The sequence below is a fragment of the Caulobacter sp. genome (assembly GCF_039596335.1).
GTDB lineage: Bacteria > Pseudomonadota > Alphaproteobacteria > Caulobacterales > Caulobacteraceae > Caulobacter.
Genome location: NZ_JBCNJZ010000010.1, coordinates 110,514 through 167,198 on the forward strand (window position 1 = coordinate 110,514; position 56,685 = coordinate 167,198).

The following is a 56,685-nucleotide window of genomic DNA, read 5'->3' on the forward strand; positions in this document are numbered from 1 at the left end:
GGTTGGCGCCATAGCCAACCTTCGAGGTTTCGAGCGGCGCTTGGCTACACGCTCCCAAAGCAGCGACCGCGCCGCCGATGATCAAGATTTCGCGAAATCGGCGGGTCATGGGCGCTTCTTTCTTCAGGCTGCGTTCAACGAAGGTGAGCTTAGATGCAGTCAGGAGATTGATACGGTTCAGCCATGGCGAAGTTCCCGTCCACACCCTTTGACCGCAGAAACATCCTGGCCGGCCTTTTGGCCCTGGCCGCGCCCGGCGCCGCATCCGCCGCCCAGCGCCGGACCCAACGTCCGCCACCCTCGCCGCCGCCGCCTCCCGTGGTGACGGTGCTGGGTGACTCGATCACGGCGGGGCTGGGCCTGGCGTCGAACATGGCCATGCCCGCGCGCTTGCAAGCCGCGTTGGATCGGATCGGTACGCCCTCGCGCGTGCAGGGCTTCGGCGTGTTGGGCGACACCACGGCCAACGGCCTGGCCCGGGTCGACCGCGTACCGGCCGAAACCACGGTCTGCGTCGTCGCCCTGGGCGGCAACGACCTGCTGCTGGGGACCGACCCGTCGCGGACCAAGGCCAATCTGCGGGCCATCATCTCGCACCTGAAGGCGCGCAACATCCGCGTGGTGCTGGCCGGGGTGAAGGCGCCGGGTCTGCTGGGCGTCGACTACGCCCGCCGCTTCACCCAGGTCTATCCGGACCTGGCCCGCGAGCAGGACGTGTTCTATGCGCCGGACTTCTTCACCGGGGTGATCGGCGTCTCGCGCTACATGCAGCGCGACGGCATCCACCCCAATGCCGAAGGCGCCCGGATCATCGCCGAGCGCCTGGCGCCGGTGGTGGCCAAGGCCTTGCGGGCTTAACAAGTCCGATCTCCCCGGCGAAAGCCGGGGCCCAGATGCATCCCGAGCCTCAAACATGAAAGCGCCCTCCGCAGAGACCTGACGAAGGGCGCTCGTGTGTTCGATCTGGCCCCCGGCTTTCGCCGGGGAAACGGATCTAGGTCTTCGTCGGCGCCGCGTGGTGACGGCCGCCGAACAGGCGGTGCATCGCGCGTTCCGACCGTGTCTTCAGGCCGTCCATCAGCACGAAGACCACCGGAATGTAGAGCAGCGACAGCAGGGTCGAGGTGATCAGGCCGCCGATGACCGCGATGGCCATCGGGGCGCGGAACTCGACCTCGGCGCCCAGGCCGATGGCGGTGGGCAGCATCCCCGCGCCCATGGCCACGGTGGTCATCAGGATCGGCCGGGCCCGCTTGTGGGCGGCGTCGATGATGGCCGTGCGCTTGTCCATGCCGTGTTCCTGCATCGCCATGATCGCGTATTCGACCAGCAGGATCGAGTTCTTCGCCGCGATGCCCATCAGCATCAGGATCCCGATCAGGGTCGAGATCGAGAAGCTGGACTTGGCCAGCACCAGCAGGCCGAAGGCGCCGCCGATGGCCAGGGGCAGGGCGACCATGATGGTGATCGGGTGGGCGAAGCTGCGGAACAGCAGCACCAGCACGACGTACATCAGCAGGATGCCGGTGACCAAGGCGCCGACGAAGCCGGTGACCATCTCGGCGATGAACTCGGCGTCGCCGGCGGCCACTTCCTTAACGCCGGCCGGCAGGTTCTTGACCGAGGCCAAGGCGTGGACGCGCTTGGTCGCCTCGCCGACGACGATGCCGTCCAGTTCGGCGGTGATGGTGGCCACGCGCGAGCGGTCCTGGCGGCTGATCTGCGAGGGACCGGCGCCGAAGCGGATGTCCGCCACCGCGTTCAGGGGCACGGCGCCCTGGGCGGTCGGCACGCGCAGGGTCTGCAGCACGTTGATGTCCTCACGTGCGCCGTCGGCCAGACGCAGGCGGATCGGCACCTGGCGGTCGCCCAGATTGTACTTGGGCAGGTTCTGGTCGACGTCGCCGATGGTTGCCACGCGGACGGCCTGGCTGATCGCGCCGGCCGAGACGCCGGCCCGGGCGGCCTGGTCGGCGTTGGGCGTCACCACGATCTCGGGACGGGCGATGGCGGCGGTGTTGACCACGTGGGCCAGGCCCGGGACGCTGCGCATCTCGGCCTCGACCTTGCGGGCCGCGGCTTCCAGCTGCGGGCCGTTGTCGCCGACCAGGCTGAGGGTGTAGCTGCCGCCGTTCGACGGGCCGCCGCCGTTGTTGCTGCCTGCGCCGATCCGCGCGCCGGGGATCTCGGCGAACTTGTCGACCATCTGGCGGCTGAACTGCTGCTGGCTGATCCGCTTGCTCTTGTCGGTCAGGTCGGCGGTCACCGAGCCCTTGTTGACGGCGTTGTTGCTGCCGACCGAGGCATAGACCCCGACGACTTCCTCGCGGGCCATCAGCTGCTTGGTGACGCGCTGAACGACGGCGTCGGTTTCGTCCAGCGTGGCGCCCGGGGGCAGCTCGACCGAGAACTGGGCCCGGCCGCGGTCGGCCTGGGGCTGGAACTCGAACGGCAGGCGGGTGGCCAGGAAAATTGAGATGGCGAACAGCGGGATGCCCATCGCCAGGACCTTCCAGCGGTTGGACAGGCCCCACTCCAGGCTCTTCAGATAGGGACCCATCCACGGCGGGTCCTTGTCCTCGTGCTTGTGGTCGGCCTTCAGCATGTAGGCCCCCATCAGCGGCGTCAGCAGGCGGGCGACCACCAGCGAGAACAGCACCGAGACGCAGGCTGCCAGGGCGAAGGCCTTGAAGAACTGGCCGATGATGCCGGGCATGAAGCCCACGGGCGCGAACACCGCCACGATGGTGAAGGTGGTGGCCACGACGGCCAGGCCGATCTCGTCGGCGGCCTCCATGGCCGAGGCGTACGCGCTTTTCCCGCCGCGCATGTGGCGGACGATGTTCTCGATCTCGACAATGGCGTCGTCGACCAGGATGCCGACGGTCAGCGACAGGGCCAGCAGTGTGATGGCGTTCAGCGACTGACCCATCGGCGCCAGGACGGCGAAGGTCGGCAGCAGCGACAGCGGGATGGCCACGGCCGCCAGCAGGGTGGCGCGCCAGTCGCGCAGGAACAGCAGCACCACCAGCACGGCCAGGATGGCGCCGACGATCAGCGCCTCCATCGAGGCCAGATAGCTCTCCTCGATATATTTCACGTTCGAGGTGATCTCTTCGATCTCGACCTCGGGGTGCTCCTTGTCGAGCTTCGCGATGACCTCGCGGATCTTGTGGGCGGTCTGAACTTCAGAGGCGCCGCGCGAGCGGATCATCGAGAAGGTCACGACCTCCTGGCCGTCGAAGCGGGCGCGCGAGCGGGGCTCGGCCCAGTGGTCGGTGACCGTGCCCAGGTCGGCCAGGCGCACCGCACCGCCCGAAGGCAGGGGGACGCGGGTCTCGCGCAGCTGCTCGACCGAGCCGGCCGCGCCCAGGGTGCGGATGGCGCGCTCGGCGCCCGAGATGGTCACGCGGCCGCCGGGCAGGTCGGCATTGGCCGACACCAGGGCCTGGCTGACGGCGGCGGCGGTGACGCCTTGGGCGGCCAGGCGGTCGGGGTCCAGGGCGACCTCGATCTCGCGATTGACGCCGCCGCGGCGGTTGACCTCGCCGACCCCGCGCAGGGCCAGCAGGGCGCGGCTGACGTCGTTGTCGACGAACCAGCTGCGCTGTTCGGGCGTCAGGGTCGGGGCCTTGACGACATAGGTGATCAGATCATCGCCCGAGATGTCGATCCGGTTGACGATCGGCTCCTGCATGTCCTGCGGCAGGGAGCCGCGCAAGTTGGACATGGCGTTGCGCACGTCGTTGGTGACGCGCTCGTGGTCGACGCCCAGCTCGAACTCGATGACCGTGGTCGAAGCGCCGTCGACGACGGTGGAGTTGATGTGGCGGACTTGCCCGAGGCCTGCGATCGAGTCCTCGATCAGGCGGGTGACCTGGGTCTCAAGCTCGCTGGGCGCGGCGCCTGGGCGCACGGCCGTGACCACGACCAGCGGCAGGTCGACGTCGGGATTGTTGTTGATCCGCATGCTGCGGAAGCCGGCGATGCCCGCGATCGTCAGCAGCAGGAACAGCAGGATGACGGGGATCGGGTTCTTGATCGACCACGACGAGATGTTGCGCATCGGAGCGGACCCTTAGCGCTTGGCGGCGGGAGCAGGCGTCGGCGACAGGCCGATGCGCACCAGGTCGCCTTCGCCCAGGAAGCCGGCCCCGTCGACCACTACCTTCTCGCCGGCGGTCAGGCCGGTGGCGGCCACGCGGTCGCCGGTGTTGGTCAGGACGGTGATACGGCGGAAGTGGACCTTCTTGGCCGCGTCGACCACGAACACGCCGGGGCGGTTCTCGCGGTACAGCACCGAGGCGCTGGGCACGACCAGGGCGGGCTGGTCGCCGGCGTCGATGACGGCGCGGGCGAACATCCCCGGACGGAAGCCGCCAATCGACGACAGGGCCACGCGGGCCACGCCCAGGCGGGTGGTGGCGTTGACCTCGGAGGTGACGATGCGGACGCGGCCCGTGGCCTCGCCCACCTTGTCGGAATAGACCCGCGCCGGCATGCCGGCCTTGACCGCGGCCAGATCGGTTTCGGGCAGGTCGGCGTCCAGCTCCAGGCGGCTGTCGCGGACGATCCGGAAGAGCTCGCTGCCGGCCGAGACAATCTGGCCCTTGGTGACGCTGCGGCGGCTGATCATGCCGCCGACCGGGGCGCGGACCGAGGTCTGGGCCAGGCGGGCGGCGGTCTCGGCGCGAGCGGCTTGGGCGGCGGAAAGGTTGGCGGCGGCCGTGCCCTGGCGGGCGGTGGCGGTGTCCAGCGAGGCCTGGCTGAGGTAGCCGCGCGCCTTCAGTTCCTGCGAGCGACCCAGGGCAGCCTGGGCTTCGGCCAAGGTGGCGCGGGCGCTGGCGACGCTGGCGTCCTGCTGGCGCAGCTGGGCGGCGATCAGGCTGTCGTTCAGCTTGACCAGCACCTGGCCGGCCCGGACGACCTGGCCTTCCTCAGCATTGACGGATAGGGCGGTCAGGCCGCCGGTCTCGGCCCCGACCGGAACCTCTTCCCAAGGCGAGATGGTGCCGGTGGCGTTGATCTGGCGGGGGATCGGCTGGCTGGTCACCGTGACGACGCTGACCGTTTGCGCCGCGGCCGGGCCGGTCGGCTTCTTGGCCTTCTTGTCGTCCTTACCGCCGCAGCCGGCCAGAGCGATCGCGCTCACGCCCAGGACCAAGGCTAGGGCGCTCAAGCTCGGGCGGCGCCCATTGATCCGGTAAAGCACGATCGTCCCCAGTGACTGCTGATATCCGACGGCCTTCTAGCCGACAAAACGGCAGTCGCTGAGTTAATTTGCCGTAAGACGATAAGGCCCGGCTCAGAGTGTGGGCGGCGAAACGCTCTGGGCGGTCTGTGCGCTGATGAAGCCCGGACGCGCGCTCATCCGCTCCCAATAGGCGGTCACGGCCGGCGGAAACTGGTCGGACAGCTCCAGAGCCCGCGCCAGCAGCAGCGCGTAGGCCACCGAGATATCGGCCCCGGTGAAGCGCCCGGCCGCGGCGAACGGCGAGGTCTGCAGGATGCGCTCCAGTCCGTCCAGCCGGCCCAGGAACCAGCGGGCGTAGTCGGCGGCCACCTGCGGAATGCGCCGCTCCTCAGGCTCAAGCCGAGCGTAGCGCAGCACCAGGGTCTGCGGGAAGGTCAGGGTCGCCTCGCCGTAGTGCAGGCCATTGAGGTAGTCGCCATAGCCGGCCTCGTCAGGGCGCACCGACAGCGCGCCGCCGCCGTGGCGCATGGACAGATACTCGATCATCGCCGCGGACTCGGTCATCCGCGTGTCGCCGTCGACCAGCAGCGGCACGGTGCCCAGCGGGTTCTCGTCCAGATATTCCCGCGCGCGGAAACGCGGCGGGAACGGCAGGAGCTTCAGGTCGTAGGGAACGCCCAGCTCCTCCAGCGCCCACAGCGGGCGGAAGGAGCGGGCGTCCCGGCAGTGCCAGAGGGTGATCACAGCCGTTCCACGATCGTGACGTTGGCCAGGCCGCCGCCCTCGCACATGGTCTGCAGGCCGTAGCGGGCGCCGCGGTCCTTGAGGGCGTGCACCAGCGTCGTCATCAGCTTGGCGCCGGAGCCGCCCAGCGGGTGACCCAGGGCGATGGCGCCGCCATGGACATTGAGCTTGTCGGGATCGCCGCCGGTGACCTGCATCCAGGCGGTCGGCACCGAGGCGAAGGCCTCGTTGACTTCATACAGATCGATGTCGCCGATCTTCATGCCGGCCCGTTCCAGCGCCCTCTGGGTGGCGGGGATTGGGGCTTCCAACATGATCACCGGGTCGTGGCCGATGACGGTCATGTGGTGGATCCGAGCCAGCGGCTCGACACCCAAGGCCTTCAAGCCCCGCTCGTTGACGATCATCAGGCCGGCCGCGCCATCGCAGATCTGGCTGGAGGTGGCGGCGGTCAGGCGGCCGTCCTCGGTCAGCAGCTTCACCGAGCCGATCGACTCCATCGAGGCGTCCCAGCGGATGCCTTCGTCGATGTCGTGGGTCTCGGTCGCGCCGTCGGGCAGGGTGACCTGGATCGGCACGATCTCGGCGGCGAACTTTCCGGCCTTGGTCGCGGCTGCGGCCCGCTGGTGGCTGGACAGGGCGTAGGCGTCCAGTTCCGCGCGCGACAGGCCGTACTTCTTGGCGATCATCTCGGCGCCGGCGAACTGGCTGAACTGGATGTCCGGGTAGCGGACCTCCATGCGCGGGCTTTTGTAGGTCCCGAAGCCGTTCTTGTAGGGCAGGGCCGAGGACAGGCCCATCGGCACGCGGCTCATGCTCTCGACGCCGGCGGCGATGACCACGTCCATGGCCCCCGACATCACAGTGGCGGCGGCGAAGTGGATGGCTTGCTGCGACGAGCCGCACTGACGGTCGACCGAGGTGGCCGGCACGCTCTCGGGCAGGCCGGAGGCCAGAACCGCATTGCGGGCGATGTTGATGGCCTGTTCGCCGACCTGTCCGACGCAGCCCATGATCACGTCCTCGATCAGGGCCGGATCGGCGCCGCTGCGCGCCACCAGGGCGTCCAGCACCGTGCCGGCCAGATCAGCCGGATGCCAGCCCGAGGCGCGTCCGCCCTTGCGTCCGCCGGCCGTGCGCGCGGCCGCCACGATATAGGCTTCGCCCATGGTCTTCCTCCCGAAGTGTTTTCGGCGGAAGTGAAACAGGCGTTTGGGTCTATGTCAGCGGTGACGCGGCGTCAGGGTTCCGCGATCTTCCGCGGGGCAGGACACCGCAGAGCAAGGCCGCCATGGCCAGGTAGCTGAAGATGCCGCCGCCAGCGATGTAGCCGGCGCGATTGGAAATCTTGGCGTCGGCCAGGGTGGCCAACATCAGGATCAGGGTCAGGCCGTGAAAGCCGCAGGCCCACATCGGCCACCAGCGGTTCGACCGCAGGGCGATGAACAGCAGCACCAGCAGCAGGGCCAGGTCCACGAGGAACACCGCCGTCTGCGGGCCGAACCGCAGGTGGGTCTTGTAGAGCAGGGTGCTGGCGATCCAGGCCAGGATCATGGCGGTGGCGGCCAGGCGCTCCGGCCATCCGCCGCGCCACAGGGCCAGGCCGGTCGAGCCCAACAGTGCGGCCAGGCTGAACCATTGATAGAAATGACTGAACGGCATCGCGCGAGGGTGGCGCCATTCTTCCAGATTGCAACGACCCTCGCCGGGGTAAGCCGACGAGGGTCGCGCATCACGCCGAAGGGCGCGGAAGGCGGGGCCTTAGGCGGCGATGGTCAGGCGGCCCGTGGGCTTTTCGTCGCCCGGCTTTTCCGCGCCCTGGCCGAACGAAACGGACGCCAGGCCCATGTCGCGCTGGGCGACGGACAGATGCTTGTGGGTGGTGACGATGCCGTCGCGGGCGACGCCCAGGGCCTGCATGGTGTTGATCGCTGACATCAGGGCGTCCTGGCCGATCAGGGCCGAGAGGTGCGCCTGCTGGCGGCTGACGGGCATCAGGCCGGCCAGGGCTGCGGTGGAGGCGATGGCGGCGTCGATGGCTTCCTCCGCAGCGAACAGGGCTTCGGCGACGGTTTCGGCGGCCAGGCGGCGTTGCTTGAGCATGAGCGGTCTCCTCACGCCGATCGGGTCGGCGCGTTGCAAGGGTGAAGGCTGTTGCGAAAGGCTCGCCCAAGAGGCGGGCGAGAAGTCTCTAGGGGAAGATGGCTTCCAGAGCGTGCAGGCCGGCGAGGATCGAACCGAACGCGAAAGCGGTCACGATCATCACCGCGGCGATGAAGGCCAGCCTGAGCGGGAGGCTCAGTTCGTTAGGTCGTCCGCCTCCCAGTCCGGAGAGGAGGCTTCGGAGTCCGACAGGAACGTCTCGTCCATCACTGCGCTGGCGATGCACAGGATCTCGCGCATCACCATCTCGGAAGGCTTGAACGGCGCCTGCTTGCGGGTGGCCGCCACCAGCTCGCGCACCATCTCCGCGCTGGCCAGGTTGGCCGACAGGCTGACCAGCTGGCGCTCCAACTCGCCCCAGGTCATCGGCGGCAGGGTCTCGGCCGTGTTCAAGCGGGGCCAGGTCTGCTGGAAGTTCGTCACGTCCTGGCGCAGGTAGGTCACCCGGCCGATGACGTCCTTCTGTAGGGGGGTAAGCTCGTTCACGGAAAACTCCTTCCTCGATGGGGTCAGCTGACCGTGAGGAAGAGCCTTCGCCTAGCCGGGACGGATCGGACCCCGACGCGATAGGAGGGGGTGGCGCGATCGGAGGGGGGGCGCCACCCCGATCGGAGGGTTGGTGCGCGCGGTCGAAGACCCGGCGCGCGGCGTCATAGCGGTCGGCCGCGCCCAGGCGACGGCGGGCCTTGTCCAGGTGCCAGTCGACGGTGTGCTTGGAGAGGCCCAGCTCGCGGGCGATCTCCTTGGAGCTCATGTGGCGATCGACCAGCCGCAGGCATTCGCGCTCACGCTCGGTGAGGCGGTCGAGCCCTTCGATGGGATCCGCGAATGTGGGGTCGCCCTTGTCCATCGATCGGAACCTTAGGCGAACGTTTTTCAGTTCTGCAAGCTTGGCGACATGAAAACTTGGCCATGAAGCGCAGAGCTGCTCATCCGTTGTGTGGCAAGGCTTCAGGCCGCCTGCTGGCGGAAGCGCTGGATCAGGAAGGCGGTGGCCGGACCGGGCGGGGCGTCCCGGCGGTGGATGGCGTGCAGGGCGTAGTGCGCCTCGACCAGTTCGGGCATGTCCAGCCGCACCAGCCGGCCCGTGGCCAGGTCCTCGCGGACCAGCGGCTCGGGCATGTTGCCCCAGCCCAGGCCCTCCTTCAGCAGCAGGTGCTTGGCGCCCAGGTCGGCCAGCCGCCAGGTGTGGGCGCTGGCCACGGCGAAGTCGCGCCCCTGGGTCAGATGCGAGCGGTCGGTCAGCACCAGTTGGGTGTGGCCGCGCCCAGCGCCCGGCGGATTGGGGCCCTGGGACAGCGGATGGTCGGGGGCGGCCACCGGGATCAGCAGGGTGGCGCCCACGGCGATCGTCTCCAGCGCCTCGCCGCCATTGACGACGTCCAGCGGTCCGGCGACGCCCAGGGTGGCGCGGCCGTCCAGCACCATCTGGGTCACCGCCCCCAGGCCCTCGACATGCAGGCGCAGGGTCACGGTCGGAAAGGTCTCGCGAAAGGCCCGCAGGGCGTCGACCACCCGGGCGGTCGGCATCATCACGTCCAGCACCATGTGGACCTCGGCCTCCAGCCCCTGCAGCAGGCCCTTGGCCTTGGCGCGCAGGCCCGCGACGTCGGCGGCGATCAGCCGGGCTTGCGCCAGCACCGCGCGGCCTTCCTCGGTCAGCACCGGCGACTTGGCGGCGTCACGGTCGAACAGGGTCAGGCCCAGCTGCGTCTCCAGATTGGCGATCGCGTAGCTGATCACCGAATTGGCGCGGTTTAGCCGTCGGGCGGCCGCGGCGAACCCGCCCGCGTCGACCACAGTCAGGAAGACAGTCAGCAGGTCCAGGGTCGGGGTGCCGGGTTCGGTCATGGCTTCACTATCGTTCGAAAATCTCGAACATAACAGACGATTTTATTCGGCTGTTTTGCAGGCCTCAGCGGCGCCAAAACCTTCGCCAACGACGAGGGCTGTCGCCTTCGCCTAGACCGCAAGCAAGGAAAAGCCGTCATGGCCAAGGTTCTGGTTCTTTATTATTCGTCCTACGGTCACCTGGAGACGATGGCCAAGGCCGTCGCCGAGGGCGCGATCCAAGCCGGCGCGACCGTCGACATCAAGCGCGTGCCGGAAACCGTGCCGCTGGAGATCGCCAAGGGCGCCCACTTCAAGCTGGACCAGGACGCCCCGATCGCCTCGGTCGAGGATCTGGCCAACTACGACGCCATCATCGTCGGCGCCCCGACCCGTTTTGGCCGCATGGCCTCGCAGGTCGCCGCCTTCTTCGATGCGGCGGGCGGCCTGTGGGCCCGCGGCGCGCTGCACGGCAAGGTGGCCGGCGCCTTCACCTCGACCGCCAGCCAGCACGGCGGCCAGGAAACCACGCTGTTTTCGATCATCACGAACCTGCTGCACTTCGGCACGACCATCGTGGGCCTGGACTACGGTCACACCGGCCAGATGACCCTGGATGAAGTGGTCGGCGGCAGCCCGTACGGCGCCACGACCATCGCCGGCGGCGACGGTTCGCGTCAGCCCAGCGCCATCGAGCTGGACGGCGCTCGCTACCAGGGTCGCCGTATCGCCGAAACCGCGATCAAGCTGCAAGGCTGATCCCGCGACCGGCCGGTCGTCTCCCTCCCCCATCGGTGACCGGCATGAGAGGCCGGCCGGCTCCTTCCCCCTCCCGGGAGCCGGTCGGCCTTTTCTTCGTTGGAGTAAAAAAGAAAGGGAGTCTCTCGATGCGCCGTGTCGCCGGTTTCCTGTCCTCCAGCCTGGTCGGGGGCTGGAAGGTCGTCGCCTACGTCCTGGCCCTGCGGGCCGTGGCCAAGCCCTACCGCTCGCGCAGAGTCTATGTCGCGGACCAGTGAGTCCGGCGACCGGCCTAGACTCTGTAGGTCGCGGGCGTCCTGAGTCTACGGATTCAAGGGCGCGCTCGCACCAGGTTCAAGTTGTGCCATTTTGAAACAAATACTCTAACCTTGATTCAGAGATTTTTACTTTCTCTTCCTTTCACCATTAACAAAATAGACCTGAATCTTCATTTTGATTCAGGATTTTCTCAACGAAGTAGAAAGCTAGGTTGCGGATATTTGGCGTTGGGTAAAATGCCCACCGGCCGTCAAAATGACGCCGGGACACCTCGAATAGGAAGTGTTTCGTCATGGCGCTGAACAGCATCAACACGAACTCGGGCGCTCTGATCGCCCTGCAGAACCTGAACCAAACGAACTCGGAACTGAACGTCGTCCAGCAGCGGATCAACACCGGTAAGAAGGTGGGCAGCGCCAAGGACAACGGCGCCATCTGGGCGATCTCGAAGAACCAGTCGGCGTCGAGCAACTCGCTGAACTCGGTCAAGGACTCGCTGCAACGCGGTCAATCGACCATCGACGTCGCCCTGGCTTCGGGCGACACCGTGATCGACCTGCTCGGCAAGATGAAGGAAAAGGCCCTGGCCGCTTCCGACACCTCGCTCAGCACGGCGTCGTTCAACGCGCTGAAGGCTGACTTCACCTCGCTGCGCGACCAGATCACCAAGGCCGTCGACAACTCGAAGTTCAACGGCGTTTCGATCGCGGACGGCAAGACCACCAAGCTGACGTTCCTCGCCAACGGCGAAGGCGATGGCTTCGACGTCACCGCCCAGACGCTGTCGCTGGACGCCCTGGGCCTGTCGGGTGCGACCTTCGCGACCGCCGCCGACGCCAAGACCATGATCGACACGGTTGCCAAGGCTCTGCAAACCTCGACCAACAAGCTGGCGTCGCTGGGCACCAGCTCGGCCGGCCTGGACGCCCACCTGACCTTCGTCGGCAAGCTGCAAGACAGCCTGGACGCCGGTGTGGGTAACCTGGTGGACGCCGACCTGGCCAAGGAAAGCGCGAAGCTGCAGTCGCTGCAAACCAAGCAACAGCTGGGCGTGCAGGCGCTGTCGATCGCCAACTCGTCGACCTCGTCGATCCTGAGCCTGTTCCGTTAATAGCGGAGCGGTTGGCCGCTTGCGCGGTTGACGAGCCTCAGAAAGGGCGGACCTTTGGTCCGCCCTTTTTTCTTGTCCGCTCGCCCAAGCCGGCAAGCTTCAGCACGATTCCTTGGTTACCCTGGCGTTAACCAGCAACGCCTTGATCCTCAAAACCATTTTAGGTTTCAGGAGGAGCTTCTGGGTGACCTACGACGAGCGTCAGGCGTGGATCGAGCTGTGGCGAGCCGTGTTCGGCGAGCCGCCCGCGATCGAGGTCGAGTCTGAGCTCGCCGCCCGGATCCTGGTCGACTGCCTGCCGCCGGTTCTTCCCTACGAATTCAAGTCCCGAACTGAGTGAACGGCACCTGGTTGAAGAACTCGCGCTCGACGCCGCGGGGGTCGTCTTCCTGGCGCGAGACGGTGTCGAACACCATCGTCTGGCGGCGCTTCAGGTCGTAGGGCTCCCACTTGGGCAGGGCGCCGCCGTTCGGATCGCCGGTGCGGGCGAAGTTGATGAAGGCGTCGCTCATCGTGTTGGACATGGCCACCGAGTCCGGCCCCGTGCCGACGATCGAGCCCTTGGCGTCCAGCGTGCCGAACACCAGGCCGATGTCGATGGTGTGCGGCGCGCCGAAGATCCCGCCCTCCTTGGGCGACTTCCAATTGACCTGATAGGCGTAGGCCGGAGCGCCGGCGCGGGCCCGCTCCTCGTCCTGGATGATCGCGGCCTTCCACGAACGGCCGGCGGTCGAAGCGGCGAAATAGACGTCCGACGGCGAGTAGTTCGGATAGGTCTTCCGGTAAAAGGCCACCACCGTCTCGGGATCGATGTCGATGCGGGCGGCGAACTGGCCGGGCAGGCGGGCAATCACTTCTTCCCAGGTCTTGGGGAAGGCCTTGGCGTCGAAGCCGATGAAGCCCTTGGTCTCGTCATGGGTGTTGCCGCACATCATCGGCACGGACAGGCCCACCGGCGAGGCGTCGGGGAAGAACGGGTGGCGGGTCAGGCTGCGCTGGTCCAGCGTCGGGCCCATATAGACCCCGCCGGCCGCAGCGATCGGGTCGATGGCCTTCAGCCCCGCCAGCATCTGGTCGGCGGGCAGGGCGCGCAGGGCCGCCAGGTCCTTGATCCCCAGCTTGTCCAGGAAGGCCTGGGCGCGGCGGGTGGCGTTGAACGGGCCGCCGACCGTGACCTGCTGGCCGCTCATGGTGGCGGCGCGGTGGAAGAGGCCTTTGGCGCTGGGCATGCCCATCAGGGTGGCGATCTTGGCGCCGCCGCCCGACTGGCCAAACAGCATCACGCAGTCCGGATCGCCCCCGAAGGCGGCGATGTTGTCGCGCACCCACTGCAGGGCCAGCACCAGGTCCAGCTGGCCGGTGTTGCCGCTGTCGGCCACCGACGGATCGTTGAACAGGCGGGCCAGATACAGATAGCCGAAGGCGTTCAGGCGGTGGTTGACCGTGACCACGACGACGTCGCCGCGCTTGGCCAGCTTGGTCCCCTCGTACCAGGGGCTGGCGCCCGAGCCGCCATTGTAGGCGCCGCCATGGATGTAGAACATCACCGGCCGCTTGGCGCCGTCAGCCAGGCCCTTCTTGCCCGACTTTGCCGGCGTCCAGACATTGAGGAACAGGCAGTCCTCCGAAAGGGTCTCGCCCTCTTCGCCCTTGCCGGTCTGCATCGACGCCGCGCCATAGGCCAGGGCGTCCTTCACGTCGGTCCAGGGTTCGGGTTTGACCGGGGCGGCGAAGCGGCGCGCGCCGCCGGCGTCGGCCCCGTAGCGCAGGCCCTTGAAGACGCTGACCCCGTCCTGGACATAGCCGCGCACCTTGCCGTTGGTGGTCGCCACGACGGGCGAGCGGGGCTGAGCGGCGTAACCGACGACCGGCAGGGCGGCATAGGCGGTCAGGGCGGCGGCGCCGGTGATCAGGGTGCGGCGAGTGGCGGTCATTAAGGAGTCCTCCAGCGCTTCTTGGAGCAGCTTGGCGGTACCGGTAGCACGCGTGACACCGGTGACAATGACTAAATGGCGCGCACTGCCGCCGCGTGCCGACGGATCACCTCGAGCGTGGAGGCGTCGCTGTCGAAGACGCCGTACAGGCCTTGTTCCTCCTGCGGGGGATCACCGACGAAGGCCTTGTCGCCCGGCGCGAACCAGGCGTCGGGGTGCTGGGCGCGGCCCTCGCCGTTCCAGGCCCAGAAGTTGGTCCCCGCCAGCGGCCCACCGGCCTTCATGTCGGCCAGGGTCAGGTCGTAGATGGTCTGGTAGAAGCGGTCCTTGTCGGCCGTCGCCGAGCCGGGCGCGAAGGCGCGGGCGTCGCGGGCCAGGCCGAACTCCTCGATTACCAGCGGCTTGTTCAGCTGTCGGGCCATCGCGATGTGGCGCGCGACATAGTCGCGGCAGCGCGCCTCGCCGGCGGCATAGGTAGCGGCCGGGTTCTTGGCGTCGATCCAGCTCCAGTTGTTGGGCCAGATGTGCGCCGTCACATAGTCGATGCTGACGGGCCGGTGAGCGTCCAGCACGCAGCGCTCCTGGTTCAGGCAGCCCATTTCGCCCTCGCTGCCGGTGCTGACCAGGTGGCGCGGATCCAGGGACTTGATGAAGGCCGAGGTGTTGGCGATCCAGCGCTGGTAGATCGACATGTTGAACACGCCGAAGATCTGTGACCCGCCCGGCCGAGGCTCGTTGGCCAGCTGCCAGGCCATGAGGGTCGGATCGTCGCGATAGGGCTTGCCGGTGACGGTGTTGGTCCGCCCGACCAGGCTCTTCACATAGCGGCGGAAGAGGGCGTTGGCCTTGGCGTCGCCATAGAACCGGGCGGCATAGTCCGGATATTCCGGCCACGGATGATCGGCGTCGCCATGCTGGAACCAGGTCCCGTTTTCGACCCAGCGCAGATAGGCCGGCATGCCGCCCGACCAGTCCCAGAAGTTGTTCAGATAGATCACCGCCTTCATGTTCCGCGCCGCCATCTCGGCCAGCAGCACGTCCAGGCCCTTCAGCAGGTCGGTGTCATACTCGCCAGGGCGCTCCTGGAAGGTCGGGCTGACCGCGGCCCGGGCCGGCGAGCGCTCGCCCGCGCCCAGCACCCGCAGGTTGGTGACGGCGAGCGCCTGCAGCCGGTCGAGCTCCCGCGTCAGGCGCGCGCGGTCGCCATAGGCCGCCGAAGCGCCGAGCCAGGCCCCGTACCAGAGGTTGGCGCCGACGAAACGATAGGGCCGGCCGTCCAGGCTGAGGCGGCCGTTCTTCACCGCGACGAACCCCTTCGATGAGCGCGCGGCGCCCAGCATCGGCAGGGCGGCCAGCGCCGCCAGCAGGGCGCGGCGCGACGGGGTCATCGGCCGACGCCGGCGTGGGCGACGGTCCAGTCGACGATCGCCGTCAGCGCCGCCGGGGCCATGGTCTCCTCGATCGCGGCATATTCGCCGATCAGGCCGGTCCCGGCGGTCTGGAAGAGGTGGTTCAAGCCTGGAAACTGTGTGGTTGTCAGGTCGGCGCCGACCGGCAGTCCGGCCCGGATCGCCTCCAGGTTCTGGGCGGCCGGAACCTGGGTGTCCTTGCCGCCGCCGACGGCCAGCACCGGGACCCGGATGCGGCCCAGGTCGGCCCGCGGATCGAAGCGCACGAAGGAGCGATAGTGCGGTGACAACAGGGGCTTCAGCTGGGTCTGGCGCTGGAGCGCGCCGGCCGGCGCGCCGTTGCGGTCGAAGATGGCGTTCAGGGCTGCAGCGGCGCTGGCCTCGTCCTGCGGCGAAGCCACGACATCCATCAATTGGCGCTGAAGGGTTTGGGCCGTGCCGATGGCGCTGGCCGGTGCGCCGGAGGCGCCCAGGATAGTCCCCACCTGCGAGACGATCAGATCGCCGCCGCGCACGCCCGGCGCCGCCAGCAGGGTGACGAAGGCGACTTTCGGATCGGCCGCCGCGGCGCGAATGGCCAGGGTCCCGCCCTCGCTGTGGCCCAGCAGGCCCACGCGCGCCTTGTCGATCTCCGGGCGGCCGCGCAGCCAGGCGAGGCTGGCGGCCACGTCGCTGAGCTGGTCGTCCAGGGTCGCGTCCGCCGCCGGTGGGGCCGAGCCACCCATGCCGCGGTCGTCGACGCGCAGCACCGCCACGCCCCGCCGGGTCAGGGCGTCGGCCAGCAGCAGGAACGGCTTGTGGCCGAAGATCGTCTCGTCGCGATCCTGCGCGCCCGAACCGGTGATCAGCAGCACCGCCGGGAACGGACCTTGGCCCGGCGGCAGGGTCAGGGTCCCGGCCAGACCCAGGCCCGACGCCGGATTGGCGTAGGTCACGTCCTGGGCGCGATAGGGGAAGGGCGGCTTGGGCGTCTGCGGCCGTTGGATGTCGATGGCGGTGGCGGCCGTGCGGGTCATGACCAGCGGGGCGGCGCCGCCGCCCTGACGCCATTGGCCCTGCAGGGTCTTGCCGTCTGCCGACAGGGTTCCCTCGAAGCTGGCAGCCGCGATCGCCAGCTCCAGCCGCGCCTTGCCGTCGGCGAAGGCGGCGCGGGCGGGAAGGCCCATCGCCTTCTGGGCCAGGCTGTCCAGCGTGGCCGAGCCGTCCGGCTTGATGTGGAAGATCAGCGGCAGCTTGCCGTTGGGCGCGTCCAGCACGCCGGACCAGTCGCCGGCGATCGGTCCAGCCTGGGCCAGGGCGACCGCGGGCGCGAGCAGGGCGGCGACGAGCGCCACGCGAGACGGATGACGCATCTGACCTACACTCCCCCGAACCGAGGGCGAGTGTAGGTCATGCGCGCGGCGGTTGTGAAGCCGCGTCCTACAGGTTCAGCAACGCCGGGTCGCCGCCCTGGGCGGTGATGTTGATGCTGACCGCACGCTCGACGGCAAAGCGCAGCAGGGCGTGGGGGCCGCCGGCCTTGGGACCAGTGCCCGACAGGCCCTCGCCGCCGAACGGCTGGACGCCCACGACCGCGCCGGTCATCGAGCGGTTCACATAGGCGTTGCCGGCCGGGACCAGGCGCTGGACGTCGGCCGCGAAGCTCTCGATCCGCGAGTGGATGCCCAGGGTCAGGCCATAGCGACGGGCAGCCAGGGCGCCGGCGACTTCGGCCAGGTGCTCGGGCTTGTAGCGGACCACGTGCAGCACAGGGCCGAACACCTCGCGCTCCAGGAAGTCGGCGGCCGGGATCTCGGCCAGCACTGGGGCGAAGAAGGTCCCGCCGGCCGGGGTCTCGAGGGCGTGCAGCACCTTGGCTTCGCGCTTCAAACGCTCGTGGTGCTTGACCAGGGCGTCCTTGGCCTCGGCGTCGATCACCGGGCCGACATCGGTGAGCGCCTGGGCCGGATCGCCCAGGACTAGGGCGTCCATCGCGCCCTTCAGGCCGTCGATGATGTGGTCGGCGGTGTCTTCCGGCAGGAACAGCAGGCGCATGGCCGAGCAGCGCTGGCCGGCCGAACCGAAGGCGCTGACGATGACGTCGTCGATGACCTGTTCGCGCTGGGCGGTGGTGTCGACGAACATGCCATTGAGGCCGCCGGTCTCGGCGATGAACGGCACGATCGGGCCCTGACGCTGAGCGAGCGTCTGGTTGATGCGCCAGGCGGTGTCGGTGCCGCCGGTGAAGGCGACGCCGTCCAGGCCCTCATGGCTGGTCAGGGCTGCGCCGACGGTCTCGCCGCGGCCGGGCAGCAGGGCCAGCAGGCGGCTGTCCAGGCCGGCGGCGTGATACAGCTTCACGGCCTCGAAGGCGATCAGCGGCGTCTGCTCGGCGGGCTTGGCCAGCACGGCGTTGCCGGCGGCCAGGGCGGCGGCGATCTGGCCGGTGAAGATGGCCAGCGGGAAGTTCCACGGGCTGATGCAGACGAAGACGCCGCGCCCGGCCAGGCGCAGGGTGTTGGTCTCGCCGACCGGGCCTTTGAGGATCTCGCCGTCGCCGAACTGATCCTCAGCCAGCACCGCGTAGTAGCGGCAGAAGTCGACGGCCTCGCGGACCTCGGCGATGCCGTCCGACAGGGTCTTGCCGGCCTCGCGCGCCAGGATGGCGATCAGGCGGTCGATATTGGCTTCCAGCGCATCGCCCATGGCGCGCAGCATCTTGGCGCGGGCCGGGCCGCCAGCCAGGTCCCAGGCCGGTTGCGCGGCGCGGGCCAGGCGGAAGGCCTCGTCGATCTGCGGGATCTGGGCTTCGGAGACCGCGCCCACGACCTTGCCTTCGTTGGCCGGGGCCACGACCGGCAGCGGCGGGCCGCCGGCGGCGACCTTGCCGGCCACCAGCGGACCGGCTGACAGGGTGACGGTGTCCAGCGCGGCGACAGCCTTTTCCAGGCGCTCGCGGTCGGCCTTCACCGACAGGTCCAGGCCGGCCGAGTTCTGGCGGCGCGGGCCATAGACATCGATCGGCGTCGGGATCTTGGCGTGGCGGTCGGGGTGGGCTTCCACCGTGTCGATCGGATCGGTGACGACCTTCTCGACCGGCACGCGCTCGTCCAGCAGGGCGTGGACGAACGATGTGTTGGCGCCGTTCTCCAGCAGGCGGCGAACCAGATAGGGCAGCAGGTCCTCGTGACCGCCGACCGGGGCGTAGGCCCGCAGGGTGATGCCGTCATAGAGGTCGTCGGCGGCCTTGTAGAGCGCCTCGCCCATGCCGTGCAGGCGCTGGTGCTCGATCTTGACGCCGGCGTTCTTGGCCATGCGCACCACGGCCGCCAGGGTGTGGGCGTTATGGGTGGCGAACTGGGCGTAGAGGTGCGGAGCCGCGCCGATCAGGGCCTTGGCGTTGACCAGGTACGACAGGTCCGTCGCCGGCTTGGTGGTGAACACCGGATAATCCGGACGGCCGGCGACCTGGCCGCGCTTGATCTCGCTGTCCCAGTAGGCGCCCTTGACCAGGCGCACCATCAGGCGGCGACCGGTTTCCTTCGACAGCGCCTCCAGGCGGGCGATCACCTCGCCGCAGCGCTTCTGATAGGCCTGGACGGCCAGGCCGAGGCCCTGCCAGTCGCCCAGTTCCGGCTCGCGGCACAGCTTGTCCAGCAGCTTCAGCGACAGGGCCAGGCGGTCGGCCTCTTCGGCGTCGATCGTGAAGTTGAGGTTGTGGCGCGCGGCGATCTTGGCCAGGCGCAGGGTGCGGGGATAGAGCTCCTCCCACACGCGATCCTCGTGGGTGGCCTCATAGCGCGGGCACAGGGCCGACAACTTGACCGAGACGCCGTGACCGGCTTCCGGACCGGCGCCCTTCGACAGGCGACCCACGGTCTCGATGGCGTCGGCGTAGGACTTCTCATAGCGCTCGGCGTCGGCGGCCGTGCGGGCGCCTTCGCCCAGCATGTCGAAGCTGCACATGTCGCCGTCATTGGCGGCGCGCTTGATGGCGGCCTCGATCGTCCGACCCAGGACGAACTGCTCGCCCATGATGCGGATGGCCTGGCCGACGGCGGCGCGGATGACGGGCTCGCCCAGGCGGCCGGCCAGCTTCTTGACGAAGCCGGGCAGGTCCTTCTTGGCCTCGTCGTCGGGCTCGACGATCTTGCCGGTCAGCATCAAGCCCCAGGTCGAGGCGTTGACGAACAGGCTGTCGCTGCCGCCCAGGTGCGAGGCCCAATCGGCCGAGCCGATCTTCTCGGCGATCAGCTTGTCGCGGGTGTCGTCGTCGGGGGTGCGCAGCAGGGCCTCGGCCAGGCACATCAGGGCCAGGCCCTCGCGGGTGCCCAGGCTGAACTCCTGCAGGAAGCTCTCGACCACGCCCTGCTTGCGGACGCTGCGGCGCGCGCCGCGCACCAGGGCCTCGGCCTCGGCGCGGACGGCGGCGCGATCCTCGGCCGACAGGGGCTTGGCGGCCAGCAGGTCGGCGATCACCGCGGCTTCGTCGCGATACTTGCCGTCGTCGAGGCTGTCCCAGTTGGCCAGGTCGGTCATGGTCGGTTCCGTTGTTGAGATATCGTCGGTCTAACTTGCCTTCGAGCAAAGGTGCTTCGTTTGTTTGGCTGCCGCGTCGTCGCTTCTTCGGTCAAAGCGCGAAAAACGATCGTCGGCTCCAGCAGGCGCGCACGGGCGCGGCGAAGGATGCGCCGGAAGCGGGAATGGAGAAAGAGGGGGAGGGAGGAAGGGACGTCTGGTGGGGGAGACGCTGACGTCCCTTCCTCTCATGCGCGACGCCCAGCTAGGGGGAGAGGGGTGAGCGTCGCGTCGGCTCCAGTGCGGTCTGACCGCTTTCGTCGGCGCCCTTTGAGGAGGGGGAGGGGCGCCGGCGGGCTGGAACGATCGAAGGTGTAACCTTAAGCTTGCCGAATGTGCTACGTTTGTCGTTGTTCGTTTTCGAAGCTTCTTCGGTGATATCGCGATATGGCCATTTCCGCTCTTGATGACACCGATCGCAGGCTGTTGAAAGTTCTGCAGGCTGACGGACGGATCACCAATGCCGAGCTGGCCAAGCGCTGCAACCTGTCACCGGCGGCCACCTTCGATCGCGTGCGCCGCCTGCGCGAGCGCGGCTACATTACCGGCTACGCGGCGTTGCTGGACCCGGCCAAGGTCGACCGGGCCCTTCTGATCTTCGTGGAAGTGGTGTTGGAGCGCACCACGGGCGAGACCTTCGAGGACTTCGCCGCGGCCGTCCGCCGCGCGCCAGAGATTCTGGAATGCCACATGGTGGCCGGCGGCTTCGACTACCTGATCAAGGCCCGCGTGCGCGACATGGAGGCCTATCGCAACTTCCTCGGCGACATCCTGGTGAAGATGCCGGGCGTGCGCGAGACGCGGACCTACGCCGTGCTGGAAGAGGTCAAGAGCACGGTGCAACTGCCGCTGTAGGCTACTTCTTCGCCGCCGCGATCCACGCCCGCTCGTTGGCCAGGTCCAGCGTCACCACCCAGTCCTTGAGCACCGGCACGCCGATGTTGCCGTCGAGGACCAGGTCCATGACCACGGCTTGGGCGTCGATCTTGGGGCCGCCCTCGACCGACATCTTGATCGGCTGGCGATCCTTGCTGTCCGGGTTCAGACCCAGCAGGGCGGCGTTGTGCTGGGCGACGACGACGGCGCCGTTGCTGCCGCTGTCCAGTTCCATCCAGACCGCGCCCTTGGGCGTGGGGACCGGCACGAACGGGGTCAGGGCCAGGCCGCCGGCGTCGCGGGCGAAGCGCACCGGGACCTCGGCGGCGCCCTTGATGCGGGCCTTGAAGCTGGCGGGGGTCTCGATCACCAGGCGCTGAGCGCCCAGGTCCAGGGTCACGGCGCGGCCGGCGAAGGCGTCGAGCGCCACCGAGCCGTCCAGCGGCGGCGAATTGGGCGGCAGCAGCTTGGCGAAGTCGAAGACGCCCACGGTCGGCGGGCTCAGGGTCACGCCGGCCGCCTCGATCGCGACCTTGTCGCAGCGCTCTAGGTCGACGCGGTCGCCGCGCATGCGGTGGCCGGTGATGCGGCCCCAGGGCTGGCAGCCGATGCTCTTGGCGGCGGCGGGGGTGATGGCGGTCAGGCCGCCGGCGGTGTCGATCAGGAGGCGGCGGGGCACGCCGTCAATCTTGGCCTCGAACGACCACAGCACGCCCAGATAGGGCTCCAGGGCGATGGTCGCGGGCTGGGCGGGCGGCGTCGGCGCGACCTTCTGGGCCTGGGCCTGGGCCGGGACGGCGGCGAGCAGCAGGCCGGCGGCCAGGAGCGGGGAGGGAAGGCGCATGCGGACCTCGGCGAAGCTGATCAACCTTGGGTCGCGTATGTGGCGGGCGCTGTAAAGCGGAAAAAGGGGTGGAAGGGGCGGCTCCAGGGGTGGGGGAAAGGAGGCGCCCCTTCCGTTCGCGGCCATCGGGGGGGAGTGATGACCGCGAACTCCCCCGGCCGCGAGGCCGGGGAAGGGGTAGAAGGGCCTCAGGCTGCGGGCGCGCCGCCGCCGAGGGTCTTGTAGAGGGCGACCAGGTTGGCGGCCCGGGCCAGGCGCACGGTGATCAGGCCCTGCTGGGCCGTGTACAGGGTGCGCTGGGCGTCCAGCTGGGTCAGGGCGCTGTCCAGGCCGGCGTCGCGACGCTGCAGCGACAGGCGCTGGCTGTCGGACGCGGCCTCGACCAGGCGTTCCTGCGAGGCCAGGCGGTCGGTGACCGTGGCGCGCACCGACAGGGCGTCGGACACTTCGCGGAACGCGGTCTGCACCGCCTTCTCGTAGGTGGCCACGGCGATGTCGCGATCGGCCTTGGCGCCCTTCAGGTTGGCGATATTGGCGCCGCCCGCGAAGATCGGCAGGCTGATCTGGGGCGAGAAGCTCCAGGCCTTGGTGCCGGCGTCGAACAGGCCCGACAGCTGGTTGTTGGTCGTGCCGTACTGGCCGGTCAGGCTGATGCGCGGGAAGAACGCCGCCCGGGCCGCGCCGATATTGGCGTTGGCGCCTTGCAGCTGGTGCTCGGCGGCCAGCACGTCGGGACGACGCAGCAGCACGTCCGACGGGAGACCCGCCGGCAGGTCGGCCAGGATCGTCGTCTCGGCCACGCCCTCCGTCGGCAGCAGGTTCACCGGCACCTCGGTCCCGGCCAGCAGGGTCAGGGCGTTGCGGTCCTGAGCCACCTGGGCGGTGTAGGTGGCGACATCGGCGCGAGCGGTCTCGGCCAGGGTCTGGGCGTTGCGCAGATCCAGGCGCGAGCCGACGCCGCCGTCGACCTGTTGCTGGACCAGGCGCAGCGACTCCTCGCGGGTGCCCAGGGTCTCCTTGGCCAGCGCCAGGCGGTCCTGGTCGGCGGCCAGGGTCAGCCAGGCCGTCGCGGTTTCAGAGATCAGCGAGATCCGGGCCGCGCGGCTGTTTTCCTCGGTCGCGAAGAAGCTCTGCAGCGCCGCGGCGCTGAGGCTGCGGACGCGGCCAAACAGGTCCAGCTCATAGGCGCTGACGCCCAGGTTGGCGCTGTAGATCGTGGTGTCGATCCCGACGCCGAACTGCGAGCCGGCGGCCGGTTGGTGGATGCGTTGCTCGGAGAGCACGCCGTTCACCGCCGGCAGCAGGGCCGCCCGCTGGATGCCGTATTGGGCGCGGGCCTTCTCGATGTTCAGCACCGCCACGCGCAGGTCGCGGTTCTGCTGCAGGGCTAGGTCGACCACGCCTTGCAGGCGTTGGTCGAGCAGCACCTGGCGCCAGTCGAGGTCGGCGGCCGACACCGAGCTGGTGGGCTCGGGCGTCGGCGTGGACCAGGCTTGAGCCGTCGGCATGGCCGGCCGCTCGTACTTGGGCGCCAGGGTGCAGGCGCCGACCGCCGTGGAGGCGATCAGGGCCAGGAAGAGGTTGCGCAGCATCATTGGTGAGCCTCGGAGGCCGGGACCTCGCCGCCGTGCTCGGCGACGGCCGCATCATGGCCGGGGTGCTTGGGTTTGAAGATCTTCTCGACGACCACGAAGAACAGCGGGACGAAGAAGATCGCCAGGATGGTGGCCGAGATCATGCCGCCGATCACGCCGGTGCCGATGGCGTGCTGGGCGCCGGAGCCGGCCCCGTTGGAGATCGCCAGCGGCAGCACGCCGAAGACGAAGGCCAGCGAGGTCATGATGATCGGGCGCAGGCGCAGGCGGACCGCCTCCAGCGTGGCTTCGATCAGGCCCATGCCCTTCTCGTACAGGTCCTTGGCGAACTCGACGATCAGGATGGCGTTCTTGGCGGCCAGACCCATGGTCGTCAGCAGACCGACCTGGAAGTAGATGTCGTTGCTGAGGCCGCGGGCGAAGGTGGCCAGCAGGGCGCCGACGATGCCCAGCGGCACCACCATGATGACGGCCAGCGGGATCGACCAGCTTTCATAGAGAGCGGCCAGCAGCAGGAACACCACCAGGATCGAGATGCCGTACAGGGCGGGCGCCTGGTTGCCGGACTCCTGTTCCTGGGCCGACAGACCGGTCCATTCGAAGCCGATGCCGGGCGGCAGCTTGGCGGCCAGGGCCTCCATCGCCGCCATCGCCTGGCCCGAGCTCTTGCCCGGCGCCGGGGCGCCTTGCAGGTTGATCGAGGACAGACCGTTGTAGCGTTCCAGGCGCGGCGAACCGAAGGTCCAGTCCGACGTGGCGAAGGCCGGGAAGGGCACCATCTGGCCGCTGCTGTTGCGGACGTACCAGCGGTTCAGGTCTTCCGGCGTCATGCGGAACTGGGCGTCAGCCTGCATGTAGACCTTCTTGACCCGGCCGCGGTCGACGAAGTCGTTGACGTACGAACCACCCCAGGCGGCGCTGAGCGCGCTGTTGATGTCGGCGGTGGTCAGGCCCATGGCGCCAGCCTTGGCCTGGTCGACCTCGATCCGCAGCTGCGGGGTGTCTTCCTGACCGTTCGGGCGAACGCCCGCCAGGTTCGGATCCTGACCCGCCATGCCCAGCATCATGTTGCGGGCGTTGACCAGGGCTTCGTGACCGACGCCCCCGACGTCCTGCAGCTGGAAGTCGAAGCCCGACGAGGTGCCCAGTTCCGGCACGGCCGGCGGGATGATCGGGAAGACCATGGCGTTGCGGATCTGCGAGAAGGCGCCCATGGCCCGGCCGGCGACGGCCGGGGCCTTGAGGTTGGCGGCCTTGCGCTCGTCGAAGTCCTTCAGGCGGGTGAAGGCCATACCGGCGTTCTGACCGGCGCCCGCGAAGCTGAAGCCAGAGATCGTGAACACCGACTGCACGGCGTCCTTCTCGTTCTTCAGGTAGTAGTCGCGGACCTGGGTCAGGACGGCTTGCGTCTTTTCCTCGGTCGCGCCGGCGGGCAGCTGGACCAGGGTCATCATGATCCCCTGGTCTTCTTCCGGCAGGAAGGCGCTGGGCAGGCGGACGAACAGCAGGCCCATGGCGACCAGGATCGCGGCGTACACCGCCATCCAGCGACCGCTCTTGCCCAGGATGCCGCGGACGGAACCCTGGTAGCGCGTCGACATGTCGTTGAAGCTGCGGTTGAACCAGCCGAAGAAGCCCTTCTTGTCGTCGTGGTGACCGGCTTCGACGGGCTTGAGCATGGTGGCGCACAGCGCCGGGGTCAGGATCAGGGCGACCAGCACCGACAGGGCCATGGCCGAGACGATGGTGATCGAGAACTGACGGTAGATCACGCCTTGCGAGCCGCCGAAGAAGGCCATCGGCACGAACACCGCCGACAGCACCAGCGCGATGCCGATCAGGGCGCCGGTGATCTCGTTCATCGACTTGCGGGTGGCTTCCTTGGGCGAGAGACCCTCTTCGGACATCACGCGTTCGACGTTCTCGACCACGACGATGGCGTCATCGACGAGCAGGCCGATGGCCAGTACGAGGCCGAACATGGTCAGGGTGTTGATGGAGTAGCCGAACAGCGCCAGCACGCCGAAGGTGCCGAGCAGGACGACGGGGACGGCGATCGTCGGGATCAGCGTCGCGCGCCAATTCTGCAGGAACAGGAACATGACGATGAAGACGAGGATGATAGCCTCGATCAGCGTCTTGATCACTTCGTGGATCGACAGCTCGACGAACGGGGTCGAGTCATACGGCACGACGTACTTGTAGCCAGCCGGGAACGACTTCTCGAGCTGCGACATCCGCTCCTTGACCGCCTTGGCGGTGTCCAGGGCGTTGGCGCCGGGCGCCAGGCGGATGGCGATACCCGAGGCCTGATGACCGTTGAACTTGGCCAGCGAGCCGTAGTTCTCGGCGCCCAGTTCGACGCGCGCCACGTCGGCGAGGCGAACGGTGGCGCCGCCCGTGCTGTTCTTGACGATGATCTGGCGGAACTGTTCCGGCGTCTGTAGGCGCGACTGGGCGGTGATCGTGGCGTTCAGGCCCGTGCCCGGCAGGTTGGGCGTGCCGCCCAGCTGGCCGGCCGAGACCTGGGCGTTCTGCGCGCGCACGGCGGCGGCGACGTCGGCCGGGGTCAGGCTGAAGCTGGCCAGCTTTTGCGGGTCCAGCCAGATGCGCATGGCGTACTGGGCGCCGAACAGCTGGATGTCGCCGACGCCGTCGACACGACTCAGCGGGTCCTGGATGTTCGAGGCCAGATAGTCGGCCAGGTCGGTGTTGGTGGTCTTCGGATCCTCGGAATAGAGGCCCACGACCATCATGAAGTTACGGGCCGACTTGGCGACCGTCAGGCCCTGCTGCTGAACTTCCTGCGGCAGAAGGGCGGTGGCCGTCTGCAGCTTGTTCTGCACCTGCACCTGGGCGATGTCGATGTCGGTCCCGGCCTTGAAGGTCAGGGTGATCGTGGCCGAACCGGCGCTGTCGCTGGTCGACGACATATATTCCAGGCCGTCCAGGCCCTTCATTTTCTGTTCGATGACCTGGGTGACGCTGTCCTCGACCGTCTTGGCCGAGGCGCCCGGATAGACGGCCGCGATCGAGACCTGGGGCAGGGCGATTTCGGGATACTGCGCGACCGGCAGGGTCCGGATGGCGAGCGCCCCGGCCAGCATGATCACGATGGCGATGACCCATGCGAAGATGGGCCTGTCGATGAAGAAACGGGAAAGCATCGTGGGCCCGCCTTAGTGTTGGGCTTGTTGCGCAGGGGCGGCGGGCTTGGAGCCAGCCGGCACGGCCTTGATCTGCGCGCCGGGGCGCAGCTTCATCAGGCCTTCGGTGATGACCTTGTCGCCGGGGTTCAGGCCGCTGGTGACCAGCCACTTGTCGCCGGACATTTGGCCAAGGGTCACGGGGCGCGGCTCGGCGCCCTTGGCCCCGACGACGCTGACCGTGGCGTTGCCCTTCGGGTCGCGCTGGATGGCGGCCTGCGGCACAAGAATGCCGCTGGAGGCGACGCCCTGGCTCAGGGTGGCGCGGACATACATGCCCGGCAGCAGCGTGCCGTTCGGGTTCTGGAACACGGCGCGCAGGCCGACCGAGCCAGTGCCCGGATCGACGGTGATGTCCGAGAACTCCAGGGTGCCCTGGGTCGGGTAGGTCGAGCCGTCTTCCAGCTTCAGGCTCACCTGGGCGGTGTTGGTCTGGCCAACCTTGCCGCTGGCGAACTGCGACTTGAGCTTCAGCAGCTCGGCCGAGGTCTGGGTCAGGTCGACATAGATCTTCGACAGGTCCTGGATGGTGGCCAGGGCGTTGGTCTGGCCGGCCGTCACCAGGGCGCCGGGGGTCACCGAGCTCTTGCCGATGCGGCCCGAGATCGGAGCGGCGACCTTGGTCCAGTTCAGGTTGATGCGGGCGTTGTCGAGGGCCGCACGCTGGACGGCGACGGCGGCGGCCGTCTGCAGGGCCGCGGCCTGGGCGTCGTCATTGTCCTGCTTGGACACCGCGCCGCTCTCGACCAGACCCTTATAGCGGTCGGCCTTCAGCTTGGCGCTGGTGGCCGTCGCCTGCGCCTGGGCCAGATTGGCCGCGGCGCTGTTGTAAGCCGCCTGGAAGGTGGCCGGATCGATCTGGTACAGCGGCTGGCCGGCGCGGACGTACGAGCCTTCCTCGAACAGGCGCGACTTGATCACGCCGCCCACCTGCGGGCGCACTTCCGAGATCAGGAAGGCCGAGGTGCGGCCCGCCAGTTCCGCGGTCAGGCCGACCGGCTGGGCCTGGGCGACGACATAGCCGACCTCGACCGGGCCGCCCATGCCCATGCCCGCGCCGCCGGCGTCTTTCTTGCCGCAGGCCGACAGGGTGAGCGCGATGGCGGCGAGCCCCACGGCCGTCGTTACGGCGGTGCGTTGGAAGTGCATGTTTAACCCCGGATGCGTGGGTCTCGCGAGCGATTGCTCTTGACGAAACCGGCATGATGAACAATTTGAGAATGAACGTTCATTCTCAGGCGGGCTGGACATAGGAGCGCCGTTGACGCAAGTCAACCTCTCCAGAGTGCAGCTTTCGCTGACCTAACGGAAATGTAATGTCGATTTGGATTTTCAATGACTGACGACACGCATTCAGCCCGTCCGTCCCCAGAATCTCGCCGTCAGCAGATCCTGGACGCCGCCTGCGAGCGCGTACGCCAGTCGGGCTTTCACGGGGCCAGCATGGCCGACATCGCCAAGGCCGCGGGCCTCAGCGTCGGCCACATCTATCGCTACTTCGAGAACAAGGAAGCGATCATCGCCGCCATCGTCGCCCAGGATCTGGCCGAGATGCGCGACAAGTTCGACGAGATGGAAAGCGGTCCCGGCACTCTGCTGGACGCGCTGGAAGAGCACCTGCCGGACGGCATCGCCAAGTGTTTCGACCCGCGTCGCGCCGCCCTGGCCATCGAGGTGGTCGCCGAGGCCGCCCGCAATCCCAAGGTCGCCGCCATTGTCCGCGCCGCCGACGAGCAGGAGCGCGCTCTGGCCAAGACCATGATGGAGCGCAACCGCAAGCCCGAGTGGTCGGACGCCGAGTTCCAGGCCCGCTGCGAGGTGATCGGCCTGATCTTCGACGGTCTGCTGATGCGCGGGGTCAACCATCCGGATCTTGACCGTACGGCCCTGACCGATGTCCTGCGCTCGACCATGCGACACCTGCTGACCTAGGTCGGTGCGTTTCTACCTGTCGAAATATTTCAACGAAATCATAGCTTAAGCATGGGGTGGCGCGACGGTCGGTCGCACGGGGCGGGCATTTCCTCGGCCGCCGTTAACCCTTAGATACGCCGTCGGTCACGCGTGGGGGCTTCCACACGAGACGGAAAGTCCCTTGATGACGTCATTCAACGCGAAGGCCATCGCGCCTTTGGTCCGCTGCGCGCTGGGCCTGGCGACGGTCTTCTCGCCGATGCTGGTGGCCGCCATGGAGCGGCCGGTCTCCCGCCAGGTGAAGATGCCGGCCATCGTCAAGCTGCTGGCCGACATCCAGGCCGACAAGCCCAAGCCGCCGGTGATGGAACGGGTCTGGAAGGGCGCGGACATCGACGGCGACGGCGCGGCCGACTTCGCCAATCCGACCGGCGCGGCGCCGCGCGGCCATGACGTCTTCGGCGACGGCGAGTTCGGCGCCCGCCGCGACGGCGGGACCCGCGCCCACGAGGGCGTCGACTACGTGGCGTCGGCCGGTCAGGCTGTCCATGCGCCGATGTCGGGCTACGTCACCAAGATCGGCTTTGCTTATGCCGGCGACACCGGCCTGAAGTTCGTCGAGATCACCAATCCGGCCCTCGGCTACGCCGCCCGCGCCTTCTACGTCCAGCCGGGCGTGGCGTTGGGCGACACCGTGCGCCTGGGCCAGTCGATCGGCACTGTGGCCAGCCTGCAGGATCACTATCCCGGCATCACTGACCACGTGCACCTGGAGATCCTGGCCCCGGGCGGCGACCGCGTGAACGCCGCCCAGCTGATCACCTCGACCTTGGTCGCGAAGGCCGGCGAGGCCGCTTAGGCCCAAGAGTCCGGCAGGCGGGGGGAGACCCCTGGCGTGTCGTCGCCGTGCTTGGCCTTATAGTCGAAGAGCTCTTTCAGCTCGGATACCGACAGCGCGCCGGACTTGTCGCGATCCAGGCGCTCGAAATAGGCGGCGATGGTCTTCTCCGAATTGACCCTGCCGGCCGCCAGCGCCTTCAGGGCGGCGTCGCGCGTGATCCCTTGGCCGTCACCCAGTTCGCGCACCAGCGCCCGGGCCATGCCGTCCGAGCTGAAGTCCATGTCCGTCAGGCGCGAGCCTTCCTGGATGGACACCGGAGAGTCGCTGAACTTCGTGAAGCTGTACTTGGCGAGACTCATGTGCGGGGAGCGCACCGTCTCGTCGATCGAGGCGTTTTCCGGCCGGGCCATGTTCATCAGGCTGGAGAACCGCATGGCGTTCCAGACATAGTCGGCCGTGGGCTTCGACGTCGTGGTGTTCGACGCCGGGGCGGCGGCGGGATCTGACGACTTGATCTGCACGAGAAGGGCTCCTGACCTGACCCCAAAATGAGTGCAAGAACGGCGCCGCTTTCGCGATCCCTGGCTGCAGGATTTTTGCGATCGAACCATGTTCCGCCAGGCAAGCTCTGCCGGTCAGGGCAGCAGGTTCTTGCCCAGCTCCGGAACTGCCTGCGCCAGCGCCTTGGCGATCATGGCCGAGAAGTAGTCGGCGCCTTCGGGACCGACGTGGGTGTAGTCGAACACCGGCTTGAACTCGGCCATGGCGCGCGGCGGACCGGGCGGTTGGGCCGGCGGGCGCGGCGGGACCACGGCGCCCGGGATGGCCGGCTCGTAGAACATCGCGCCGGTGGTGGTGCCGGACTTGGCCGCCTCAGCGATGTCGGCTGGCGGCGGGACCTCGCCGAAGCGCAGGGCCGCGACGGGGCCCATGGCCTGGACGGCGTCCTTGGACAGCTGGTGCAGATCGACCAGGGGCGTCTTGGTCTCGGCCGCGACCTTGCGGATGGCGTCGGCCCAGGGGGCGAGGTCGTCATGGACCTGGCCGTTGTGGAACTGGCGGCGGATTAGCGGGGTGACCAGCACCGGCTGGGCGCCGGCCGCGCGGGTCTCCTCGACGAAGCGCTTGATGTTGGCCGGAAACTGGGTAGCCAAGTCCGTCGAGCGCTCGGGGCGGCCGGGTTGGTCGTTGTGGCCCAGCTGGATCAGCACCCAGGTCTTGTCGAATCCGCCCGACGACATCTCCTTCACGGCCAGGGCCCAGGAGCCTTCCTCGCGATAGGTGCGGGTCGAGCGACCGCCGCGACCCAGGTTCACACAGGCGACGTTCGAGGTGACGTGCTTGGCACAGAAGCTGCCGCCCCAGCCGCTGCCGACGGCGGTGGTGGAGTCGCCGACGAGGACGACCTTGGGCGCCTTGAACATCGGCTCGGCCTGAGCCGAGGCGACCGCGGGGAGGGCGAGCAGAGCTGTCGCCAGCAGAAAAGGTTTCAGCATCATGCTCCCCAAAACAATCCTGTCATCCCGGCCGCAGCGCAGCGAAGAGCCGGGACCACCAAAGGCTCGAAGCTTCCGGCGATCCCGGCTCGGCGCGCGACGCGCTTGGCCGGGATGACAGATTTTACAGGCTAGTCCAGAGCCCGGTACTTGAAGTTCTTGAACCGGGCCGAGCCCTTGCCGGCGGCGTAGAGGCCGGGCTTGAGCATCATGAAGCCGCCCCGGACATTGTGATGGTAGCCCGAGACTTCCATGCCGCGGTCGAAGCGCTTCCAGGTCTTACCGCCGTCGCCGCTGGTGTGGAAGCTGACGATGTGGCGGGTGTTGATCACCTTCATCAGCATTTTCGTTCCGTGCGGGTTGGCCGGACGGCCCCGCTCGATGCCGTACTGGTGCGTGACGAAGTTCTTGGCGTCGAAGCCCAGGCCGCAATAGAGCTGGCGATCGTAGAACAGGATCAGGCCGGCGCGGGTGTCGGGATCGATCTCGATCTCGCACTCGAACTCATAGGCCTGGTCGCCATTGACGAAGATCAGCGGCGAGCCGCTGGACGGGGCCTCGCCGGCGCCCTTCAGGGTCAGGACGCCATTGGCGCGGGTGATGCGCTGCTGCTCGCCCGGCTTGGGGTCGAAGAAGTTCCACTGCACGCCGTACTTGTCGGTCGAGAAGTCGTCCGACAGCGCCATGCCGTGCGGGCCCGGCTTGCCGCCCTTGGGCTTCTTGATCGGCTTGGACAGGTCGCCGCCGCCGATCTCGAACCAGCCGTCCTTGGTCCAGGTGACCGGGGCAAGCAGGGTCTGACGGCCCAGGGTGTAGTAGCCGTTTTCGTAGCCGTGATAGACGGTCCACCAGTCGCCGGGCGTGGGGCCCTCGACCAGGGTGGCGTGGCCGCGCGACCACCACTTCTCGCTGTTGTCGACGGTGCGGACCAGCGGGTTCTGCGGGTGATCCTCCCACGGGCCGGCCAGCGACTTGGCGCGGGCGGCGATGACCATATGGCCGGTCGGCGGGCCGGCCGTGCCGCCCACGGCGGTGATCATGTAGAAGTACTCGCCGTGCTTCATGACCTTAGGGCCTTCTGGCGAGAAGCCTTCCACGTCCCAGGTGTCGGGGTACTTCCAGGGGTTATAGACGTGCTCGGGCTCGCCCACGGTCTTGAGGCCGTCCGGGGTCAGCTTGATGCGATCGCCGCCCGACAGGAACAGCCAGCGCTCGCCCTTCTCGTCGACGATGTGGCCGGGGTCGATGTAGCGCGGCAGCTTCAGGTCGATTGGCTCGGACCAGGGGCCCTCGATCTTGTCGGCCCAGATCACGTAGCTGGTGTTGTTGTTGGGGAACTTGGCCGGCAGGTAGATGTAGTAGCGGCCCTTGTGCTTGCAGATCTCGGGGGCCCAGATCGAGCCGACATTGGTCTTCAGCGTCGTGGTGACGGGCGTCCAGTTCACCAGGTCGCGCGAGTGCCAGATCAGCAGACCCGGATACGCGTCGAACGACGAGTGGGTCATGTAGTAGTCGTCGCCGTCCTTCAGGATCGACGGGTCCGGACGGTCGCCGGCCATGATCGGGTTCAGGAAGGTGCCGTCGCCCAGGTCGGCCTTGCGCTGGCCTTCGATGCCCTTGGTCCAGGTCGGACCCGAGGTCTGCTTGGCGGGCAGCAGGCCCATCTGGCCGGCGCCGGCCATCGAGGCGGAGAGGGGAGCGGCTTGCGCGGCGGCGGCGGGCAGAGCGGCCAGGCTGGCGCCAGTGAGCAGCGAACCGAGCGCGCCGCGACGGTTGATATCGACCATGGGTATTCCTCCCGAACCACAGATCGGCCCTCGGGGCCGTTACCTTGTTACCGGTAACTTATCCAGGTGACGGTGACGTTGTCCACCGGTGTCCAAGGCCAGACATGAAAAGAAACGTCCGACAATTGGGCGATCGGCGCAATGCGAAGCGAGGGGCCGACTGCCAACGAAAACGCCCGGGAGTCTCCTCCCGGGCGTCGTATCGTCGAAGCGGTGAGGGGGCTTAGCCCTCCATGGCTTCCAGTTCCTTGCCACGGGTCTCGTGGATCAGCTTCTGGACCAGGAAGAACGAGATCACCGCGCTCAGCGCGTAGAAGCCGTAGGTCGCCGGCAGGCTCATCTTGGCCATGGCCGGGAAGCTGAACGAGATGGCGAAGTTGGCCATCCACTGGGCGAAGCCGGCGACGGCCAGAGCCGAACCGCGCATCTGGTTGGGGAACATCTCGCCCAGCATGACCCACATGACCGGGCCCCAGCTGAGGTTGAAGAACACGACATAGGCGTTGGCGGCGATCAGGGCGATCGGGCCAGCGCCGTCGGCCATCTGCAGGGCGCCGTTGACCGTGGTGGCGGTCGAGAAGCACCAGGTCAGCACGCCCAGGGTCACGGCCATGCCGGCCGAGCCGATCAGCAGCAGGGGTTTACGACCAACGCGGTCGATCAGGCCCATGCAGGCCAGGCAGGCGACGATCGACAGCGCGCCCGACAGGATGTTGATCTTCAGGCTGTCGTCCTCGGTGAAGCCCACCGACTGCCACAGCACCGAGCCGTAGTAGAAGACGATGTTGATGCCGACGAACTGCTGGAAGATGGCCAGGACCAGGCCAGCCCACAGGATGGGGCGGATCTTCTTGCTGACCGGATCCAGCAGGTCCGAGAACTTCGGCTTGTGGTCGGCGTTCAGCGAGGCGCGGATCTCGGCGACCTTGGCCGCGCCGGCGCCGGCCCCGAACAGGCGCGACAGCACCTTTTCAGCCTCGGCTTCCTTACCCTTGGCGACCAGATAGCGCGGGCTTTCCGGAATGGTCAGCAGGGCGAAGAAGAACACGCCGGCCGGGATGACCTGCATCCAGAACATCCAGCGCCAGGCAGGCAGGCCCAGCCAGAACTCGGCGGTCGAGCTGCCAGCGGTGTGGGCCAGCATGTAGTTGGCCACGAACGCGCCGGTCAGGCCGGTGATGATCATGATCTGCTGCACGGACGACAGGCGGCCGCGGATGTTCGCGGGCGTGACTTCCGAGATGTAGACCGGGCACAGCACCGAGGCCGCGCCGACGCCCAGGCCGCCGATCAGGCGGAAGATGACGAAGATGGTCGAGGTGTGGGCCGCGCCCGTGCCGATGGCGCTGAGCACGAACAGCAGCGCCGAGATGATCATCACCGTGCGGCGACCCCACACGTCGGCCAGGCGGCCGGCGGCGAACGCGCCGATGGCGCAGCCGATCAGGATGGCGGCGACGTTCAGGCCAGTGCCGAATTCGGTCAGGTTGAAGGCGCTGTTCAGACCTTCCTGCGTGCCGTTGATGACACCGCTGTCGTAGCCGAACATGAAGCCGCCGATCGTGGCGACCGCGACGATGGCCGAAACGAAGGCCATATTGACCTTCAGGCCATCGGCGCTCATGCCGGCGCTGGGCCCGGCGTTGGTTACACTAGCCACAGGTTTCCTCCCCATGGGGCCGCTCGGCCCAAATTGATGCCCTGACGACCCTTTCCGGGTCTCTGGTTGCCGGCGACCTTAGTGTTACCGGTATCAGCGCGCAAGCTTGGGTTCTGTGACCCTCTTCTCGCGCGGGACTCACCCCTGCTGCTCCTTCGATAGCAGAGCCATGGGGCGGCGCGCGACGGCCGTCTGGCCCAGGCCGCCGAAAACATTGCGTAAAAGACATTTGTGTTTGGCCCGAACCCCAGGCTTAACAGAGGGAATTCAACTGCCGTTACGTGTGTAAATCCATGCGATTTACATTTGTGCAATCGGTGCGCGCCTCGCCGCCGAGCGCTATTGCTTTGGGGAAAGCTCTTGCGACTGAAGTTCGCTCTTCTGGCCGCCGCCGCGGTCATTCTGCCGCCCGCCGCCGGCCTGGCGCAGACCGCGCCTGCGCCGGTTGCCCAGTCTGGCGCTCAGCCCGCCGGCAAGCCCGCCGCCAAGGACGCGCCGAACGCCGTCGAGGGGGTGGTGATCACCAGCGACTCCACCGCCATGCGCAGCTCGATCGACAGCCGCAGCTACAGCGTCGCCAACGACCTGTCGGCGCGCACCGGATCGGTCGCCGACGCCTTGCGCAACGTGCCCTCGGTCAGTGTCGACGTGCAGGGCAATGTCAGCCTGCGCGGCGACAGCAACGTCACCATCCTGATCGACGGCAAGCCCTCCAGCCAGTTCACGGGCGAGGGCAAGGGCGACGCCCTGTCGTCGATGCCGGCCGACCAGATCGACCGCGTCGAGGTGATGACCAACCCGTCCGCCGCCTATCGTCCGGACGGCTCGGCCGGGATCATCAACCTGATCACCAAGAAGACCCAGAAGCCGGGTCTGAACGGCACGGTGCGCTTCAACATCGACACCCTGGGTCGCCATAACGGCGGGATCAGCGCCACCCGCCGGTCGGGCAAGCTGACCCTGACCGGCGACGCCAGCTATCGCCGCGACACCCAGGACGCGGCTCTGGTGATCGAGCGCGCCACCCTTGACCGAGCCAGCGGCGGCTACGCGGCCAGCACGCTCGACGCCGACGTCGAGAACAAGGGCGGCATGACCAACCTGCGCGGCGCCTTCGACTACGACCTCGACAAGGCCAACCGCCTCAGCGGCGAACTGCGCCTGCGCCGCATCGCCTTCGACAGTGACTCCAGCGAAGACTATTCGGCGCTGACCCCGGCGGGCGCGCCTTCCCGAGCCTATCTGCGCACGACCGAGGGCGAGATGACCCGCAACAACGGCGCGCTCAGCTTCGATTGGCGTCGTCAGTTCAAGGGCGGCTCGGACCACACGCTGACGACCCATCTCGAGCACGAGATCACCGATTTCACGCGCGACGCCGACGCCTTCACCCGCAACAGGCCGGGCGTGGACCTCTATGAGCATGTCGGCATGGACGTCGAGCAGACGCGCACCAACCTCAAGGCCGACTACGTTCGGCCCATGCCCGACAGCGTCAAGCTGAAGACCGGCTTCGACGTCGAGGTCGCCAGCAATGAGTATGTCAACCGCGGCGCCGAAGGGCCCAGCGCCGGCGGCCTGATCCCCGTTCCGTCGCGCAACAACCGCTATGTCTTCGACCAGGACGTCTATGCGGCCTATGTCACCTATGAGCGGCCGTTCGGCGACTTCTCGGTGCAGGGTGGTCTGCGCGCCGAGCAGGTGCAGATCAAGGTCGACGACGTCACCAATCGGGTGACCGGCGCCAACGACTATTTCAAGATCTATCCGACCCTGCACATGGGCTACAAGCTCAGCCAGGATCAGACGCTCAGCGCCAATTTCAGCCGCCGGGTTCAGCGTCCTGGGGCTCAGGATCTGCATCCGTATCGGGTCTATCTGGACCCCTTCAACTATCGCCAGGGCAATCCGGACCTGCAGCCGCAGATCACCGACAGCTTCGAGCTGGGCTGGCAGATGCGCAAAGGTCAGACCTATTATCTGGCCACCGCCTACTTCCGTGACACCAAGGACAGCGTCACGGATGTGGTCAGCGACCTGGGCGGCGGCGTGTTCCTGACGTCGCGCGCCAATCTGGGCAAGAGCCGCAGTGGCGGGCTGGAACTGGTCGCCAATGGCCGGCTGACGCCCAAGCTGACCTACAATCTCAGCGGCAATCTGTTCTGGAACGAGATCGACGCGGCCAATCTGGGCTTCTCGGGCACGCGCTCGGGCACGGCGCTGGCCGGACGCGCCAATCTGAACTGGCAGGCGACGCCCAAGGACTTCCTGCAGCTGAACGTCTTCACGTCGGGCAAGCGCCTGACGCCGCAGGGCCATCGCGAGCCGTTCAAGATGCTGAACCTGGGCTATCGCCGGAAGGTCAACGACAAGCTGTCGTTCGTCGTCACCGCCCAGGACGCCCTGGACTGGTTCCAGGACGTGACGATCACCGACACCCCGGCCCTGCGCGATCGTCAGCGGCGTTCGGCCAATGTCCGCTCGGTGTTCTTCGGCTTCAGCTATGCCTTCGGCGGCGGCAAGCCGCGGCCTGAGCAGTTCGATTTCAGCGCCGGTGGTCCGGGCTAGGCTCAGACCTGGCGGGATCCCAGGCGGTCGCCGGCGCGGCGGCCCCACGGGATCCCGTCGTCGGTGACATAGACGCCCGTGGGGCGGTCGCGGCATTCGTCAGGGGCCTCGCCCAGGCCATGGAAGGACGGCAGCCGCGCTTCCAGCAGTTCGCTTTCCGCCCGAATGCTCCAGGCCGAGCGCTGGGTCAGGTGCTTTTCGTAGCGCCAGACCTTGAGCGGGAACCAGCCCGCGGGAATAACGGAAGGCACGACCTGGGTCCGGGCGAGGGACCAGCCGGCCTTCTGGCAGAAGCGCGCTGCCCGGGCGTTGCCTACGGAGCAGGCCAGCCAGGCGGTGGTGACGCCCGCTTCCAGCAGCTGTTGCTCGGCGTCGATCATCAGCAGCGCAGCCACTCCAGCGCCGCGTGACTCTTCAGCCACGTACAGCTGGTGCACTTCCTGGTCCTTGACGATGTAGAAGCCGAATGGCGCGCCGACCGGGCCCAGCGCGCGGACGCGAGGCATGGCCAGCGCCATGCGGTCGGCGAAGCTATCCAGCGTGCTCCGCGCCGCCAGGGGTTTGGGCACGATCGAGAGGTGTGCGTCGCGCCAACCTCGCCACCAAAGGAGGGCCAGAGGGCCTAGGTCTGCGCTTTGGGCGGGGCGGACACTCATACCTTTCCCCCTTGGAGAGGCGGCTTGGCGTTGGTGACCTTACGGAAGGTCGCGCGCAAAGTTTTGATTGTCAGGACGGTTAAGGCGGCGACCGCAGCAGGCGCCAGCGCTAAGAGCCAAACCACAACGACCAAGGCGAGCTGCAGGGCTGTCGTCACAACCACAAGGGTTGGCGATTCGCGTCCTTCGCTTTGCAGACGGTTGAAGGTTAACATCTTGGCGGCGCTGAGGATAAGTTCGCTTCGAGGCCTCCGTTATACTACCTATTTTGGGTTCGCCCTAAGGGGGAATTTTACAATTGACTGCAGGTTTGTTAACCTTTGCTTAACGTATTTCCTTGCCTAGCGGGTGTTTACTATAATTATCAACTCTAAGTTGATTTTGGGTGGAATTTCGCGCCACCTCTTAACAGCTGGTAACGGTCAAGCTCACCTTTTGAGGTCTTTTGTAGTGACAACCCTGGGGGCTTCGTCACGCTCAGAGGGGCAGTAGACAGCTTTACGCCTACAAATGAAAACGCCGCGGCGGGCCCTTCGGCCGCCGCGGCGTCTCTTATTCATGCGCCTGTTGGCCGCTGCGTCAGTGGTTGTGGCGCGGCAGCTTGGCGGCCAGGTCCTGGTACTTCACGGCGAACTCCAGCACGCCGCCGGTTTCCAGCTGGCCGGTGTGGGCGCGGTAGATCTCCTGCCAGGGCGTCATGGTCTCCGGTACCGCGGGGACGCCCTCAGCCTTGCGCGCGGCGATCGTCGCCTCGTCCACCAGCGCGTCGCAGCGGCCGGTGTTGATGTCGATGCGGATCGTGTCGCCGGTGCGCAGCCACGACAGGCCGCCGCCGACGGCGCTCTCGGGGGAGGCGTTCAGGATCGAAGGGCTGTCGGCGGTGCCCGACTGACGGCCGTCGCCCAGCGTCGGCAGGGACATGATGCCCTTCTTCAGCAGGTGATCCGGCGGCTGCATGTTGACCACCTCGGCCGAGCCGGGCCAGCCGATCGGACCCGCGCCGCGGATCACCAGGATGCAGGTTTCGTCGATGTTCAGCGCCGGGTCGTTGATCCGGTGGTGATAGTCGTCCGAGCCGTCGAACACGATGGCCCGGGCTTCGAACACGCCTTCCTGGCCGGGCTGGGACAGGTAGCGCTCGCGGAAGTCGGCGCCGATGACGCTGGCCTTCATGATCGCGAAGTCGAACAGATTGCCCTTCAGCACCAGGAAGCCGGCCTTCTCGGTCAGCGGCTGGTCGTAGGGGAAGATCACCTCGCGGTCGGACGTCTCGCGACCTTCCAGGTTCTCGGCCATGGTCTTGCCGGTCACGGTCAGCACGTCGCCGTGCAGGCGGCCCTGCTGCAGCAGCTCCCACAGGACGGCCGGCGCGCCGCCGGCCCGGTGGAAGCGCTCGCCCAGATACTTGCCGGCCGGCTGCATGTTGACGATCAGCGGGATGTCGTAGGCCGCGCGCCAGTCGTCGGCTGTGACTTCCAGACCGGCATGGCGGGCCATGGCCGCGATGTGCGGCTGGGCGTTGGTCGAGCCGCCGGCCGCCGCCACCAGGGCGATGGCGTTCTCGAAGGCCTTCTTGGTCAGAATGTCCTTCGGCTTGATGTCCTCATAGGCCAGGTCGACGATGCGCTGGCCCGTGCGATAGGCCATCTGGCCACGCTCGCGGTAGGGGGCGGGGATGGCCGCACAGCCGGTCAGCGACAGGCCCAGGGCCTCGGCGACCGCGTTCATGGTCGAGGCCGTGCCCATGGTGTTGCAGTGGCCGGCAGAGGGGGCCGAGGAGGCGGCGCGCTCGATGAACTCGGCTTCGTCGATCTCGCCGGCGGCCAGCTTGCGGCGCGAGCGCCAGATCACCGTGCCCGAGCCGACCAGCTCGCCGTCGTGCCAGCCGTCCAGCATCGGACCGCCCGACAGCACCATGGCCGGGATGTTGACCGTCGTGGCGGCCATGATGCCGGCCGGCGTGGTCTTGTCGCAGCCCGTGGTCAGGATCACGGCGTCGATCGGATAGCCGTGCAGGGTCTCGACGAGACCCAGATAGGAGAGGTTCCGGTCCAGCGCCGCCGTCGGGCGACGGCAGTTCTCGAAGATCGGGTGGACCGGAAACTCCATCGGAATCCCACCCGCGTCGCGAATCCCGTCGCGCACCCGCGCCACCAGGTCGAGGTGGATGCGGTTGCACGGCGAGATGTCGCTGCCGGTCTGGGCGATGCCGATGATCGGCTTGCCGCTGCGCAGCTCCTCCGGCGTGATCCCGTAGTTCATGAAGCGCTCCAGATAGAGCGCGGTCATGTCGATATGGTCGGGATTATCGAACCAATCGCGGGACCGGAACCGGCGGGGCGTGCGATTAGGCAAGGCGGACCTCGTGCTGGGGTTGGCCGGCGACATGGACCGGAACGGCGAACAGGCCGCCGGCCAGCGGGTACTGGGCCAGGGTTTCGTCGCTCAGGCCCTTGCGGGCGGTGGTGATGTAGAGGGTCTTCAGGTCGGCGCCGCCGAAGGCCACCTTGGTGACATTGGGGGCCGGCAGTTCGATGCGGTGCACGACCTCGCCGGCGGGCGAGATGCGGATCACGGCGCCACCGCCCCACAGGGCCGTCCACAGATGGCCTTCGCTGTCGACCACCGAGCCGTCCGGATAGACGTCGTCGATGCTCATCCGCACGAAGACCCGCTTGTTCGACAGCACGCCCAGCGGCGACAAATCATAGGCCCAGATGATCTTTTCCAGGGTGTCGGTGTGGTAGAAGGTCTTGCCGTCCGGCGACACGCAGGGGCCGTTGGTGATGCAGATGTCCTTGTCCATCCGCGCCACGCCTTCGGCGTCCATCCGATACAGCGAGCCGGTCTTCTCGGTCTCGCCGTCGTGCATGGTGCCGAACCACAGGCGGCCGTTGGCGTCGACGGTCGCGTCGTTCGGACGATTGTCCAGCGCCGCGTCCTCGACCTGGATCACCAGCTGCAGCCCCAGGGCCGGGTGGAAGCGGTAGAGGCCCGACTTCATGCCGATGATGAAGTGCGGGCTGTCGGCCAGCGGGGCCAGGAAGGTCACCGGCTCGGGAAGGTTGAAGGCGTGTGCTTCGCCGCTGACCGGCTCGTAGCGGTGGATCTTGTGGCCCTTGATGTCCACGAACCACAGCACGCCGTCATGCCACATGGGGCCTTCGCCCAGCGTGGCCTTCAGATCCCAGACGCAGGTGACTTGAGCGGTCGTCATTCCATCAATTCCTCTGTCATCCCGACCGAAGCGTAGCGGAGAGCCGGGACCTCCGGATGCTCAGCGCGGGCCGTGGTCCCGGCTCGGCGCGCTTCGCGCTGGGCCGGGATGACAGTTTTGAAGCGTCAACGCCAGCCGGCGTCGATCCAGTATGCGTGGCCGGTGCACAGCGCCGCGTCGTCCGAGGCCAGGAACAGCACCAGCGAGGCGACGTTCTCGGGGACGATACGCCCTTTCAGGCATTGCGCCTTGACGATCTCGGCCTCGCCTTCCGGCGTGTACCACTTTTCCTGGCGCTTGGTTTTGACGTTGCCCGGCACCACGCAGGTGACGCGGATGTCGTCGGGGCCCAGCTCGCGAGCCAGGGCCCGGGTCATGCCCTCGATGCCGGCCTTGGCGGTCTCGTAGAGGACGAGATCCTCTAGGCCGAGGTGCCAGCTGATCGAGCCGAAGTTGATCACCGCACCGCCGCCGCGCGCCTTCATCCCCGGCGCGACGGCCTGGGTGCAGAACAGCATGTGGCGCAGATTGACGTTGATCCGCTCGTCCCAATAGGCCGGGGTGACGTCGCCCAGCTTGTGGCGGTCGTCGTTGCCGGCGTTGTTGACCAGCACGTCGACGTCGCCGATGGCCGCGAACACCGACTTGACCTCGTCCAGGTCCATCAGGTTGCAGCGCTTGTAGACCGGCGGGATCGGCGAGCCGGCCAGCTCGGCTTCCAGGGCCTTGGAGTCTTCATCGGCAATGTCGAGGAAGATCACCTCGGCGCCCTGGCGGGCGAAGCCGATGGTCAGGCCCGCGCCGATGCCGCTGCCGCCGCCGGTGACGACGACGCGCTTGCCCTTCAGGCTGGGATAGATGGCAGAGGTCATTCGGCTCACGACCACGAGTACGAGGTTTTGGTCTGGGTGAAGAACTCGACTGCGGCGAAGCCTTGCTCACGCGCGCCATACGAGCTGCTCTTCGTGCCGCCGAAGGGCACGTGATAGTCGACGCCGGCCGTGGCCAGGTTGACCATGGTCATGCCGGCCTTGGCGTTGCGCTGGAAGTGACGGGCGTACTTCAGCGACGAGGTGGCGATGCCGGCCGACAGGCCGAACTCGACGCCGTTGGCGATCTCCAGGGCTTCCTCATACGAGCCGACGCGGATGGTCGAGGCGACGGGGCCGAAGACCTCCTCGTTGTTGATCCGCATGCCGGCTTGGGTGTCAGCGATCAGGGTCGGCTGCACGTACCAGCCGGGGTTGTCCAGCTTCAAGCGGTCACCGCCGGTGACCAGGCGGCCGCCTTCGCCCTTGGCGATGTCGATGTACTTGTAGCTGGTCTCCATCTGGTCTTCGGAGACCGCCGGGCCGATCTGGGTGTTGGGGTCCAGCGCATCGCCGACGCGCAGGGCGGCGACCTTCTCGGCCAACAGGGCCACGAACTTGTCGTGGATGCCGTCCTGGACGATCAGGCGCGAGCTGGCGGTGCAGCGCTGGCCGGTGGCGAAGAACGAACCGTCCAGGGCGATGGCGACGGCGCGTTCCAGGTCGGCGTCGTCCAGGATGATCAGCGGGTTCTTGCCGCCCATCTCCAGCTGCACGCGGGCCTGGCGGGCCACGGCGGCGGCGGCGACCTGCGCGCCCACGCCCTGCGAGCCGGTGAACGAGACGCCGTCGACGTCCTTGTGCTTGATCAGGGCGTCGCCCATCGAGCCGCGGCCGAACAGCATGTTGAACACGCCGGCGGGCGCGCCGCACTCCTGCATGATGTCAGCGAGGACGTTGGCGGTGGCAGGCGTCGGGCCGGCCGGCTTGATGACCACCGTGTTGCCGAACGCCAGGGCCGGCGCGGCCTTCCAGGCCGGGATGGCGATCGGGAAGTTCCACGGCGTGATCAGGCCGAACACGCCGACGGCCTGACGGTAGGTTTGCACTTCCACGCCCGGACGGGTGCTTTCCAGGTTCTGGCCGTGGCGACGCAGGGCCTCGCCGGCGAAGTACTTGAAGATGCGGCCAGCGCGGACGGTCTCGCCGACGCCTTCCGCAACCGTCTTGCCCTCTTCGCGGGCCAGCAGCTTACCGATGTCGGCGCTGCGGGCGATGATGGTCGAGCCCACTTTGTCGAGAAGGTCCGAGCGGACTTCCGGCGAGGCTTCCGACCACGAGGGGAAGGCCTTCTTGGCCGCGTCGACGGCGGCGTCGACCTCGGCCTGGCCGCCCATGGGGACTTTGGCGACGACGTCGTTGGTGTTGGACGGGTTCAGGCTCTCGGCCGGGGCGTCGGCGGCGACGCGTTCGCCGCCGATATAGTGGCGCAGGGTGTCGGTCATGTGCCGAGTTCCTTGAATTAGAGGAGGCCGCGGCCGGCCAGGTTGCGGATCAGGGCCGTCAGACCGAAGGTCCACGGCTTGGCCTGGTCGCAGGTGGTGACTTCGTTCTCGAGCACGCCCAGCTTGGGGGTCGAGACGCGGACGCGGTCGCCGACCTTGTGGGTGAAGCCCTGGCCGGGGGTGTCGCGATCCTGGATCGGCGCGAACATGGTGCCCAGGAACAGCACGAAGCCGTCCGGATACTGGTGCTGCTTGCCATAGGCCTGGCCGGCCAGCACGGCCGGGTCGCGGCTGATCAGGCTCATGTTCGACTTGCCGTCGAGCACGAAGTTGTCGCGGCCGGTGATCTTCAGCTCGACCTCGGCCGAGCGGACGTCGTCCAGCGCGAAGGTGGCGTCGAACAGGCGGAAGAACGGACCGATCGAGGCCGAGGCGTTGTTGTCCTTGGCCTTGCTGAGCAGCAGGGCCGAGCGGCCCTCGAAGTCGCGCAGGTTGACGTCGTTGCCCAGCGAGGCGCCGCGGATACGGCCTTCGCCATCGCACAGCAGCACGACTTCCGGCTCGGGGTTGTTCCAGTGGCTGTCGCTGCGCACGCCGACCTGATCGCCCCAGCCCATCGACGACAGCGTCGGGCCCTTGGTGAAGATCTCGGCGTCGGGGCCGATGGCGACTTCCAGGTACTGCGACCAGAGGCCGTCCTTGATCAGGGTCTGCTTCAGGCGTTCGGCGCCTTCCGAGCCCGGGTTCACGCTGCGCAGGTCGCCGCCCATGCTCTCGGACAGCTGCTCGCGGATCTTCAGGGCGGCGGCGGCGTCGCCGCGAGCCCGCTCTTCGATCACCCGCTCCAGGGTCGAGACGGCAAAGGTGACGCCGGCGGCTTTGAGCACCTGCAGGTCGACGGGGGCGAGCAGCTTCACCGGCGCGGCGCCATCGCGGTCTTCCCAGACCGGGCGGATGTCGAGGTCTTCCAGCGGACCCTTGTCCTGGCCGCGCGGGATTTCCACGCCGGGACCGAAGGCGTTCATCAGGTCGGCGAGGGTGGGGGCGATCTTCGACAGATCCTCGACGCGGCCGCCGCGCACGATCACCGGCGTCGGACCTTCGCCGAAGTCCATGCGGCCCAGCAGGGTCGCGGTTTTCCAGTCTTCCGGAAGGAATTCGCTCACGCCCACGGCGTCGTCTCCCCGATTGTGTTCGTTGTTCGAGCACTTGGTAGCGCTAACATGTGGCGGCGGCAAGCGGCTTGTCACGCTGCCGCTTGCGACTGTCACGCGGTCGGTTTCAGATGGTCTTCCAGTCCAAGGGAGAACTCGCCATGACCGACGCCCTCTATACCGCCAAGGCCCACGCCGTGGGCGGCCGCCAGGGAACCGCCAAGACCGACGACGGCCATCTGGACGTGACCCTGGGCTATCCCAAGGCGCTGGGCGGCGACGGCAGCGGCACCAACCCCGAGCAGCTGTTCGCGGCCGGCTATGGCGCCTGCTTCCTCGGCGCGCTGGGCCTCGTGGCCCGCAATCAGGGCGTCAAGCTGGGCGAGCACAGCCTGGACAGCGAAGTCGACCTGATCAAGGACGAGACCAGCTTCCACATCGCCGTGCGCCTGAAGCTGAACGCGCCCGACCTGGACCGCGACACCGCCCTGAAGCTGCTGCACACCGCCCACGAGGTCTGCCCCTATTCGAAGGCGACCCGTGGCAACGTGGATGTGCAACTCGAGGTCGCTTAAGGCGCGCTAGGCGAAGTGTGAGCGGTTCGCCGCCCGAGCGCGCCGCTAAACATCAAGCGGCCGGGAAGTACTGGAAGAACGGCTCGGCCTCGGTCAGCACGCGCTGCACCGACGGCCGGGCCTTCAGCCGTTCCAGATAGGCCAGGCACGAGGGCCAGCGGCCCTCCAGCGCCTGGACCTTGTCGGCATAGAACAGCGCCGGCATCGCCGCGCAGTCGGCCAGGCCGAAGTCGCCGCACATCCAGCTGCGGCCGTCGGCCAGTATGCTCTCCAGATGATCGCAGGCCTGGGCCAGCTGGGCGCGGGCCTCGTCGACCCCGAACGGGTCCTTGACGTCCGCCGGCCGCAGGCGGTCGGCAATGATCCGCTGCATCGGGTGGTGCAGATAGTGGTCGAAGAACCGGTCCCAGAACCGCATCCGCCAGGCAAAGTCCGGATTGGCAGGCACGAACCGGACGCGGCCCGGATAATGGGCGTCCAGATAGTCGAGGATGACGCTGGTCTCGTTGACCGTCTCGTCGCGGGCGTCGTCGTGCAGGGCCGGCATCTTGCCCATCGGCGACAGCGCCAGGAACGCCGCGCGTCCGGCCGGATCGCCCAGATTGACCATGGCGTTCTGGAACGGCGTGTCGTTCTCGTAGAGGCCGATCAGCACCTTCCAGCAGAACGAGGACAGCGGGTGGGCGTGCAGCGTCAGGCTCATGGTGGTCCCTAATGCTTAAGTGGTTGCCTAACTATATCCATCCCGTGGCGGCGCGCAAGCTGCGCGGCGGGCCTTGGGGGTGACAAAACCCGCTCGCGGACGTTAGAAGCGCCACACTTCATTTTCAGATCAGAGACAGAGAGAGCCCCCGAATGGCCGGCCACTCGAAATTCAAGAACATCATGCACCGCAAGGGCCGCGCCGACGCCGCGCGCTCCAAGCTGTTCTCCAAGCTGTCGCGGGAAATCACCGTGGCCGCCAAGGCCGGCCTGCCCGACCCGAACATGAACCCGCGCCTGCGCCTGGCCGTGAACAACGCCAAGGCCGAGAGCCTGCCCAAGGACGTCATCGACCGCGCGATCAAGAAGTCGCAGATGGGCGACGCGGCCGACTATTCGGAAATCCGCTACGAGGGCGTCGCCGCCGGCGGCGTCGGCATCATCGTCGAGGTGCTGACCGACAACAAGAACCGCGCCGCCGCCAATGTCCGCTCGTACTTCACCAAGGTAGGCGGCAACATGGGCGCCTCGGGCTCGGTGACCTTCAACTTCGACCGCGTCGGCCAGATCAGCTATCCGGCCAGGGCCGCGTCGGAAGACGACATGATGGAAGCCGCCATCGAGGCCGGCGCAGACGACGTCACCTCGGACATGGACGAGGAAGGCGAAGGCCACACCATCTACACCGCCTTCGAGGGCCTGAACGAGGTCGCCGAAGCGCTGGAAGCCAAGTTCGGTCCGGCGACCAACACCAAGATCGCCTGGCGTCCGAAGATGGAAGTGCCGGTCACCGGCGACAGCGTCGCCACCCTGATGAAGCTGCTGGACCTGCTGAACGAGGACGACGACGTCCAGGCCGTCTATTCGAACGAAGACATCAGCGACGAAGACCTGGCCAAGCTGGGTTGAGTTTCCAAGGGGGAGGCCGGTCGGTCTCCCCCTCTTTGCATTTCCAAGGTCGAGGACTTCCGTTGAGCCTTTCGAACGCCCTGGCGGAAGTCGATCTTCCTGGCCTGCCCAACCACTATCGCGGCAAGGTGCGGGACAATTACGACCTGCCGGACGGCCGCCGGGTGATCGTCGCCTCGGACCGCCTCAGCGCCTTCGACCGCAATCTGTGCGCCGTGCCGTACAAGGGCCAGGTGCTGACGCAGACGGCGCGCTTCTGGTTCGACGCCACCGCCGACATCTGCCCCAACCACGTCGTGGCCTATCCCGACCCCAACGTGCTGATCGGCCAGCGGCTGGAGATGCTGCCGGTCGAGCTGGTGGTGCGCGGCTATCTCGCCGGTACGACCTCGACTTCGATCCTGACGCTGTACAACAAGGGCGAGCGCCAGATGTACGGCGTGACCCTGCCGGACGGCCTGCGCGCCAACCAGCGCCTGCCGCAGCCGATCCTGACCCCCACCAGCAAGGCCGCCGACGGCGACCACGACGCGCCGCTGTCGCCCGCCCAGATCCTGGAGCAGGGCCTGCTGACGGCCGAGCAGTGGGAGACGTTGAGCGCTTACGCCCTGGCCCTGTTTGCGCGCGGCCAGGAGATCGCGGCCCAGCGCGGCCTGATCCTGGCCGACACCAAGTACGAGTTCGGCCTGGACGCCGAGGGTCGCATCGTGCTGGCCGACGAGATCCACACCCCCGACAGCAGCCGCTTCTGGAAGGCCGCCACCTACGACGCCCGCTTCGAGGCCGGCGAGCGCCCGGACAGCTTCGACAAGGACGTTGTCCGCGCCTGGGTCGCCCAGCGCTGCGATCCCTACAGCGACCCGATCCCCGAGATCCCCGAGGCGATCATTCAGTCGACCTCCGACGTCTATATCGAGGCGTTCGAGACGATCACCGGCCAGACCTTCCAGCGCACCGATGCGGACGAGCCGGTGATGGCCCGCGTGAAGCGCAACCTGGACGCCTACCTGGCCTAGGACCTGTCATCCCGGCCAAGCGCGTAGCGCGCCGAGCCGGGACCGCGGCAAGCTCCGAGTTTCTGGCGGTCCCGGGTCTTCGCCCGGGATGACAGGGCTTGGTTGGATCGCTGAAGCTCCCCGTCCGTTAAAGCCGGCATGGATTGGATGCTGGCGCCCAACGACTACCTGCCCATCCTCGGCGCGATGATCGCCGGCGGGGCCATCGGGCTCGAGCGCGAGTATCGCAGCCGGCCGGCGGGGCTGCGCACCCACGTCCTGGTGTCCCTGGCCTCGTGCCTGCTCATGCTGGCCGCCGTCCATCAGGTGCGGTGGATGAGCGACACCCCGCTGGAGGTCGTCCGGATCGACCCGGTGCGGATGGCGCACGGCGTGCTGACCGGGGTCGGTTTCCTGTGCGGCGGGGTGATCTTCCAGCAGGGCTTTTCGGTGCATGGCCTGACCACGGCCGCGTCGCTGTGGATCACTTCGGCGATCGGCACGCTGTTCGGGGTGGGACTGTACGGCCTGGCGACCCTGGGCACGGTGCTGACCCTGGTCATGCTCAGCGCCGCGCGGTTCCTGGATCATCGCATGCCGCAGAAGAACTTCGCCCACATCCGCGTGCGCTCGCGCCGCGAGACCATTCTGGGCGAGGTCGAGCTGAGGGCGCTGCTGGAGCGCTTCGAGCTGAAGGGCGCGCGGCTGGACCAGCAGTTGGTCGACGGCGGCGCGGCCTTCGAGATCTCGGGCATGTTCTCGGGCAATGACTCCCTGCCGCTGTCGGCGGTGGCCGATCGCCTGCGCGAGGACCCTCGCATCGTCGAGTTCGATATTCTTCCCCGTAAGGACTGATCTTCTCGCCGTCACACTTCTCCCTGTCATTGGGCAGGGCTAGACTGCGCCGCATGGTCCTGCGGGTTCACATCGACACCGATTGCGGCGTGGACGACGCCTTGGCGCTGGCCCTGATGGCCCGCGCGCGACAGGTCGTGGAGGTGGTCTCGGTCTCGGCCGTGTTCGGCAACACCTATGTCGACCAGGCCGCCGCCAACGCTCGTGGCGTGCTGCGCCTCGCCGGCTGCGGGGCCGAGGTCTATATCGGCGCCGGTTCGGGCCTGGCCAAGCGCCGGGTCGAGCGGATGCGCCCGGCCCACGGTGTCGATGGTCTGAACGGCTCGGGCTTCTCGCAGCGCTGGAAGTTGCCGGAGCTGGATCGCGGCCACTCGGCCAATTTCCTGGCCTTCGCCGCCCGCCGCAAGGTCGCCGGGCTGTTCCTGGGACCGCTGACCAACCTGGCCAAGAGCCTGCTGGAGGACCCGGCCGCCTTCCGCGACTGGCGTCCCACGATCATGGCCGGCGCCTTCGCCGTCGAGGGCAAGGCCAAGGGCGGCGCCGACTTCAACAGCTGGAGCGATCCCGAAGCCCTCCAACGGGTGCTGGAGGCGGGGATCATGCCGCGCCTGATGCCGCTGGACGTCAGTCACCAGGTCGAGATCACCGCCGACGACCTGTCCAACGGCGCGACGTGCTGCGGCTCGCCGCTGTCGGCGCGGCTGACCAAGGCCGCCGGCGGCTACATCGCCTTCCATCGCCAGGTCTGGGGCGGGCAGGGCTGCCGGCCGCACGACGCGGTGGCCGCCGCCAGCCTTGTTGCGCCCGAGCTCTTCACCTTCGAGCCCGCCCGTCTGCGCGTGGTCACCGACGGCGAGCGCCTGGGCCGCATCGAGCGCATCGACGGCGCGCCCAACGCCGAGGTCTGCACCGGCGTCGACGTCGCCGCGGTCAAGCGCCTGATCCTGTCGGGCCTGTTCGGCATGCGCGCCGTCGAGGCCGGCGAGCCAGTCTTTTCTTAGCGCTTCGCTAAGGCCCGGCTTAACCCATCGTTAGGGAAGACGGGGCTTTTCCTCGGGGGCGGAACCGAGGATGGTGCGAGAACACATGATGAACGCGATTCGCATCCTGGGCCTGGATCCTGGCCTCCGACGCACCGGCTGGGGCGTCGTTTCCGTGCTGGGCTCGCGGGTGACGCACGTGGCCCACGGCGTCATCGCGCCCGACGAGAAGGCCGCCTTTTCCGACCGCCTGCTGACCCTGTTCGAGGGCGTCTGCGCGGTGATCGACCAATACGCGCCCGACGAGGCGGCGGTCGAGGAGACCTTCGTCAACACCAACGCCCAGTCGACCCTGAAGCTGGGCCACGCCCGCGCCGCCGCCATGATCGCGCCCGCCCGAGCCGGTCTTCTCGTGGCCGAATATTCCAACGCCATGGTCAAGAAGGCGGTGGTCGGGACCGGCGGCGCCGACAAGGCCCAGATCGCCTTCATGATCGCCCGCATCCTGCCCAACGCCGGCTCGCCGACCGCCGACGCGGCCGATGCGCTGGCGGTCGCCATCGCCCACGCCCACGCCCGCACCGCCAGGAGGGTGGCATGATCGCCAAAAAGCTATGATTGGAAGACTGCGCGGCGCCGTCGCCGAGGTCGGCGAGGAAGAGGCCCTGATCGACGTCATGGGCGTCGGCTATGTCGTCCGCTGCGGCCAGCGCACCCTGCAGCGCCTGCCGGCCCTGGGCGAGGAGACACTGCTGCACATCGAGAGCCAGTGGAGCGAGAGCGCGGGCCTGCGCCTCTACGGCTTCGGGACCCGCGAGGACCGCCGCGCCTTCGTGCTGCTGCAGGCCATCCAGGGTGTCGGCCCCAAGGCGGCCATGGCAGTGCTGGACGTGCTGTCGCCGGCCGAGCTGGCCTCGGCCGTGGCGCGCGAGGACAAGGCCGCCGTCGGTCGCGCCAGCGGTGTGGGTCCCAAGCTGGCTTTGCGCATCGTCACCGAGCTGAAGGACAAGCCGATCACCGATGGGCCGGTGCTGATGACCGCCCCGACCGCGACCAAGGCCGCGCCGGCCAAGCCCGCCCCGACCGGCGACGCCGTCGCCGCCCTGATGGGCCTGGGCGTGGCCGAAGTGAACGCTCGCCGCGTCGTCGAAGCCGCCGCCATCCAGCTTGGCGACGAGGCCACTGTCCAGGCGCTGATCAAGGCGGGCCTGCAGGAGCTTGGCCGGTGACCCGGATCATCTCCGGCGATCAGCAGCACGGCGATCAGGTCCCGGCCACCGATCGCGCCCTGCGACCCCAGACCCTGGCCGAGTTCGTTGGTCAGGAGCAGGCCAAGGGCAACCTCCGCATCTTCATTGAGGCCGCCAAGGGCCGGGGCGAGTCCCTGGACCATGTGCTGCTGTTCGGCCCGCCGGGCCTGGGCAAGACCACCCTGGCCCAGATCGTCGCCCGCGAGTTGGGGGTGAACTTCCGCGCCACCTCGGGCCCGGTGCTGAACAAGCCCGGCGACCTGGCCGCGATCCTGACCAATCTCGAGCCGAACGACGTCCTGTTCATCGACGAGATCCATCGCCTGTCCTCGAACGTCGAGGAGATCCTCTATCCGGCCATGGAGGACCACGTGCTGGACCTGGTGATCGGCGAGGGGCCTTCGGCGCGCTCGATCCGCATCGATCTCGCGCCCTTCACCCTGGTGGCGGCGACGACGCGGGCGGGGATGCTGGCGACGCCGCTGCGCGACCGCTTCGGCATTCCCATTCGCCTGGAGTTCTATACCCACGCCGAGCTGCAGCACGTCCTGCTGCACGCCGCCCGCAAGATGGGGGCGCCGCTGTCGGACGATGGCGCGGCCGAGATCGCCGCCCGCGCCCGGGGCACGCCGCGCGTCGCCGGCCGCCTGCTGCGCCGGGTCCGCGACTTCGCCACCGCCGACGGCGCGAGCGTCATCGACCGCAAGGCCGCCGCCATGGCCCTGGCGCGTCTGGAGGTCGACGAGGTCGGCCTCGACAGCCTGGACCGCCGCTACCTGCGCGCCCTGATCGAGCACTATGGCGGCGGCCCGGCCGGCGTCGAGACCATCGCCTACGCCATCGCCGAGGCCCGCGACGCCGTCGAGGACGTCATCGAGCCCTATCTGATGCAGCAGGGCTTCATCCAACGCACCCCCCGCGGTCGCATTGCCTGCGGCAAGGCCTATCTACACCTGGGCCTGACCCCACCCGCCGCGCCGCAAGGGCAGGGCGGGTTGTTCGACGGTTAAGCCATGCGCACCATCGTCGTCGTTCTGCAGGTCGTGGCCACCTTGACGGTGTCGGTGGTGGCCATCCATGTGGCCGGCGGCCCGCGTTCGGCGATGATCCTGCAAGTCGCCGCCGGCGTGTTCGGGGCGTTGGCCGCGCTGGTCGCAGCCTGGCTGGTCCGACCGCCAGGACGAATCTTCGCCCTGGTCCTGCTGACGCTGGTCCTGGCGGTCGAGGCCTTCGTGCTGCTGGCCGGCGCGCCCCTGGAGGGCGTCCGGCGATGGCTGGCCATCGGTCCGCTGCAGCTGCACGCCGCCTCGCTGCTGGTTCCGCTGGCGGTTTGGACCGCCGCCCAACGCCTGGACGCCGTCGCCGTCATTCCGCTCGCCGCGACCCTGGCGGTGCTGGCGCTCCAGCCCGACGCCGCCGCCGTGCTGGCCCTGACCCTGGGACTGGGGGCCGTGGCCATGGTCGACCGGAGCAAGCGCCCGTGGGGCGCGGTCCTGGTCGCGATCGGCGCCGTCGGCCTGGGCTGGGCGCTCAGCCGTCCCGATCCGCTGCCGGCGGTGGACCATGTCGAGCTGGTGATTTGGCGCGCCCTGGAAGCCTCGCCGACCCTGGGCGCCTTGGCCATGCTGGCGCAACTGATGATCCCAACGGCCATCCTGTGGCGTCGCCGCGCGCCCGAGACCCACGCCCTGGCCGCCGCATGGGCCGGTTTCATCCTAGCTAACTTGGTCGCCAACTACCCCGCGCCAGTGATCGGCGCGGGAGCCGCGCCGGTGCTCGGCTGGCTGCTTTCGATCGGATTGGCGGGACGGACACGGCGGAGGCCCGGTGACCTCGTGGACGAAGCGAGCTAAACCGGCCTCATGACGACCCCGCCCGACCCTACCGCCGGCGTCTTCGACGGACGCGAGCATCAGCTGCCCGTGCGGATCTATTACGAGGACACCGACTTCTCGGGGATCGTCTATCACGCCAATTACCTGCGCTACATGGAGCGCGGGCGCAGCGACTTCTTCCGGATGGTGGGGATCTCGCACACCGAGCTGGCGACGCAGGACACCGCGTTTGCGATCATTCGCCTTGAGCTGGACTTCAAGCGCTCGGCGCGGATCGACGACGCCCTGGTGGTGCGCACCACCTACGACAGGGTGAAGGGGCCGCGCCTGTTCGTGACCCAGAGGATCACCCGCGGCGCCGACGTCGTGTTGGAGGCCAAGGGCGAGGCGGTGTGCATCAGCCTGTCGGGCCGGCCGCGCCGCCCCACCGCCCAGATGCTGGCGCAGCTGGCGCCGTGGCTGGCCGAGGCGCCCGAAGGCTAGAAGGCTGGCTCGTAAGACGAACGTCAGCTTTTTTCGGATCCCTCTAAGTTTGTCATAGTTTCACCCAAGCGTCGCTTCATGCCATACGGCGCTTCTCAGTTCTGATCAGACGCCCCAACGGAGCCTTATCCCGCATGGACGCCTCGGCCCCCGCCGCCAATTTCTCGTTCTTCGCCCTGTTCATGCAGGCCGACTGGGTCGTCAAAGGGGTCATGATCGGCCTCATTCTGGCGTCCCTGGGCTCTTGGGCCGTGATCCTGGACAAGCTGTTCCGCTTCCAGACCCTGAACCGCGCCGCTGACCGCTTCGAGGAGCAGGTCTCGGGCGGCCGTTCGCTGGAGGACGTCGCGGGCGAGGCCGGCGCCAACCCGCGCCACGCCCTGCCGCGCATGCTGCAGGCGGCGCTGAAGGAATGGCGCGACGCCAAGGCCAAGGGCGCGATGAGCGAGAACCAGGCCGGTTTCCTGATCGCCCGCATCGACCGCATCCTGGACGCCCAGATCGCCCGCGAGAACGCCAAGGTCGAGGAAGGCCTGGGCAGCCTGGCCATCGTCGCCACCGCCAGCCCGTTCATCGGCCTGTTCGGCACAGTGTGGGGCATCATGCACGCCTTCCAGAGCATCGCCCTGTCGAAGAACACTTCGCTGGCCGTCGTGGCCCCGTCGATCGCCGAGGCCCTGTTCGCCACGGCCGTCGGCCTGATCGCCGCCATCCCGGCCTATATCGCCTACAACAAGTTCTCGACCGACGCGGGCAAGTACGCCGGCCGCCTGGAAGGCTTCGCCGACGACCTGTCGACCGCGATCCAGCGTCGCCTGGCCGAGCGGGGCTGATCCCATGGCGATGTCCTCCAACGACGCCTTCGCCACGGGCGGTGGTCGTCGCGGTCGCCGTCGCGGCCGCCGCGGCAAGGGCGCCCTGTCCGAGATCAACGTCACCCCGCTGGTCGACGTCATGCTGGTGCTGCTGATCATCTTCATGATCAGCGCCCCGCTGCTGACCGCCGGCGTGCCGCTGGAGCTGCCCAAGACCGAGGCCGCGGCCCTGCAGAACCAGGAAGAGCCGATCACGGTGTCGATCAACCGCGAGGGCAAGATCTTCGTGGGCGAGACCGAGATCCCGTTCGAGAACCTGGCCCCGCGCATCAGCGCCATCGCCGGCGACGGTTATGACAAGCCTTTGTTCGTCCGCGCTGACGGCGGCGCGACCTATTCGGTCGTGGCCCAGGTTATGGCCGGCCTGTCGAACGCCGGCTTCAACAAGATCAACCTGATCACCGAGACGGGCGGCCCATCGTCCGGCGCGGCCCCGCGCGACGCCCAGCCGGAGGGTGCGGGCGACCTGCGGCCGGTGCAGCAGTAGGCGCGGCATGAGCAGCGCCTACCGCGAAAAGAAGGTCTCGCCGGCCCTCGTGGGCTCGGTCGCGCTGCACGCCGCGGTGGCGGCGCTGGCGATCTTCGGCTTGCCCTGGAAGTCGTCCAAGCCGATCACGATTGGCGAGTCCGTGCCGGTGACCATCGTCACCAACGGCCCGACCAACGTGCGTCCGGCCGAGCAGGCGCCCGAAGAGCAGACGGCCCAGACACCCGATCCGACGCCTGAGGCCTCGCCCCAGCCGCCGGCCCCGACGCCTGCGCCGACCCCGACGCCCGCACCGCCGCCCAAGCCGGCTCCGACCCCGGCCAAGCCCACGCCGCCCACGCCGACGCCGCCGAAGCCCGCGCCGACTCCCAAGCCGACGCCGGCCAAGCCGCAGCCCAAGCCGGCCCCGACCAAGAAGAACGACAACGACTTCTTCGCCTCGCTGGAAGCCTCGATCGCCAAGACCCAGAAGGCGACCGGCAAGCCCACGGCCAACGCCCCCCGTGGCCCGGCCCGGGCCGAGACCTCGGTCTCGGCCCGTCCGGCCCTGGGCGCGGCCACCGGCCTGTCGGCCTCGGCCCTGGGTCGCCTGCAGGGCGAGGTCCAGGATCGCTGGAATCCCAACTGCGAGGTCGAGGGCGGCGCCAACGTCAATGTCCGCGTGGTGTTCGTGATTGGCCCGGGCGGTCGTGTCGTGGGGCAGCCGGAGTCGCCCGGCACCAGCTCGCCCGACCCCGTCGTCAAGACCGCGTCGGACCGCGCCATCCGCGCGCTGTTCGCGGCCTCGCCGTTCGCCTACCTGCCCTCCGACCTGTACGGTCAGAAAATCGCCCTGAACTTCAACGCCAAACAGGCCTGTTCGCGTTGATGCTTGGACATAAGAACAAGGAGACCCCGATGCGCTTGAAGGCTCTCGTGCTCATGGCCGCCGCCGTCCTGATGGGCGGCGCGGCCTTCGTGACCCCGGCCGCGGCGCAGATCGAGGTCGATATCAACGCCGGCGCCGTCAAGCCGCTGCCGATCGCCGTGCCCGCCTTCTCGGGCGGCGGTACGCGCGGCGCCGACATCGCCACCGTGATCACCGGCAATCTCGAGCGCTCGGGTCTGTTCCAGCCGCTGAACGTGACCGGCGTCGCCGACAAGCTGGCAGACGTCAACGTCCAGCCGCGCTTCCCCGACTGGCAGGCCACCGGCGCCCAGGCGCTGATCAACGGCCAGGTCACGGTCGGCCCCGACGGCGGCCTGCGCGTCGACTTCCGCCTGTGGGACGTGTTCAGCCAGCAGCAGCTGCTGGGCCTGCAGTTCTCCTCGACGCCGGACAACTGGCGCCGCGTGGCCCACAAGATCAGCGACGCCGTCTATGAGCGGCTGACCGGCGAAAAGGGCTATTTCGACACCCGCGTGGCCTTCGTCGCCGAGAGCGGCCCCAAGCTGAACCGCATCAAGCGCTTGGCGATCATGGACCAGGACGGCGCCAATCCGCAGTACCTGACCGACGGCTCGTACATCGTGATGACGCCGCGCTTCTCCTCGACCAGCCAGGAACTGACCTATATGGCCCTGCGGCCGACGGGGTCGTCGATCTACCTGCTGAACCTGGAGACCAGCCGCCAGGAAACGGTTGGAAAGTTCCCCGGCATGGTGTTCGCCCCGCGCTTCTCGCCGGACGGCGGCAAGGTGGCGTTCTCGGTCGAGAAGGGCGGCAACAGCGACATCTATGTGATGGACCTGCGCAGCCGTAACTCGACGCGCATCACCACCGACCCGGCCATCGACACCTCGCCGTCGTTCTCGCCGGACGGCACGAAGATCGCCTTCAACTCCGACCGCGGCGGTCAGGCCCAGATCTATGTGATGAACACCGACGGTTCGGGCGTGCGCCGCATCTCGTACGGCGGCGGCCGCTATACGACCCCGGTCTGGAGCCCGCGCGGCGACTTCATCGCCTTCACCAAGCAGACCGGCGGCCAGTTCCACATCGGCGTCATGCGCCCGGACGGCAGCGACGAGCGCCTGCTGACCACCAGCTATCTGGATGAAGGCCCGACCTGGGCCCCCAACGGCCGGGTGCTGATGTTCTTCCGCGAGGGCTCGTCCGGCAATCCGCGTCTTTGGACGGTGGACATCACCGGCCGCATCCTGCGTCCGGCCGCCTACACCGGCTCGGGCTCGGACCCGGCCTGGTCGCCGTTGCTGGACTAAGACCTGAGCAAGGTCGGGCGAAATCTACGAACTTTCGCCCGACTTTCTCCAATGAGCCACAATCGTGGCAACCTGAGCCTTGTGCGGGCGTTGAAGCGGGGCCCGGCGTCGCTTGCTAGTTTCGCGTCGGAAGTGAATCCGCACCGACTGACAGCTATCTGACATCATTGTGAGATATCGTCAGACATTTAGAGGGTCCATTCCAAGCGCACCGCAGGTATGGGTCAGGTCCAGATTTTGTACACTTGAGGAGATCCTGGATGAGCTTCGACACTCAGCGCGCCGTTAGACTGGCGCTCGTTGGCGTTGCCGCCGCTTCGCTCGCCGCCTGCGCTTCGCGTCCGAAGCCCCAACCGGTCGCGCCGACGCCTGAGGCCCCCCCGGCCGCGCCCAGCACGCCCTACACCCCGCCGCCGGCCCCGCCGGTCGAGAGCGGCGTGCTGCCGGGCT

At 68.0% G+C, this 56,685-nt stretch carries 52 protein-coding genes and 1 pseudogene (2 of these 53 running past the window's edge); 24 read left to right on the forward strand and 29 right to left on the reverse strand.

The window, feature by feature from the left end:
• On the reverse strand, positions 1 to 109 hold the start of the coding sequence (locus ABDW31_RS20640) for a sorbosone dehydrogenase family protein (RefSeq protein ID WP_184722584.1). It extends 1,214 nt beyond the left edge of the window; the window shows 109 of its 1,323 coding nt (coding positions 1-109); it begins with the start codon at positions 107 to 109; its stop codon lies beyond the left edge, outside the window.
• Between the two features lie 74 nt (positions 110 to 183).
• Between ABDW31_RS20640 and ABDW31_RS20645 the strand changes: the two genes are divergently transcribed.
• Entirely contained in the window at positions 184 to 858 is a 675-nt protein-coding gene (locus tag ABDW31_RS20645) for an arylesterase (protein WP_184722581.1), read from the forward strand.
• Between the two features lie 136 nt (positions 859 to 994).
• Here ABDW31_RS20645 and ABDW31_RS20650 read toward each other — a convergent pair whose 3' ends face one another.
• From ABDW31_RS20650 to ABDW31_RS20690, 9 genes and pseudogenes are all read right to left on the reverse strand, one after another.
• Positions 995 to 4,066, reverse strand: coding sequence for an efflux RND transporter permease subunit (locus ABDW31_RS20650; RefSeq protein WP_184722578.1), 3,072 nt, complete (start codon positions 4,064 to 4,066; stop codon positions 995 to 997).
• Positions 4,067 to 4,078: 12 nt separating this feature from the next.
• Positions 4,079 to 5,152 carry an efflux RND transporter periplasmic adaptor subunit gene (locus ABDW31_RS20655; RefSeq protein WP_343699482.1) on the reverse strand — a complete coding sequence of 358 codons (1,074 nt, stop codon included), beginning with the start codon at positions 5,150 to 5,152 and terminating at the stop codon, positions 4,079 to 4,081.
• A 153-nt stretch (positions 5,153 to 5,305) separates the two neighbouring features.
• Positions 5,306 to 5,938, reverse strand: a complete 633-nt coding sequence (locus tag ABDW31_RS20660) for a glutathione S-transferase family protein (RefSeq protein ID WP_184722573.1) — start codon at positions 5,936 to 5,938, stop codon at positions 5,306 to 5,308.
• Entirely contained in the window at positions 5,935 to 7,107 is a 1,173-nt protein-coding gene (locus tag ABDW31_RS20665; RefSeq protein ID WP_184722571.1) for an acetyl-CoA C-acetyltransferase, read from the reverse strand. Before ABDW31_RS20665 ends, ABDW31_RS20660 begins: the two co-directional genes overlap by 4 nt.
• Before the next feature lie 49 nt (positions 7,108 to 7,156).
• Entirely contained in the window at positions 7,157 to 7,600 is a 444-nt protein-coding gene (locus ABDW31_RS20670; RefSeq protein WP_184722568.1) for a hypothetical protein, read from the reverse strand.
• Positions 7,601 to 7,699: 99 nt separating this feature from the next.
• Complete coding sequence (locus ABDW31_RS20675; RefSeq protein WP_184722565.1) at positions 7,700 to 8,041, reverse strand: hypothetical protein; 342 nt, start codon at positions 8,039 to 8,041, stop codon at positions 7,700 to 7,702.
• Positions 8,042 to 8,236: 195 nt separating this feature from the next.
• Complete coding sequence (locus ABDW31_RS20680) at positions 8,237 to 8,587, reverse strand: hypothetical protein (RefSeq protein ID WP_343699483.1); 351 nt, start codon at positions 8,585 to 8,587, stop codon at positions 8,237 to 8,239.
• A gap of 166 nt (positions 8,588 to 8,753) precedes the next feature.
• A pseudogene (locus ABDW31_RS20685) lies at positions 8,754 to 8,951 on the reverse strand (helix-turn-helix transcriptional regulator); the annotation flags it as partial.
• A gap of 101 nt (positions 8,952 to 9,052) precedes the next feature.
• On the reverse strand, positions 9,053 to 9,952 hold the full coding sequence (locus tag ABDW31_RS20690) for a LysR family transcriptional regulator (RefSeq protein ID WP_343699484.1): 900 nt from the start codon (positions 9,950 to 9,952) through the stop codon (positions 9,053 to 9,055).
• 138 nt (positions 9,953 to 10,090) lie between these two features.
• Between ABDW31_RS20690 and wrbA the strand changes: the two genes are divergently transcribed.
• The 4 genes from wrbA (at position 10,091) to ABDW31_RS20710 (ending at position 12,399) form a co-directional block, all read left to right on the forward strand.
• Positions 10,091 to 10,690 carry an NAD(P)H:quinone oxidoreductase gene (gene wrbA / locus ABDW31_RS20695; protein WP_184722559.1) on the forward strand — a complete coding sequence of 200 codons (600 nt, stop codon included), beginning with the start codon at positions 10,091 to 10,093 and terminating at the stop codon, positions 10,688 to 10,690.
• Between the two features lie 128 nt (positions 10,691 to 10,818).
• Positions 10,819 to 10,947, forward strand: coding sequence for a hypothetical protein (locus ABDW31_RS20700; RefSeq protein WP_343699485.1), 129 nt, complete (start codon positions 10,819 to 10,821; stop codon positions 10,945 to 10,947).
• A gap of 293 nt (positions 10,948 to 11,240) precedes the next feature.
• A complete protein-coding gene (locus tag ABDW31_RS20705) occupies positions 11,241 to 12,059 on the forward strand; it encodes a flagellin (RefSeq protein ID WP_184722557.1) in 819 nt (272 codons plus the stop codon).
• 184 nt (positions 12,060 to 12,243) lie between these two features.
• A complete protein-coding gene (locus ABDW31_RS20710) occupies positions 12,244 to 12,399 on the forward strand; it encodes a hypothetical protein (RefSeq protein ID WP_184722555.1) in 156 nt (51 codons plus the stop codon).
• Here the strand turns inward: ABDW31_RS20710 and ABDW31_RS20715 are convergent.
• From ABDW31_RS20715 to putA, 4 genes are all read right to left on the reverse strand, one after another.
• The gene (locus tag ABDW31_RS20715; protein ID WP_184722553.1) at positions 12,380 to 13,993 is read right to left on the reverse strand and encodes a carboxylesterase/lipase family protein; all 1,614 of its coding nucleotides are present in this window, start codon (positions 13,991 to 13,993) and stop codon (positions 12,380 to 12,382) included. The two genes, ABDW31_RS20710 and ABDW31_RS20715, sit on opposite strands and share 20 nt — an antisense overlap.
• A 71-nt stretch (positions 13,994 to 14,064) precedes the next feature.
• Positions 14,065 to 15,381: a mannanase gene (locus tag ABDW31_RS20720; RefSeq protein ID WP_184722551.1), complete on the reverse strand. Its 1,317-nt coding sequence runs from the start codon at positions 15,379 to 15,381 to the stop codon at positions 14,065 to 14,067.
• Positions 15,378 to 16,754: an alpha/beta fold hydrolase gene (locus tag ABDW31_RS20725; RefSeq protein ID WP_184722548.1), complete on the reverse strand. Its 1,377-nt coding sequence runs from the start codon at positions 16,752 to 16,754 to the stop codon at positions 15,378 to 15,380. Before ABDW31_RS20725 ends, ABDW31_RS20720 begins: the two co-directional genes overlap by 4 nt.
• Positions 16,755 to 16,821: 67 nt before the next feature.
• Positions 16,822 to 19,911 (reverse strand): bifunctional proline dehydrogenase/L-glutamate gamma-semialdehyde dehydrogenase PutA, encoded by a 3,090-nt coding sequence (gene putA / locus ABDW31_RS20730; protein ID WP_184724201.1) that lies wholly within the window; start codon positions 19,909 to 19,911, stop codon positions 16,822 to 16,824.
• Between the two features lie 435 nt (positions 19,912 to 20,346).
• Between putA and ABDW31_RS20735 the strand changes: the two genes are divergently transcribed.
• Positions 20,347 to 20,814 carry an Lrp/AsnC ligand binding domain-containing protein gene (locus ABDW31_RS20735; RefSeq protein ID WP_172270800.1) on the forward strand — a complete coding sequence of 156 codons (468 nt, stop codon included), beginning with the start codon at positions 20,347 to 20,349 and terminating at the stop codon, positions 20,812 to 20,814.
• Position 20,815: 1 nt separating this feature from the next.
• Here ABDW31_RS20735 and ABDW31_RS20740 read toward each other — a convergent pair whose 3' ends face one another.
• From ABDW31_RS20740 to ABDW31_RS20755, 4 genes are all read right to left on the reverse strand, one after another.
• The gene (locus tag ABDW31_RS20740; protein ID WP_184722545.1) at positions 20,816 to 21,679 is read right to left on the reverse strand and encodes a hypothetical protein; all 864 of its coding nucleotides are present in this window, start codon (positions 21,677 to 21,679) and stop codon (positions 20,816 to 20,818) included.
• A gap of 188 nt (positions 21,680 to 21,867) precedes the next feature.
• A complete protein-coding gene (locus tag ABDW31_RS20745) occupies positions 21,868 to 23,271 on the reverse strand; it encodes an efflux transporter outer membrane subunit (RefSeq protein WP_184724198.1) in 1,404 nt (467 codons plus the stop codon).
• Positions 23,271 to 26,441, reverse strand: coding sequence for an efflux RND transporter permease subunit (locus tag ABDW31_RS20750; protein ID WP_184722541.1), 3,171 nt, complete (start codon positions 26,439 to 26,441; stop codon positions 23,271 to 23,273). The genes ABDW31_RS20745 and ABDW31_RS20750 overlap by 1 nt, the downstream gene beginning before the upstream one ends.
• A gap of 12 nt (positions 26,442 to 26,453) precedes the next feature.
• Complete coding sequence (locus ABDW31_RS20755) at positions 26,454 to 27,629, reverse strand: efflux RND transporter periplasmic adaptor subunit (RefSeq protein ID WP_184722538.1); 1,176 nt, start codon at positions 27,627 to 27,629, stop codon at positions 26,454 to 26,456.
• Between the two features lie 186 nt (positions 27,630 to 27,815).
• On the opposite strand from ABDW31_RS20755, the gene ABDW31_RS20760 reads away from it, so the two are divergent.
• Positions 27,816 to 28,412, forward strand: coding sequence for a TetR/AcrR family transcriptional regulator (locus tag ABDW31_RS20760; protein ID WP_343699486.1), 597 nt, complete (start codon positions 27,816 to 27,818; stop codon positions 28,410 to 28,412).
• A 166-nt stretch (positions 28,413 to 28,578) separates the two neighbouring features.
• Positions 28,579 to 29,253, forward strand: a complete 675-nt coding sequence (locus ABDW31_RS20765; RefSeq protein WP_184722532.1) for a peptidoglycan DD-metalloendopeptidase family protein — start codon at positions 28,579 to 28,581, stop codon at positions 29,251 to 29,253.
• Here the strand turns inward: ABDW31_RS20765 and ABDW31_RS20770 are convergent.
• From ABDW31_RS20770 to ABDW31_RS20785, 4 genes are all read right to left on the reverse strand, one after another.
• Positions 29,250 to 29,756, reverse strand: coding sequence for an EF-hand domain-containing protein (locus ABDW31_RS20770; protein ID WP_184722530.1), 507 nt, complete (start codon positions 29,754 to 29,756; stop codon positions 29,250 to 29,252). The two genes, ABDW31_RS20765 and ABDW31_RS20770, sit on opposite strands and share 4 nt — an antisense overlap.
• Positions 29,757 to 29,870: 114 nt before the next feature.
• Positions 29,871 to 30,731: a rhamnogalacturonan acetylesterase gene (locus tag ABDW31_RS20775; protein WP_184722527.1), complete on the reverse strand. Its 861-nt coding sequence runs from the start codon at positions 30,729 to 30,731 to the stop codon at positions 29,871 to 29,873.
• A 131-nt stretch (positions 30,732 to 30,862) separates the two neighbouring features.
• Positions 30,863 to 32,518 carry a family 43 glycosylhydrolase gene (locus tag ABDW31_RS20780; protein WP_184722524.1) on the reverse strand — a complete coding sequence of 552 codons (1,656 nt, stop codon included), beginning with the start codon at positions 32,516 to 32,518 and terminating at the stop codon, positions 30,863 to 30,865.
• A gap of 223 nt (positions 32,519 to 32,741) precedes the next feature.
• Entirely contained in the window at positions 32,742 to 34,178 is a 1,437-nt protein-coding gene (locus tag ABDW31_RS20785) for a sugar porter family MFS transporter (RefSeq protein ID WP_184722521.1), read from the reverse strand.
• Positions 34,179 to 34,538: 360 nt separating this feature from the next.
• Here ABDW31_RS20785 and ABDW31_RS20790 point away from each other — a divergent pair, with 360 nt between their 5' ends.
• Entirely contained in the window at positions 34,539 to 36,746 is a 2,208-nt protein-coding gene (locus tag ABDW31_RS20790) for an outer membrane beta-barrel family protein (protein ID WP_184722518.1), read from the forward strand.
• A gap of 2 nt (positions 36,747 to 36,748) precedes the next feature.
• Here ABDW31_RS20790 and ABDW31_RS20795 read toward each other — a convergent pair whose 3' ends face one another.
• The 6 genes from ABDW31_RS20795 to ABDW31_RS20820 all read right to left on the reverse strand — a co-directional run bounded on the left by ABDW31_RS20795 (position 36,749) and on the right by ABDW31_RS20820 (position 44,105).
• Positions 36,749 to 37,315, reverse strand: coding sequence for a GNAT family N-acetyltransferase (locus tag ABDW31_RS20795; RefSeq protein WP_343699487.1), 567 nt, complete (start codon positions 37,313 to 37,315; stop codon positions 36,749 to 36,751).
• Between the two features lie 666 nt (positions 37,316 to 37,981).
• Complete coding sequence (gene xylD, locus ABDW31_RS20800; protein WP_184722512.1) at positions 37,982 to 39,757, reverse strand: xylonate dehydratase XylD; 1,776 nt, start codon at positions 39,755 to 39,757, stop codon at positions 37,982 to 37,984.
• Positions 39,750 to 40,619, reverse strand: coding sequence for an SMP-30/gluconolactonase/LRE family protein (locus tag ABDW31_RS20805; RefSeq protein WP_184722509.1), 870 nt, complete (start codon positions 40,617 to 40,619; stop codon positions 39,750 to 39,752). The genes xylD and ABDW31_RS20805 overlap by 8 nt, the downstream gene beginning before the upstream one ends.
• Before the next feature lie 125 nt (positions 40,620 to 40,744).
• Positions 40,745 to 41,491: a D-xylose 1-dehydrogenase gene (gene xylB, locus ABDW31_RS20810; protein ID WP_184722506.1), complete on the reverse strand. Its 747-nt coding sequence runs from the start codon at positions 41,489 to 41,491 to the stop codon at positions 40,745 to 40,747.
• A gap of 5 nt (positions 41,492 to 41,496) precedes the next feature.
• Complete coding sequence (locus ABDW31_RS20815; RefSeq protein ID WP_184722503.1) at positions 41,497 to 42,933, reverse strand: aldehyde dehydrogenase family protein; 1,437 nt, start codon at positions 42,931 to 42,933, stop codon at positions 41,497 to 41,499.
• Between the two features lie 17 nt (positions 42,934 to 42,950).
• The gene (locus ABDW31_RS20820; protein WP_184722500.1) at positions 42,951 to 44,105 is read right to left on the reverse strand and encodes a fumarylacetoacetate hydrolase family protein; all 1,155 of its coding nucleotides are present in this window, start codon (positions 44,103 to 44,105) and stop codon (positions 42,951 to 42,953) included.
• 143 nt (positions 44,106 to 44,248) lie between these two features.
• Between ABDW31_RS20820 and ABDW31_RS20825 the strand changes: the two genes are divergently transcribed.
• The gene (locus ABDW31_RS20825; protein ID WP_184722497.1) at positions 44,249 to 44,662 is read left to right on the forward strand and encodes an organic hydroperoxide resistance protein; all 414 of its coding nucleotides are present in this window, start codon (positions 44,249 to 44,251) and stop codon (positions 44,660 to 44,662) included.
• A 52-nt stretch (positions 44,663 to 44,714) separates the two neighbouring features.
• On the opposite strand, the gene ABDW31_RS20830 is transcribed toward ABDW31_RS20825, so the two are convergent.
• Entirely contained in the window at positions 44,715 to 45,365 is a 651-nt protein-coding gene (locus ABDW31_RS20830) for a glutathione S-transferase family protein (RefSeq protein WP_184722494.1), read from the reverse strand.
• Between the two features lie 152 nt (positions 45,366 to 45,517).
• On the opposite strand from ABDW31_RS20830, the gene ABDW31_RS20835 reads away from it, so the two are divergent.
• The 14 genes from ABDW31_RS20835 to pal all read left to right on the forward strand — a co-directional run.
• The gene (locus ABDW31_RS20835; RefSeq protein WP_184722491.1) at positions 45,518 to 46,273 is read left to right on the forward strand and encodes a YebC/PmpR family DNA-binding transcriptional regulator; all 756 of its coding nucleotides are present in this window, start codon (positions 45,518 to 45,520) and stop codon (positions 46,271 to 46,273) included.
• A 35-nt stretch (positions 46,274 to 46,308) separates the two neighbouring features.
• Positions 46,309 to 47,289 carry a phosphoribosylaminoimidazolesuccinocarboxamide synthase gene (locus ABDW31_RS20840; protein ID WP_184722488.1) on the forward strand — a complete coding sequence of 327 codons (981 nt, stop codon included), beginning with the start codon at positions 46,309 to 46,311 and terminating at the stop codon, positions 47,287 to 47,289.
• 138 nt (positions 47,290 to 47,427) lie between these two features.
• On the forward strand, positions 47,428 to 48,123 hold the full coding sequence (locus tag ABDW31_RS20845; protein ID WP_343699488.1) for an MgtC/SapB family protein: 696 nt from the start codon (positions 47,428 to 47,430) through the stop codon (positions 48,121 to 48,123).
• A gap of 53 nt (positions 48,124 to 48,176) precedes the next feature.
• Positions 48,177 to 49,124, forward strand: coding sequence for a nucleoside hydrolase (locus ABDW31_RS20850; RefSeq protein WP_184722482.1), 948 nt, complete (start codon positions 48,177 to 48,179; stop codon positions 49,122 to 49,124).
• Positions 49,125 to 49,197: 73 nt separating this feature from the next.
• Positions 49,198 to 49,704, forward strand: a complete 507-nt coding sequence (gene ruvC / locus ABDW31_RS20855) for a crossover junction endodeoxyribonuclease RuvC (protein ID WP_184724195.1) — start codon at positions 49,198 to 49,200, stop codon at positions 49,702 to 49,704.
• 13 nt (positions 49,705 to 49,717) lie between these two features.
• Positions 49,718 to 50,332: a Holliday junction branch migration protein RuvA gene (gene ruvA / locus ABDW31_RS20860; protein ID WP_184722479.1), complete on the forward strand. Its 615-nt coding sequence runs from the start codon at positions 49,718 to 49,720 to the stop codon at positions 50,330 to 50,332.
• On the forward strand, positions 50,329 to 51,363 hold the full coding sequence (ruvB, locus tag ABDW31_RS20865) for a Holliday junction branch migration DNA helicase RuvB (RefSeq protein ID WP_184722477.1): 1,035 nt from the start codon (positions 50,329 to 50,331) through the stop codon (positions 51,361 to 51,363). The genes ruvA and ruvB overlap by 4 nt, the downstream gene beginning before the upstream one ends.
• Before the next feature lie 3 nt (positions 51,364 to 51,366).
• Entirely contained in the window at positions 51,367 to 52,206 is an 840-nt protein-coding gene (locus ABDW31_RS20870) for an FtsW/RodA/SpoVE family cell cycle protein (protein WP_184722475.1), read from the forward strand.
• Between the two features lie 9 nt (positions 52,207 to 52,215).
• Entirely contained in the window at positions 52,216 to 52,671 is a 456-nt protein-coding gene (locus tag ABDW31_RS20875) for a YbgC/FadM family acyl-CoA thioesterase (protein ID WP_184722473.1), read from the forward strand.
• A 134-nt stretch (positions 52,672 to 52,805) separates the two neighbouring features.
• A complete protein-coding gene (gene tolQ, locus ABDW31_RS20880; protein WP_184722471.1) occupies positions 52,806 to 53,504 on the forward strand; it encodes a protein TolQ in 699 nt (232 codons plus the stop codon).
• A 4-nt stretch (positions 53,505 to 53,508) separates the two neighbouring features.
• Complete coding sequence (locus ABDW31_RS20885; protein ID WP_184722469.1) at positions 53,509 to 54,033, forward strand: biopolymer transporter ExbD; 525 nt, start codon at positions 53,509 to 53,511, stop codon at positions 54,031 to 54,033.
• A gap of 7 nt (positions 54,034 to 54,040) precedes the next feature.
• The gene (locus tag ABDW31_RS20890; protein ID WP_184722467.1) at positions 54,041 to 54,901 is read left to right on the forward strand and encodes an energy transducer TonB; all 861 of its coding nucleotides are present in this window, start codon (positions 54,041 to 54,043) and stop codon (positions 54,899 to 54,901) included.
• Between the two features lie 29 nt (positions 54,902 to 54,930).
• On the forward strand, positions 54,931 to 56,235 hold the full coding sequence (gene tolB / locus ABDW31_RS20895) for a Tol-Pal system beta propeller repeat protein TolB (protein ID WP_184722465.1): 1,305 nt from the start codon (positions 54,931 to 54,933) through the stop codon (positions 56,233 to 56,235).
• Between the two features lie 245 nt (positions 56,236 to 56,480).
• Positions 56,481 to 56,685: the 5' portion of a peptidoglycan-associated lipoprotein Pal gene (gene pal / locus ABDW31_RS20900; protein WP_184722462.1), read on the forward strand. It continues 362 nt past the right edge of the window; the window shows 205 of its 567 coding nt (coding positions 1-205); its start codon is at positions 56,481 to 56,483; the stop codon falls past the right edge of the window.

Excerpts from the sequence above, each read along its gene's own strand:
- ABDW31_RS20645 (WP_184722581.1), top strand. The coding sequence starts at position 184 with ATGGCGAAGTTCCCGTCCACACCCTTTGACCGCAGAAACATCCTGGCC.
- ABDW31_RS20650 (WP_184722578.1), bottom strand. The coding sequence starts at position 4,066 with ATGCGCAACATCTCGTCGTGGTCGATCAAGAACCCGATCCCCGTCATC.
- ABDW31_RS20665 (WP_184722571.1), bottom strand. The coding sequence starts at position 7,107 with ATGGGCGAAGCCTATATCGTGGCGGCCGCGCGCACGGCCGGCGGACGC.
- ABDW31_RS20670 (WP_184722568.1), bottom strand. The coding sequence starts at position 7,600 with ATGCCGTTCAGTCATTTCTATCAATGGTTCAGCCTGGCCGCACTGTTG.
- ABDW31_RS20675 (WP_184722565.1), bottom strand. The coding sequence starts at position 8,041 with ATGCTCAAGCAACGCCGCCTGGCCGCCGAAACCGTCGCCGAAGCCCTG.
- ABDW31_RS20690 (WP_343699484.1), bottom strand. The coding sequence starts at position 9,952 with ATGACCGAACCCGGCACCCCGACCCTGGACCTGCTGACTGTCTTCCTG.
- wrbA (WP_184722559.1), top strand. The coding sequence starts at position 10,091 with ATGGCCAAGGTTCTGGTTCTTTATTATTCGTCCTACGGTCACCTGGAG.
- ABDW31_RS20700 (WP_343699485.1), top strand. The coding sequence starts at position 10,819 with ATGCGCCGTGTCGCCGGTTTCCTGTCCTCCAGCCTGGTCGGGGGCTGG.
- ABDW31_RS20705 (WP_184722557.1), top strand. The coding sequence starts at position 11,241 with ATGGCGCTGAACAGCATCAACACGAACTCGGGCGCTCTGATCGCCCTG.
- ABDW31_RS20715 (WP_184722553.1), bottom strand. The coding sequence starts at position 13,993 with ATGACCGCCACTCGCCGCACCCTGATCACCGGCGCCGCCGCCCTGACC.
- ABDW31_RS20720 (WP_184722551.1), bottom strand. The coding sequence starts at position 15,381 with ATGACCCCGTCGCGCCGCGCCCTGCTGGCGGCGCTGGCCGCCCTGCCG.
- ABDW31_RS20725 (WP_184722548.1), bottom strand. The coding sequence starts at position 16,754 with ATGCGTCATCCGTCTCGCGTGGCGCTCGTCGCCGCCCTGCTCGCGCCC.
- ABDW31_RS20735 (WP_172270800.1), top strand. The coding sequence starts at position 20,347 with ATGGCCATTTCCGCTCTTGATGACACCGATCGCAGGCTGTTGAAAGTT.
- ABDW31_RS20740 (WP_184722545.1), bottom strand. The coding sequence starts at position 21,679 with ATGCGCCTTCCCTCCCCGCTCCTGGCCGCCGGCCTGCTGCTCGCCGCC.
- ABDW31_RS20745 (WP_184724198.1), bottom strand. The coding sequence starts at position 23,271 with ATGCTGCGCAACCTCTTCCTGGCCCTGATCGCCTCCACGGCGGTCGGC.
- ABDW31_RS20750 (WP_184722541.1), bottom strand. The coding sequence starts at position 26,441 with ATGCTTTCCCGTTTCTTCATCGACAGGCCCATCTTCGCATGGGTCATC.
- ABDW31_RS20755 (WP_184722538.1), bottom strand. The coding sequence starts at position 27,629 with ATGCACTTCCAACGCACCGCCGTAACGACGGCCGTGGGGCTCGCCGCC.
- ABDW31_RS20760 (WP_343699486.1), top strand. The coding sequence starts at position 27,816 with ATGACTGACGACACGCATTCAGCCCGTCCGTCCCCAGAATCTCGCCGT.
- ABDW31_RS20765 (WP_184722532.1), top strand. The coding sequence starts at position 28,579 with ATGACGTCATTCAACGCGAAGGCCATCGCGCCTTTGGTCCGCTGCGCG.
- ABDW31_RS20775 (WP_184722527.1), bottom strand. The coding sequence starts at position 30,731 with ATGCTGAAACCTTTTCTGCTGGCGACAGCTCTGCTCGCCCTCCCCGCG.
- ABDW31_RS20780 (WP_184722524.1), bottom strand. The coding sequence starts at position 32,518 with ATGGTCGATATCAACCGTCGCGGCGCGCTCGGTTCGCTGCTCACTGGC.
- ABDW31_RS20805 (WP_184722509.1), bottom strand. The coding sequence starts at position 40,619 with ATGACGACCGCTCAAGTCACCTGCGTCTGGGATCTGAAGGCCACGCTG.
- xylB (WP_184722506.1), bottom strand. The coding sequence starts at position 41,491 with ATGACCTCTGCCATCTATCCCAGCCTGAAGGGCAAGCGCGTCGTCGTC.
- ABDW31_RS20815 (WP_184722503.1), bottom strand. The coding sequence starts at position 42,933 with ATGACCGACACCCTGCGCCACTATATCGGCGGCGAACGCGTCGCCGCC.
- ABDW31_RS20825 (WP_184722497.1), top strand. The coding sequence starts at position 44,249 with ATGACCGACGCCCTCTATACCGCCAAGGCCCACGCCGTGGGCGGCCGC.
- ABDW31_RS20830 (WP_184722494.1), bottom strand. The coding sequence starts at position 45,365 with ATGAGCCTGACGCTGCACGCCCACCCGCTGTCCTCGTTCTGCTGGAAG.
- ABDW31_RS20835 (WP_184722491.1), top strand. The coding sequence starts at position 45,518 with ATGGCCGGCCACTCGAAATTCAAGAACATCATGCACCGCAAGGGCCGC.
- ABDW31_RS20845 (WP_343699488.1), top strand. The coding sequence starts at position 47,428 with ATGGATTGGATGCTGGCGCCCAACGACTACCTGCCCATCCTCGGCGCG.
- ABDW31_RS20850 (WP_184722482.1), top strand. The coding sequence starts at position 48,177 with ATGGTCCTGCGGGTTCACATCGACACCGATTGCGGCGTGGACGACGCC.
- ruvA (WP_184722479.1), top strand. The coding sequence starts at position 49,718 with ATGATTGGAAGACTGCGCGGCGCCGTCGCCGAGGTCGGCGAGGAAGAG.
- ABDW31_RS20870 (WP_184722475.1), top strand. The coding sequence starts at position 51,367 with ATGCGCACCATCGTCGTCGTTCTGCAGGTCGTGGCCACCTTGACGGTG.
- ABDW31_RS20875 (WP_184722473.1), top strand. The coding sequence starts at position 52,216 with ATGACGACCCCGCCCGACCCTACCGCCGGCGTCTTCGACGGACGCGAG.
- tolQ (WP_184722471.1), top strand. The coding sequence starts at position 52,806 with ATGGACGCCTCGGCCCCCGCCGCCAATTTCTCGTTCTTCGCCCTGTTC.
- ABDW31_RS20885 (WP_184722469.1), top strand. The coding sequence starts at position 53,509 with ATGGCGATGTCCTCCAACGACGCCTTCGCCACGGGCGGTGGTCGTCGC.
- ABDW31_RS20890 (WP_184722467.1), top strand. The coding sequence starts at position 54,041 with ATGAGCAGCGCCTACCGCGAAAAGAAGGTCTCGCCGGCCCTCGTGGGC.
- tolB (WP_184722465.1), top strand. The coding sequence starts at position 54,931 with ATGCGCTTGAAGGCTCTCGTGCTCATGGCCGCCGCCGTCCTGATGGGC.